This window comes from Arthrobacter sp. LjRoot78, from assembly GCF_964254335.1.
GTDB lineage: Bacteria > Actinomycetota > Actinomycetes > Actinomycetales > Micrococcaceae > Arthrobacter.
Window position 1 is genome coordinate 1,982,787 of sequence record NZ_CAXUTG020000001.1, and the last position, 57,418, is coordinate 2,040,204.

Annotated in this window: 51 protein-coding genes (1 of these 51 running past the window's edge); 37 read left to right on the top strand and 14 right to left on the bottom strand. The window is 63.4% G+C overall.

All coding sequences use genetic code 11. From position 1 onward, the window contains the following. Positions 1-865: 865 nt before the first annotated feature. A complete protein-coding gene (locus tag ACSQ1X_RS09115; protein WP_436057416.1) occupies positions 866-1,375 on the top strand; it encodes a hypothetical protein in 510 nt (169 codons plus the stop codon). Positions 1,376-1,935: 560 nt separating this feature from the next. Here the strand turns inward: ACSQ1X_RS09115 and ACSQ1X_RS09120 are convergent. Next, entirely contained in the window at positions 1,936-2,229 is a 294-nt protein-coding gene (locus ACSQ1X_RS09120; protein ID WP_436057417.1) for a hypothetical protein, read from the bottom strand. Positions 2,230-2,265: 36 nt separating this feature from the next. Here ACSQ1X_RS09120 and ACSQ1X_RS09125 point away from each other — a divergent pair, with 36 nt between their 5' ends. The 11 genes from ACSQ1X_RS09125 (at position 2,266) to ACSQ1X_RS09175 (ending at position 16,911) form a co-directional block, all read left to right on the top strand. Then, positions 2,266-4,839, top strand: a complete 2,574-nt coding sequence (locus ACSQ1X_RS09125) for a DUF4118 domain-containing protein (protein ID WP_436057418.1) — start codon at positions 2,266-2,268, stop codon at positions 4,837-4,839. Then, positions 4,836-5,513, top strand: a complete 678-nt coding sequence (locus tag ACSQ1X_RS09130; RefSeq protein ID WP_436057419.1) for a response regulator — start codon at positions 4,836-4,838, stop codon at positions 5,511-5,513. The genes ACSQ1X_RS09125 and ACSQ1X_RS09130 overlap by 4 nt, the downstream gene beginning before the upstream one ends. A gap of 169 nt (positions 5,514-5,682) precedes the next feature. Next, positions 5,683-7,659 carry an amino acid transporter gene (locus ACSQ1X_RS09135; protein ID WP_436057420.1) on the top strand — a complete coding sequence of 659 codons (1,977 nt, stop codon included), beginning with the start codon at positions 5,683-5,685 and terminating at the stop codon, positions 7,657-7,659. After that, positions 7,625-8,053, top strand: coding sequence for a hypothetical protein (locus tag ACSQ1X_RS09140; RefSeq protein WP_436057421.1), 429 nt, complete (start codon positions 7,625-7,627; stop codon positions 8,051-8,053). Before ACSQ1X_RS09135 ends, ACSQ1X_RS09140 begins: the two co-directional genes overlap by 35 nt. A 471-nt stretch (positions 8,054-8,524) precedes the next feature. Next, positions 8,525-9,568, top strand: a complete 1,044-nt coding sequence (locus ACSQ1X_RS09145) for a LacI family DNA-binding transcriptional regulator (RefSeq protein ID WP_436057422.1) — start codon at positions 8,525-8,527, stop codon at positions 9,566-9,568. A 161-nt stretch (positions 9,569-9,729) separates the two neighbouring features. After that, positions 9,730-10,539: an ABC transporter permease gene (locus tag ACSQ1X_RS09150; protein ID WP_436057423.1), complete on the top strand. Its 810-nt coding sequence runs from the start codon at positions 9,730-9,732 to the stop codon at positions 10,537-10,539. 7 nt (positions 10,540-10,546) lie between these two features. After that, entirely contained in the window at positions 10,547-11,509 is a 963-nt protein-coding gene (locus tag ACSQ1X_RS09155) for a carbohydrate ABC transporter permease (RefSeq protein ID WP_436057424.1), read from the top strand. A 68-nt stretch (positions 11,510-11,577) separates the two neighbouring features. Next, positions 11,578-13,185: an ABC transporter substrate-binding protein gene (locus ACSQ1X_RS09160; protein ID WP_436057425.1), complete on the top strand. Its 1,608-nt coding sequence runs from the start codon at positions 11,578-11,580 to the stop codon at positions 13,183-13,185. Between the two features lie 106 nt (positions 13,186-13,291). Beyond that, complete coding sequence (locus ACSQ1X_RS09165) at positions 13,292-14,800, top strand: glycoside hydrolase family 32 protein (protein WP_436057426.1); 1,509 nt, start codon at positions 13,292-13,294, stop codon at positions 14,798-14,800. 75 nt (positions 14,801-14,875) lie between these two features. Continuing rightward, positions 14,876-15,811, top strand: a complete 936-nt coding sequence (locus ACSQ1X_RS09170; protein WP_436057427.1) for a carbohydrate kinase family protein — start codon at positions 14,876-14,878, stop codon at positions 15,809-15,811. 101 nt (positions 15,812-15,912) lie between these two features. Next, positions 15,913-16,911 (top strand): aldo/keto reductase family protein, encoded by a 999-nt coding sequence (locus tag ACSQ1X_RS09175; protein WP_436057428.1) that lies wholly within the window; start codon positions 15,913-15,915, stop codon positions 16,909-16,911. A 529-nt stretch (positions 16,912-17,440) separates the two neighbouring features. Here the strand turns inward: ACSQ1X_RS09175 and ACSQ1X_RS09180 are convergent. From ACSQ1X_RS09180 to ACSQ1X_RS09190, 3 genes are read right to left on the bottom strand one after another with little or no spacing between them, the layout of a single operon-like run. Then, complete coding sequence (locus tag ACSQ1X_RS09180; protein WP_436057429.1) at positions 17,441-18,208, bottom strand: SCO1664 family protein; 768 nt, start codon at positions 18,206-18,208, stop codon at positions 17,441-17,443. Then, positions 18,208-18,759: a DUF3090 domain-containing protein gene (locus ACSQ1X_RS09185; RefSeq protein WP_436057430.1), complete on the bottom strand. Its 552-nt coding sequence runs from the start codon at positions 18,757-18,759 to the stop codon at positions 18,208-18,210. The genes ACSQ1X_RS09180 and ACSQ1X_RS09185 overlap by 1 nt, the downstream gene beginning before the upstream one ends. Positions 18,760-18,783: 24 nt before the next feature. Next, on the bottom strand, positions 18,784-19,476 hold the full coding sequence (locus ACSQ1X_RS09190; RefSeq protein ID WP_436057431.1) for a histidine phosphatase family protein: 693 nt from the start codon (positions 19,474-19,476) through the stop codon (positions 18,784-18,786). Between the two features lie 315 nt (positions 19,477-19,791). Here ACSQ1X_RS09190 and ACSQ1X_RS09195 point away from each other — a divergent pair, with 315 nt between their 5' ends. Beyond that, positions 19,792-20,976, top strand: coding sequence for a cation:proton antiporter (locus ACSQ1X_RS09195; protein ID WP_055806473.1), 1,185 nt, complete (start codon positions 19,792-19,794; stop codon positions 20,974-20,976). Between the two features lie 323 nt (positions 20,977-21,299). Here ACSQ1X_RS09195 and ACSQ1X_RS09200 read toward each other — a convergent pair whose 3' ends face one another. The 5 genes from ACSQ1X_RS09200 to ACSQ1X_RS09220 all read right to left on the bottom strand — a co-directional run bounded on the left by ACSQ1X_RS09200 (position 21,300) and on the right by ACSQ1X_RS09220 (position 27,907). Then, positions 21,300-23,540 (bottom strand): alpha-galactosidase, encoded by a 2,241-nt coding sequence (locus tag ACSQ1X_RS09200; RefSeq protein ID WP_436057432.1) that lies wholly within the window; start codon positions 23,538-23,540, stop codon positions 21,300-21,302. A 39-nt stretch (positions 23,541-23,579) separates the two neighbouring features. Continuing rightward, the gene (locus ACSQ1X_RS09205) at positions 23,580-24,563 is read right to left on the bottom strand and encodes a glycosyl hydrolase family 32 (RefSeq protein WP_436057433.1); all 984 of its coding nucleotides are present in this window, start codon (positions 24,561-24,563) and stop codon (positions 23,580-23,582) included. 56 nt (positions 24,564-24,619) lie between these two features. Beyond that, the gene (locus tag ACSQ1X_RS09210) at positions 24,620-25,459 is read right to left on the bottom strand and encodes a carbohydrate ABC transporter permease (RefSeq protein ID WP_436057434.1); all 840 of its coding nucleotides are present in this window, start codon (positions 25,457-25,459) and stop codon (positions 24,620-24,622) included. Positions 25,460-25,503: 44 nt separating this feature from the next. Then, positions 25,504-26,469, bottom strand: a complete 966-nt coding sequence (locus ACSQ1X_RS09215; protein WP_436057435.1) for a carbohydrate ABC transporter permease — start codon at positions 26,467-26,469, stop codon at positions 25,504-25,506. A gap of 79 nt (positions 26,470-26,548) precedes the next feature. After that, on the bottom strand, positions 26,549-27,907 hold the full coding sequence (locus ACSQ1X_RS09220; protein WP_436057436.1) for a sugar ABC transporter substrate-binding protein: 1,359 nt from the start codon (positions 27,905-27,907) through the stop codon (positions 26,549-26,551). A gap of 234 nt (positions 27,908-28,141) precedes the next feature. On the opposite strand from ACSQ1X_RS09220, the gene ACSQ1X_RS09225 reads away from it, so the two are divergent. The 4 genes from ACSQ1X_RS09225 (at position 28,142) to ACSQ1X_RS09240 (ending at position 32,811) form a co-directional block, all read left to right on the top strand. Next, positions 28,142-29,158: a LacI family DNA-binding transcriptional regulator gene (locus ACSQ1X_RS09225; RefSeq protein ID WP_436057437.1), complete on the top strand. Its 1,017-nt coding sequence runs from the start codon at positions 28,142-28,144 to the stop codon at positions 29,156-29,158. A 475-nt stretch (positions 29,159-29,633) separates the two neighbouring features. Further along, the gene (locus ACSQ1X_RS09230; protein ID WP_055806455.1) at positions 29,634-30,629 is read left to right on the top strand and encodes an NADP-dependent oxidoreductase; all 996 of its coding nucleotides are present in this window, start codon (positions 29,634-29,636) and stop codon (positions 30,627-30,629) included. 71 nt (positions 30,630-30,700) lie between these two features. Continuing rightward, positions 30,701-31,561, top strand: a complete 861-nt coding sequence (locus tag ACSQ1X_RS09235) for an alpha/beta fold hydrolase (protein ID WP_436057438.1) — start codon at positions 30,701-30,703, stop codon at positions 31,559-31,561. Between the two features lie 419 nt (positions 31,562-31,980). Further along, entirely contained in the window at positions 31,981-32,811 is an 831-nt protein-coding gene (locus ACSQ1X_RS09240; RefSeq protein ID WP_436057439.1) for an enoyl-CoA hydratase/isomerase family protein, read from the top strand. A gap of 75 nt (positions 32,812-32,886) precedes the next feature. Here the strand turns inward: ACSQ1X_RS09240 and ACSQ1X_RS09245 are convergent, their stop codons facing one another. Together ACSQ1X_RS09245 and ACSQ1X_RS09250 are read right to left on the bottom strand one after the other, a co-directional pair. Continuing rightward, the gene (locus tag ACSQ1X_RS09245) at positions 32,887-33,702 is read right to left on the bottom strand and encodes an oxidoreductase (RefSeq protein ID WP_436057440.1); all 816 of its coding nucleotides are present in this window, start codon (positions 33,700-33,702) and stop codon (positions 32,887-32,889) included. Beyond that, positions 33,699-34,424, bottom strand: coding sequence for an SDR family oxidoreductase (locus ACSQ1X_RS09250; protein WP_436057441.1), 726 nt, complete (start codon positions 34,422-34,424; stop codon positions 33,699-33,701). Before ACSQ1X_RS09250 ends, ACSQ1X_RS09245 begins: the two co-directional genes overlap by 4 nt. 312 nt (positions 34,425-34,736) lie before the next feature. Between ACSQ1X_RS09250 and ACSQ1X_RS09255 the strand changes: the two genes are divergently transcribed. The 3 genes from ACSQ1X_RS09255 to ACSQ1X_RS09265 all read left to right on the top strand — a co-directional run bounded on the left by ACSQ1X_RS09255 (position 34,737) and on the right by ACSQ1X_RS09265 (position 38,532). Next, positions 34,737-35,360 (top strand): TetR/AcrR family transcriptional regulator, encoded by a 624-nt coding sequence (locus ACSQ1X_RS09255; protein ID WP_436057442.1) that lies wholly within the window; start codon positions 34,737-34,739, stop codon positions 35,358-35,360. A 369-nt stretch (positions 35,361-35,729) separates the two neighbouring features. After that, positions 35,730-37,022, top strand: a complete 1,293-nt coding sequence (locus ACSQ1X_RS09260) for a C-glycoside deglycosidase beta subunit domain-containing protein (RefSeq protein WP_436057443.1) — start codon at positions 35,730-35,732, stop codon at positions 37,020-37,022. Positions 37,023-37,053: 31 nt separating this feature from the next. Continuing rightward, positions 37,054-38,532, top strand: coding sequence for a C-glycoside deglycosidase beta subunit domain-containing protein (locus ACSQ1X_RS09265; protein ID WP_436057444.1), 1,479 nt, complete (start codon positions 37,054-37,056; stop codon positions 38,530-38,532). A 56-nt stretch (positions 38,533-38,588) separates the two neighbouring features. Here the strand turns inward: ACSQ1X_RS09265 and ACSQ1X_RS09270 are convergent, their stop codons facing one another. Further along, positions 38,589-39,533 carry a LysR family transcriptional regulator gene (locus ACSQ1X_RS09270; RefSeq protein ID WP_055806438.1) on the bottom strand — a complete coding sequence of 315 codons (945 nt, stop codon included), beginning with the start codon at positions 39,531-39,533 and terminating at the stop codon, positions 38,589-38,591. A 233-nt stretch (positions 39,534-39,766) separates the two neighbouring features. Between ACSQ1X_RS09270 and ACSQ1X_RS09275 the strand changes: the two genes are divergently transcribed. From ACSQ1X_RS09275 to ACSQ1X_RS09330, 12 genes are all read left to right on the top strand, one after another. Then, a complete protein-coding gene (locus tag ACSQ1X_RS09275) occupies positions 39,767-41,059 on the top strand; it encodes an ABC transporter substrate-binding protein (protein ID WP_436057445.1) in 1,293 nt (430 codons plus the stop codon). Positions 41,060-41,112: 53 nt separating this feature from the next. Next, the gene (locus ACSQ1X_RS09280) at positions 41,113-42,072 is read left to right on the top strand and encodes a carbohydrate ABC transporter permease (RefSeq protein WP_436057446.1); all 960 of its coding nucleotides are present in this window, start codon (positions 41,113-41,115) and stop codon (positions 42,070-42,072) included. Between the two features lie 2 nt (positions 42,073-42,074). Next, complete coding sequence (locus ACSQ1X_RS09285) at positions 42,075-42,911, top strand: carbohydrate ABC transporter permease (RefSeq protein ID WP_055806432.1); 837 nt, start codon at positions 42,075-42,077, stop codon at positions 42,909-42,911. A 125-nt stretch (positions 42,912-43,036) separates the two neighbouring features. After that, positions 43,037-43,813 carry a TIM barrel protein gene (locus tag ACSQ1X_RS09290; protein WP_436057447.1) on the top strand — a complete coding sequence of 259 codons (777 nt, stop codon included), beginning with the start codon at positions 43,037-43,039 and terminating at the stop codon, positions 43,811-43,813. Continuing rightward, positions 43,810-45,366, top strand: a complete 1,557-nt coding sequence (locus ACSQ1X_RS09295) for a GMC oxidoreductase (protein WP_055806425.1) — start codon at positions 43,810-43,812, stop codon at positions 45,364-45,366. Before ACSQ1X_RS09290 ends, ACSQ1X_RS09295 begins: the two co-directional genes overlap by 4 nt. A 70-nt stretch (positions 45,367-45,436) precedes the next feature. Continuing rightward, positions 45,437-45,832 carry a C-glycoside deglycosidase beta subunit domain-containing protein gene (locus ACSQ1X_RS09300; protein ID WP_436059306.1) on the top strand — a complete coding sequence of 132 codons (396 nt, stop codon included), beginning with the start codon at positions 45,437-45,439 and terminating at the stop codon, positions 45,830-45,832. Beyond that, entirely contained in the window at positions 45,829-46,932 is a 1,104-nt protein-coding gene (locus ACSQ1X_RS09305; protein WP_436057448.1) for a sugar phosphate isomerase/epimerase family protein, read from the top strand. The genes ACSQ1X_RS09300 and ACSQ1X_RS09305 overlap by 4 nt, the downstream gene beginning before the upstream one ends. A gap of 20 nt (positions 46,933-46,952) precedes the next feature. Further along, a complete protein-coding gene (locus ACSQ1X_RS09310; RefSeq protein ID WP_436057449.1) occupies positions 46,953-47,978 on the top strand; it encodes a sugar phosphate isomerase/epimerase family protein in 1,026 nt (341 codons plus the stop codon). A gap of 10 nt (positions 47,979-47,988) precedes the next feature. Then, on the top strand, positions 47,989-48,222 hold the full coding sequence (locus ACSQ1X_RS09315) for a hypothetical protein (protein ID WP_436057450.1): 234 nt from the start codon (positions 47,989-47,991) through the stop codon (positions 48,220-48,222). 9 nt (positions 48,223-48,231) lie between these two features. After that, complete coding sequence (locus tag ACSQ1X_RS09320) at positions 48,232-48,630, top strand: C-glycoside deglycosidase beta subunit domain-containing protein (RefSeq protein ID WP_436057451.1); 399 nt, start codon at positions 48,232-48,234, stop codon at positions 48,628-48,630. Then, positions 48,627-49,814: a Gfo/Idh/MocA family protein gene (locus ACSQ1X_RS09325; RefSeq protein WP_436057452.1), complete on the top strand. Its 1,188-nt coding sequence runs from the start codon at positions 48,627-48,629 to the stop codon at positions 49,812-49,814. The genes ACSQ1X_RS09320 and ACSQ1X_RS09325 overlap by 4 nt, the downstream gene beginning before the upstream one ends. A 13-nt stretch (positions 49,815-49,827) precedes the next feature. Next, entirely contained in the window at positions 49,828-50,832 is a 1,005-nt protein-coding gene (locus ACSQ1X_RS09330) for a sugar phosphate isomerase/epimerase family protein (protein ID WP_055806733.1), read from the top strand. 91 nt (positions 50,833-50,923) lie between these two features. On the opposite strand, the gene ACSQ1X_RS09335 is transcribed toward ACSQ1X_RS09330, so the two are convergent. Continuing rightward, the gene (locus tag ACSQ1X_RS09335) at positions 50,924-51,937 is read right to left on the bottom strand and encodes a restriction endonuclease subunit R (RefSeq protein WP_436057453.1); all 1,014 of its coding nucleotides are present in this window, start codon (positions 51,935-51,937) and stop codon (positions 50,924-50,926) included. 69 nt (positions 51,938-52,006) lie between these two features. On the opposite strand from ACSQ1X_RS09335, the gene ACSQ1X_RS09340 reads away from it, so the two are divergent. Then, positions 52,007-52,423, top strand: coding sequence for a DUF6379 domain-containing protein (locus ACSQ1X_RS09340; RefSeq protein WP_055806730.1), 417 nt, complete (start codon positions 52,007-52,009; stop codon positions 52,421-52,423). 73 nt (positions 52,424-52,496) lie between these two features. Here the strand turns inward: ACSQ1X_RS09340 and ACSQ1X_RS09345 are convergent, their stop codons facing one another. After that, the gene (locus ACSQ1X_RS09345) at positions 52,497-53,759 is read right to left on the bottom strand and encodes an ROK family protein (protein WP_055806410.1); all 1,263 of its coding nucleotides are present in this window, start codon (positions 53,757-53,759) and stop codon (positions 52,497-52,499) included. 108 nt (positions 53,760-53,867) lie between these two features. On the opposite strand from ACSQ1X_RS09345, the gene ACSQ1X_RS09350 reads away from it, so the two are divergent. The 4 genes from ACSQ1X_RS09350 to ACSQ1X_RS09365 all read left to right on the top strand — a co-directional run. Beyond that, positions 53,868-54,908, top strand: a complete 1,041-nt coding sequence (locus ACSQ1X_RS09350; RefSeq protein ID WP_055806727.1) for a Gfo/Idh/MocA family protein — start codon at positions 53,868-53,870, stop codon at positions 54,906-54,908. Next, entirely contained in the window at positions 54,905-55,702 is a 798-nt protein-coding gene (locus ACSQ1X_RS09355; RefSeq protein WP_055806408.1) for a hypothetical protein, read from the top strand. Before ACSQ1X_RS09350 ends, ACSQ1X_RS09355 begins: the two co-directional genes overlap by 4 nt. A gap of 162 nt (positions 55,703-55,864) precedes the next feature. Then, entirely contained in the window at positions 55,865-57,361 is a 1,497-nt protein-coding gene (locus tag ACSQ1X_RS09360; protein ID WP_436057454.1) for an MFS transporter, read from the top strand. 16 nt (positions 57,362-57,377) lie between these two features. Beyond that, a protein-coding gene (locus ACSQ1X_RS09365) for a GMC oxidoreductase (protein ID WP_436057455.1) crosses the window boundary here: on the top strand, positions 57,378-57,418 show its 5' end (the start). It continues 1,549 nt past the right edge of the window; 41 of the gene's 1,590 nt are visible here — the first part of the coding sequence; the start codon lies at positions 57,378-57,380; the stop codon falls past the right edge of the window.

Sequence of the window (57,418 nt, forward strand, 5' to 3'; positions counted from 1 at the left end):
GCAGGCGAACTGGTATTCGGGTTTTCAGCTGGAAGTAGCCGGGTCTGGGCCCACAGCTTAGTCTCTTACATCTTCGGCGAGGATACGTATCGGATGCGTGGGCATGCCTTCACGAGGGCGTGCCGGCTTCCCGAGTCGGGGTGCGGATCTAGGAAATCCCTGTAGTTACGTGCGTCCTACTGGCTGTTTGTTGCCTATGGAGAGTTCCAAGAAAGGGGTTAAGGTCGGCCGCGCTGGGACTGTGCTGACGGGAGAGGACGAAGCGGGCATGTGCTCTGGCTATGACCGGTGAACCCATCCGGCGCCGCCGCACACATAGACCTCACCCTAGCGAAGGATGAGGCGCCCCCGAATGAACGACAACGCAGTGCCGATACTGCTCGGCACTTTCCGGCAGGCCGAGTACTGGGTGGACCGCAATGGTACCAGACACGCCCTGGTCGACATGAGACGTGACTAGCTGGAGAACGTGCTCTGGTTTCCCGCGGGCCCGACCCGAAAAATTCTTCGAAGCCGCGTTCCTGGAAGAAAACAACCGGCTGTTCCGGGCTGGCTTCGACCCTCTCGTGGATTTCCAAGGACCAGTCCTCGTTCTGGATTCAACGACGCCTTGGAATGGTCCCCGAAAGGAACAGACTTGGGCGTCCACACTGCCGAACACCTTGCCTTAGTTGCGGATCAACTCAATCGCCGGCCACATGAAGTCTTGGGCCGGGAGAGTTTCCCTGGCCGGCAACCAGTACCGGGCGGCACTGACCGGCAGCCGGTGGCCGTGCGAGGTCCCCCTGGAAGGCTTGGGAATCGGGCGGCAGCTGGGCTGGCGGACCAGGAAACTCACCAATGACAGGCAGATAGGATCAATGCCGTGACCACGGACGAAGAGCACTTCCGGCTGATAGTGAACCGCCCCTACTACTACGGGTATCCGATGACGGGTAAAACCCTGTACGCATACACCAAGGAGGAATGGGGCATCGGGGCCAGTTCAGGCGGCGGGGATCATAAACTGATCCGGTCCTTCTACTTCAGCCTTCTGGCAGCTGTCTTCATTTTTCTCCCGGCCACCCTGGCGTGCCTGATCTTCGGAGTCCTGGTGTTGTTCAAGATGCCGCTCCTGACGCTGGTCATGCTGTTCTTCGGCGCCCTCTTCGGCATCGGCGTCCTCCAGGGCTACTTCAACGTCAAAGAAGAGTGGCAGGGACGGACGGCCCGGAAGCTCACTGGCCTGCCGAAGCCCTGTTGGCGGGCGGCCGACGACCACGCCTACGAATGGTTTCTGGCCCACCCCGACAACCGCATCCAGATGACGCTGGAATACTTCCCGAATTCGGTTCAACTTCGAAAGGAAGCGGGCCTTCTCGACCGCGGGGAGTGATCCGGCGGAGACTACAGGCCTCATAGAAGACCAGGACGGCGGCCACAGCCGCGCCAGCGCTCACGGCGGCACCTACGACGAGGCCAAAGTTTGTCGCCGTGGTGAGCGCCATTTTCAGGGCTCGAACGGAGCCGTGCCCTTGCCACCTGCCGACGACGAGAAGATAGTGGAGGAATTGACCACTCCGGCAGGAGGACCGCATTGCTGCTGGACAACGGTGCAGAGCCAACCGGCCTGTTACGTGGCCGAACGGCCTTGGTCTACGGCGCCGGCGGCCCGATCGGCGGTGCAGTGACATCGCTGGGCTCCGCCGAGCTCGGACGGAAGCCGAGGGGACGCCGACGGTTAAGGTAGTCGTTTGCCAGACACCTGGCTCTCTTTCCTGCCGATGCTGCTTACCGTCGAGGGGGTGCTCTGGTCAGGCGGTGGACGTGATCGGCGTGTCCGTTATTCAGCCGATCCATTTCCGGCCGCTCTAGGGCCACGGTTCCGGGTGGAAGTCGACTTGCCAGACCCTGCCGGCGGCCTCGGCCGCAGTCAGTTGTGCAGAAACCACGCGGTCAGCCTGCGGCCGCGAACGCGTGCGCGGCGGCCAGGACCTGCGGGCAGGCGTCGTCCAGCTTGCCTCGGCGGAGCCGGTGCATCACGTCGGCGGAGGGTTTCCGTTCCCCGTCCGCCCATTGCCGGACGGCCCGGGTTTCCTTCACGGCCCCGATGTACGCGACGAGTTTTGCTCCCAGCAGGTATTCCAGAGCCCGGACCAGCACGTCGTCGGGCAGCCGGATGGAATGGCGTTCTGGCACCGGTAACTGGCGGCCGCCATGTGCGTAGTCGGACCATGTTGGAAGAATCATGGCGCTGGACCTGATGCGAGCTGACAGACTGTGGACATGGCCAGGGGAACTCTTCGCATATTTCTGGGTGCGGCGCCAGGGGCGGGCGTGACCTTTGCGATGTTGCAGGAGGCCCACCAGATGGTGACCAGCGGCAGGGATGTTGCTGTGGGCATCGCTTTGGACCATGGCCGGGTGCAGACACGGGAGCTGCTGAGGTACCTTGAGGCGGTGGCCCCGATGTCGGAGGAACACAATGGTTTTGACCGGCCGGAGATGGACGTCGACGCCGTGTTGGCCCGGCATCCCGAGGTTGCTGTCGTTGATGAGTTTGCCCACGCTAATGCTTCCGGATGCAGGAATCGTTACCGGTGGCAGGACATCGAGGAGCTGCTCAGCGCGGGCATTGATGTGCTCTCCACCATCAGTATCCAGAACCTGGCATCTCTGGAAGACGTCGTATCCGGCATCACTCAGGTGACGCAAAAGGAAACGGTGCCCGATGAGATCGTTCGCGGGGCAGACCACATCGAGCTCGTGGATATTTCTCCGGAACTACTGCGTCAGCGGATCGCGGATGGGAACATTTATCCCCGAGGCGCGGTTGACGCCGCCCTGGCTAATGAATTTCGGCTTGGCAACCTCATCGCGTTCCGCGAGATGGCACTGATCTGGCTCGCGGACAGTGTGGATGAGGGGCTCGCGAAATACCGGGCCAGCCATGGCATCACAGAGAACTGGCCGGCCAGGGAACGCATCGTCGTCGGTGTCGCGGGAAATCCTGGGGACGATGCGATCATCCGGCGCGCATCGAGGATTCTTTCGAGGGTCAATGGCGGTGACTTTCTGGCCGTTCATGTGCGCCCTTCGGCCGGCCGGCCCAAGGAATCGCTGTCAGCCCTGGCAGAGCAGCGCCAACTCGTGACAGGCCTCGGTGGCAGCTTCCATACCATCTCCGGCGAGGACGAAGCAGCCGCTTTGTTGGAGTTTGCCCACAGTGTCAACGCAACCCAGCTCGTCATTGGGATCTCTCGGAGCCGGTTTCCCAACCGTCTGCTTGGCAGGGACGTTCCCTCCAAAGTAGTTCGGGGTTCCGGAGACATTGACGTCCACATGGTTTCCCACCCTTCAGCCGCTGGCGGACTGCCGAGGGCAAACCCGTGGGGGCTGGGCAGGGCCAGGACAACAGCCGGTCTTATCCTTGCGGTGCTCATCCCGGCCCTCGCCACATCCGTTCTGTCATTGACTCCGGAACTGAACTTGGCCACCCATGTTCTGGTGCACCTCACCGGAGTAATGGCGGTGGCGTTTATCGGAGGTCTCTGGCCGGCCGTGCTGGCAGCGCTCCTCGATTCATTGCTGCTCAATTACTTCGAGACGGACCCGGTCGGAACATTGCGCATCAATGACCCGCAGAATCTCTTCGCGCTCCTGGTGTTCCTGGGCGCGGCCATCACGGTGGCCCTGCTGGTAGGACTTTCGGCGAAGCGAACGCAAGAGGCTGCCCGAGCCCGGGCTGAGGCGGCAACCCTGGCGGATTTGGCCAGGGACGCACTCATCGAAGATGACACCATAGCGGCGTTTCTGGACAAAGTCCGTGAGACCTTCCATGCCGGCTCGGCGGGGCTATTCACCAGGGAGGACACTGGCAGCGAGTGGGAACTGCGGGCACATGCAGGAGAGGTCCCGCCTGCGCTGCCGGGCGCGGAGGAACCCGGCAACGGCGCTTATGCACTGGCGGATCAGCAGACAGCCCTGGCGGTCTCCGGCAAAACCCTCACCGCCGGGGACCGGCGCCTGCTGACAGCGCACGCGGCCCACCTGCTCCTGCTTAGGCAGCGACATGCACTTCAGCTCAGGCTGAAAGACACCACGCGGATGGCTGAGGGCAACAGTATCCGGACATCCATCCTGCGCGCCGTCAGCCATGACCTCCGGACACCGTTGGCAGGTATCAAGCTTGCGGTCACTTCGCTGCAGCGCCAAAAAAGACGGCTTCCGGAAGAGATCCAGGATGAAATGCTGGACACCATTGATTCCTACACCGACCGCCTTGATTCCCTGATCGGCAATCTCTTGGACATGTCCCGAATATCGAGCGGATCCGCTGCTCCGCTCACATCCCCGGTGACCTGGCGCGACGCCATCGAAGACGCCCTGCGAGGACTCCCTCAAGGAAATATACGCGTCGACCTGGCCCCCAACATGCCCCCCATCGACGCAGACCTTGGCATGCTGGAACGCGTCATCGCCAACATCGTTGAGAACGCCCTGAAATATGCAGCCGGTTCCGATATCGTCATCGTCGGCCCATCCACCGGATCGGGGGCCTCCACCATCAACGGTCGCCCTTGCGGCGAACTCCGGATTGTGGACCATGGCCAGGGTGTGCCTGCAGAGGACGTGGTCGCCATGTTTGAGCCGTTCCAACGGCTGGATGACGCGCCGGAAGGACTCGGTATAGGACTGGGACTTGCCGTTGCCAAGGGGTTCACCGAAGCGATGTGCGGACAGCTGACGGCGGAGGCGACGCCGGGAGGGGGGCTGACGGTCGTGATCCGGTTGCCCCTTTCCACCGGCCCTCAGCTCACCCGCACCGAACCGCATGGCAAGGGAAGCGGCACGCCATGAGGACTGTACTTGTCGTGGATGATGAGGCCCAACTCCTGCGCGCGTTGCAGGTGAACCTCCAGCTTGAGGGCTACCAGGTACTCACTGCGCTGGACGGGACAACGGCGCTCCTGCACGCCGAAAAAAACCACCCGGATCTGATCGTCCTGGACCTGGGTTTGCCGGATATCAACGGAGTGGACGTCATAACCAGGATCCGCCGTTCTAGCACCACACCGATCATTGTCCTCTCGGCCCGGCACGGGTCCGTGGACAAAGTCCGGGCCCTCGACGCCGGAGCGGACGACTATGTCACCAAACCCTTTGGGCTGGACGAACTCCTCGCACGGTTGCGGGTCGCAGAACGCCGCCTGGGCACATCTGACGCGGAGGAACGGACCGTTGACGTCGGGGACTTCGCAGTGGACCTCGCAAACCGCAAGGTGATTCGCGGCGGAGTAACAGTACGGCTCACCCCGAGGGAGTGGGCCATCCTGGAGCTGCTGGTTCGTAACCCCGGACGGCTCATCACGCAGCAACAAATGCTGGCCAAGGTCTGGGGCCCTGGTTACGAGGGTGAGACCCACTATCTGCGCGTCTACATGGGACAGCTGCGGCGAAAACTCGAAGCCCAGCCAGCTCGGCCCAGTCACCTGCTCACCGAAGCCGGAATGGGCTACCGCTTCGAACCATAACGCCGCTGCAAGATACCTGGATCGCCGCCCGGCCGCTCCGGGCAAAGGTAACGACGGCGGTGTAAATGATTCGTCAATAAATGCACTTTCTGCGATTCGGTGCTCTTCGCCGGTGTTAGCTTCGGCATTATCGGCGGTGCGGTGCGGTGCGCCGCGCGGAAAGGAATCCATGACCACGTTGAGCAGGCCCCCGGCTGATCCATCGGCCCTCAAACCCGCCGGCAAGCAGGCCCTGAAGAACTGGTTGCTGTTCGGACTCCAGGACAGCAAGGGCACCCACCTTGGCCCTGGCGGCATCACCACTGCCCACGAGAAGAAGCACCCCTGGTGGCAGGTCATGTGCCTGACCGGCGTCGACTACTTCTCCACTCTGGGCTACCAGCCGGCCATCGCTGCCTTTGCCGCAGGCGTGATTTCACCGCTGGCAACAATGGTCCTCGTCGCCGTCACCCTGCTCGGCGCACTGCCGGTCTACCGCCGAGTCGCGGGGGAAAGCCACCGCGGCGAAGGTTCCATCGCCATGCTTGAACGGCTCCTTCCCCGCTGGGGCGGCAAACTCTTCGTCCTGATGCTGCTCGGATTCGCTGCAACCGACTTCATGATCACCATGACTCTTTCTGCCGCGGACGCCAGCGCACACCTAATTCAAAACCCCGTCGCCCCCGGATGGCTGCAGGGCCAGAACATCCTGGTCACCCTCTTCCTGTTGGCACTGCTGGCGGCGGTCTTCCTACGCGGCTTCAAGGAAGCCATCGGGGTTGCCGTCACGCTCGTCGTCCTCTACCTGGGCCTCAACGCCGTAGTTGTCGCCGCTACCCTCATAGAGGTGTTCAACCACCCGTTTGCCATGGGTAATTGGTGGACGATCCTATGGACCTCGCACGGGGACCCGTTCATGGTCGTGGGAATCGCCCTGCTCGTCTTCCCTAAACTTGCCCTCGGCCTGTCCGGCTTCGAAACAGGAGTAGCCGTCATGCCGCAGGTCAGCGGTGACGAAACCGACACCGAGGAAAACCCTGCGGGCCGTATCCGTGGCACCCGCCGCATGCTGACCACCGCTGCCGTGATAATGAGCTGCTTCCTGGTCACCACCAGCTTCATCACAGTCGTCCTGATACCCGAGCAGGCATTCCAGCCCGGCGGACAGGCCAACGGCCGTGCCCTGGCCTTCCTGGCACACGAATACCTCGGCGTCGGATTCGGCAGCATCTACGACATCAGCACCATCGCCATCCTGTGGTTCGCCGGCGCCTCAGCGATGGCTGGACTACTGAACCTGGTCCCGCGCTACCTGCCCCGATACGGCATGGCACCGGAATGGGCCAAAGCCGTCCGCCCCCTGGTACTGGTGTTCACCCTGATCGGTTTCCTCATCACTTACCTCTTCGAGGCCGACGTCGACGCCCAAGGGGGCGCATACGCCACCGGCGTCCTGGTCCTGATGACCTCAGCAGCAATCGCCGTGACCCTATCGGCCCGCCGCCGCAACCAGCGCAAACGCACCATCGGCTTCGGCGCCATCTCGGTGGTTTTCACCTACACCACCATCGCCAACATCTTTGAACGCCCCGAAGGCATCAGGATCGCCGGGATCTTCATCCTGGGCATCATCGTGATCTCCCTGCTCTCCCGCGTCCGCCGTTCCTTCGAACTGCACGCAACCCACGTCCACCTGGACCGGCAGGCCCTGGAATTCATGTCCGACACCCTCGAAGGGCCTATCGCGATCATCGCCCACGAACCACTCCGGCTCAGCGCCGACGCCTACCGGGAGAAGCTCACCTCTGCCATTGAGGTCAGCCACCTGCCCTTGGAAAACGAAGCCCTGTTCCTTGAAGTGATCGTCGATGACTCCTCGGACTTCGAAACGGAACTGCAGGTGCACGGAGTGATCCGGCACGGCTACCGGATTCTGGAAGTGCACGGGCCCGTCGTCCCGAACACCATCGCTTCGGTGCTACTCCACATCCGCGATGCCACCGGGCTCATGCCACACATCTACTTCCGTTGGACGGAAGGGAACCCGGTCACCAACCTCCTGCGGTTCCTGTTCCTTGGCGAAGGCGAAATCGCTCCCGTTACGAGAGAAGTGCTCCGGGAAGCAGTACCCGATGTCACCCAACGCCCCTGGGTCCATGTTGGCTAACGACGAGCGTTGGCGTGAGGGCGGATTGGGGGAGCGCCGACCATCCGGGCTGAGGTTCGCCGCAGCTGCCGAGAGCGTCGAAGGCTACGGTGGCCGCGGCGTGGACGGCATCGCCTACCGGCCACCGGGCGACTACCTCTTCAAGGACAAGTCTGGCGGGACCTGGTGGATCATTTTCCACCCATTTCCGACCGATGACGCCCACACCTCCCGCCACCGCGGAGACGTCTTGGCATGCAGCGAATCCCACGAGGAATTAATTCACGTTCGAGTGCTCGCTGCCAACGTCAGCCGTGCAGAGGCCGATGCGGCCTTCCGGGACAACATGCCAACCAGCTATGAGGAAGTGGAAAAAGTTGCCGCACAGATCGGGGCAGGCCAGTTGCCACGTTGACAAGAATCGGTGGCAAGAAACAGACACACTTGGGGTCTCGTAATACAACAGTTTTCCACGACATCCAGGAGTTCCTTGCTCAGCAGATCCCGTAATCGGGCAGCACGCGGATCCTCAAAACTGACTTCTTGGAGATTCAAAGCCAATTCCTGAGCCGACACGAGACCTTTCTTCAGAGTAGCGTGGAATCATGCCGTCGGACCCTGGAAGAAGGAGTCGACGGCGGCCGAAGCGACAGCCTCCAGTATGACGTCATGGTACTGCTTTGGGCCGCTCAGTTGCGCGCACCAGCCACTTTCCGCAACCGCGGATGTGTATTCTGCCTGCAAATCAGGCAGTGGTGTTTGGTTGCCCGTCGGTCCGCCCAGAGTGGTTTGTTCCCTATGTTGACGATCGATGTGATGAACGATACAGTTCATCTCAAGTTATACGAATAACTACCAGAAAATCGATTGGCCCAAGGAGGTGCCCATGGCTGGATCACGGCCAAAGTCGGGACCGACGATGCATGATGTCGCCGCCGCTGCCGGCGTCTCGCAGGCCACGGTGTCCCTGGTTCTGAATTCGGCGTCCGGGTCGCGCTTTTCCGAGGAGACCCGTAAGCGGGTTCGTGACGCTGTGGATCGGCTCGGCTACCGCACCAACGCCCATGCCAAAGTTCTTCGCGACGGCGTGGCCGGCATGATCGGATTCATTGGCGACTCCGTTGCGACCTCCCCTTTTGCCGGGGCCATCATCGAGGGAGCGCAGGAACGGGCCTGGGAGGACGGGCTCCTCCTGCTGACAATGAACACCGGCGGAGACAAAGACCTTGAAGCCGCGTCCCTGGACACCATGCTCTCCTACAAGGTCGCAGGAATTGTCTACGGCGCTATGTATCACAGGCGGCTTGACGTTCCGGAAGCCCTGGCGGGCGTGCGGTCGGTGGTACTGAACTCCCAGGACCGGGCCCGCCGCCTCCCGAGCGTCGCCCCCGACGAAGTCAAGGGCGGTTATGCCGCCACGCGCCGGCTGCTTGACGCAGGGCACCGCCGGATAGGGCTGATCAACATCGAGACCTTGGAGAGCGGGCTGCCTGCTGCTGTCGGCCGTTACGAGGGCTACGCCGCAGCCCTCGAGGAGGCAGGTCTGGACGTCGATCCCGCTCTGGTCCGTTTCGGCGGAGGAGGAGAGGAAGACGGTTACCGGTACGCCATGGAGCTAATGACTGCCCCGAAGCCACCGACAGCCATATTCTGCGCGAACGACCGGACCGCTTGGGGGGCCTACCAGGCCATCTCGGACCTGCGCCTCTCGATCCCCGGCGACGTCTCGATAGTCGGATTCGATAACCAGGCCATCCTGGCGCCCCACCTGCGACCCGGTCTTACCACCCTTGAATTGCCGTTCGTCGCCATGGGCCGGCGTGCGGTTGAACTGATCCTCCAGGACGCGGAACCCGATGGCCGGGTCGAGCTGATGGACTGCCCTCTGATTGAACGGAATTCAGTGACTCATCCTAAGGAGATGCCATGAGCCGCACCATACCGGCCCGACGCGGGCGTCCGTCGGCGGCGCCGTTGCCGCTACAAAAAATTTCTCTTTCGCTCCGCCTGAAGAGAATTTCCCGGGCCTGGCAGTTATACGTATTACTAACCCCCTCCATCATCTACATACTGGTCTTCAAGTACTGGCCAATGTATGGCGTACAGATCGCGTTCAAGAACTACAACCCCGTAGACGGGTTCACCGACAGCCCCTGGGTGGGCCTGACGCACTTCATCAGGTTCGTAAACTCCTACCAGTTCGGCCAGGTCGTCGGAAACACACTCTGGATAGCGGTCCTCGGCCTTTTGCTGGCTTTTCCGGTCCCCATCATTCTGGCGTTGCTGGTCAACCAGCTCCAGAGTGAGAGGTTCAAGAAGTTCACCCAGACCGTGCTCTATTCGCCCGCTTTCATTTCCACCGTCGTGGTGGTCGGCATCATGTTCGTGGTCCTGTCCCCCCGATCCGGGCTCGTCAACAACGCAATTCAGCTGGCCGGCGGCGAGCCGATCTTCTTCATGGGCTCCGCGGAGTGGTTCCGCCCCATCTACGTGATCTCGGATGTCTGGCAAAACGCCGGATTCTCCATGATCGTGTACCTGGCAGCCCTGGCGGCCATTGACCCGGCGCTCCATGACGCGGCCAAGGTCGACGGCGCCTCCAAGCTCCAGCGCATCCGGCACATCGACCTGCCGGGCATCATGCCCGTCGTGACGATCCTGTTCATCCTGGCTATCGGCAACCTGCTGAACGTCGGTTTCGAGAAGGCGCTGCTGATGCAGACGCCTTTGAACCTCTCGACCTCGGAGATCATCCAGACCTACGTCTACCACGCGGGCCTGCAGCAGGCGCAGTTCAGCTACTCGGCCGCAATCGGCCTGTTCAACTCCCTCCTCAATCTGGCGCTGCTGCTCGTCTTCAACACGATTGCGCGCCGGGCCAACCAAGCGACCCTGTGGTGATGCCGAAATGTCTCTGACAACCAACCCCCGCACTATCGACAACCCGACCGTGAACCGCGGCCGCCACCCGCGCCCCAAGCCGACGCTCCGGGACAAGTACGGTGACCGCGTCTTCAACATCGCCGCCACTACTGTCCTGCTGCTGTCCATCCTGGCTGTGGTTTACCCGCTGTACTTCATCGTCATTGCCTCCATCAGCGACCCCAACGCTGTCTACGAGGGCAAGGTCTGGCTGTTCCCCTCCGGGGTAACCACTGAAGGCTACGAGCGGATCTTCGCCGACAGCCGGATCTGGAACGGCTTGGGCAACACCGTCGTCTACACCGTCCTCGGCACCGCCATCAGCGTCAGCACCATCCTGTGCGGAGCGTACGCGCTGTCCCGTAAGGACATGCCCGGACGCAAGATCCTGATGCTCCTTTTCGTGATCACCATGTTCTTCGACGGCGGCCTCATCACCAAATACCTGGTCGTCCGGGACCTGGGCATGCTGGACACAGTCTGGGCGGTGGTACTGCCGGGCGCCGTGGGCGTGTGGAACCTGATCATCGCCAGGTCCTTCTTTGAACACACCATCCCGAACGAACTGCGCGAAGCTGCGCAGATGGACGGGGCCACTGACTTCAAGTTCTTCTTCCAGATGGTGCTTCCCCTGTCCAAGCCACTGATCATGCTCATGATCATGGTCCACGTCGTGGCGCACTGGAACTCGTTCTTCGACGCACTGATCTTCCTGAACGATGACTCCAAATACCCGCTGCAGCTCGTGCTGCGCAACATCCTCATCCAGTCAGATGTCTCCTCCACCGGAACCACCGGCGGGGACATCGAATCCTATGCTGCCGCGCAACGCATCGCAGAGCTCACCAAGTACGCCATGATCGTCGTCTCGAGCCTGCCACTCATGATTGCCCTGCCATTCATGCAGAAGCACTTCACCAAGGGCGCCATGATCGGCGCCGTCAAATAACTCCTCCCCAATACCTCATGGGCGTCCGCCCTCGGACGCCAGCAAACCCACCTCAGAATAGGAAGACCATGGCAATCAGCCGCAAATACACCGCCCTCGGCGCCATCCTGGCCGGAACATTGACGTTCACCGCCTGCTCCGGCGGCGGCTCGGGCACCACCGAGATCAAGGACGCCTCCGCCGACTTCGGTTTCCAGGAAACCGGATTACCGATCGTCAGCAAGCAACTCACCCTCAAGTTCTCCGGCACGAAAGCGGCGCTGGCGCCGGACTACAACACCATGACCGTGGTCAAGGAATGGGAAAAGGCCACCAACATCCACGTCGACTGGGAAAACCTGCCCGAGACGGTCTTCCAGGAAAAGAAAAACCTCATCCTCGCCAGCGGAGACCTGCCGGACGCTTTCTTCAACACCGGCCTCACCGACGCCGAGATCGCCACATACTCCGCCAGCGGCACCCTCATCCCGCTCGAGGGACTCATCGAGAAGAACGCACCCAACCTCTCCAAGCTGCTCTCGGAACGCCCCGACATCAAGGCAGCCATCACCTCCTCGGACGGGCATATCTACTCCCTGCCTTCGGTGGAAGAGCTTGGCCTGGTCCAGTTTCCCAACGAGCTGGCAATCAACACCTCCTGGCTGAAAAAGCTCAACATCCCGATGCCGAAGACCATCGATGAGTTCCATGACGCCCTGCTCGCGTTCAAAACACAGGACGCGTCCGGCACCGGCAAGACAATCCCGTTGAGCTTCATGCCCGGTTCATGGTGCGGGGACATCGTTGACCTGATCGCCGCCCTCGGCGGAGTGCCGGACAACATGGACCACCGGATCGTCCAGGACGACAAAGTCATCTTTACCCCCACGCAGGACGGCTACAAAAAAGCCATCCAGACCCTGCACGAGTGGTACCAGGAGGGCCTGATCGACCCGGAATCCTTCTCCCAGGATGACAAGGCGTACCTGGCCAAGGGCAAAGCGGCCACGGAAAACCTCGGCTCGTTCGTCTGGTGGGAAGTCCCCGAAATGGTCGGCGCGGACCGTGCCGGAAACTACTCCCTCGTCCCAGTCCTGGAAGGTGTGGACGGCAAGCGGATCGCCAGCCAGTCCAACAACCAGGAAATCGCCCGCGGCGCATTCGCCATCACCCGGGCCAACAAGTACCCGGCAGCAACCGTGCGCTGGGCCGACAACCTCTACGACCCCATCCAGTCAGCCCAGGCCAACTGGGGGCCGATCGGTGAAACCCTCCAGAAAGACGCCAGCGGCCTGCTGACCCAGATCCCGGCGCCGGCCGGGACCAGCGAAGGCGAACGCCGCCAGAAGGTCGCCCCGGGCGGGCCGAAGGCCAACACCGCCGAGAACTTTACAACCGTCGTCGCCCCCGAACCGCGCGCCGCGGAACGCCAGAAAACCGTCGAGGAAAATTACAAGCCCTTCGCCGGCAACGACGGCTACCCCCCGGTGGCACTGTCTACCGAGGAACTCCAGCAGATCACCAGCATCGAGACGGACACCGCATCCCTGGTGAAGCAGAACATCGCCAAATGGATCGTCTCCGGCGGCATCGAGCAGGAATGGGACGGCTACGTCACCCAGCTCAAGAACGTCGGCGTCGAGAAAATGATCGAGGTCTACCAGCAGGCCTACGACCGCTACAAGAAGAACTCCTAACCCCAACAAGACGGGCGGGCCGGCCTACCGGCCCGCCCGCCCCACCTGAGGGAACCCTTGCAAACGGGGGCCCGCCAGACCTGCACAGAAACGAGAACCGTTCTTCATGACTGCCGCTACTGCCACGACAGCCGACACGTACCGGCCGGCCCTGCACTACGCCGCCCGGAACACCTGGCTCAATGACCCCAACGGCCTGATTCATCATGAGGGCGTCTTCCACCTCTACTACCAGAACAACCCCATGGACAACGTCTGGGGAAACATGTCCTGGGGGCACGCCACCTCAACAGATCTGCTGACCTGGACCGAACACCCTGTCGCCATCGCCTGCGACGAGGAAGAAGACATCTTCTCCGGCAGCGTCGTGTTCGACCGGGACAACACCAGCGGATTCGGCACCGACTCGGCTCCGCCGCTCGTCGCCGTCTACACCAGCGCCTACAAACCGGCATCGGAACTTCATGGCGTGCAGGCCCAGTCCCTGGCCTACAGCCTGGACGGGGGCTACACCTGGACCAAGCACTCCGGAAACCCCGTTTTGAACCGGGGATCTGCTGAGTTCCGCGACCCCAAGGTCTTCCGCTACGACGCCGACGCCGGCAGCTACTGGGTCATGGTCGCCGTGGAAGCCACGGAGTTCCAGGTGGTCCTCTACAAATCCCACGACCTCAAGAACTGGGAGCTGCTGAGTGCCTTCGGCCCGGCAAACGCGACCGGCGGCGTCTGGGAATGCCCGGACCTCTTCCCGCTGCCCGTCGACGGCAACCCGGAAAATCTCAAATGGGTACTCACGGTAAACCTCAACCCCGGCGGCCCCAACAGCGGTTCGGCCGGGCAGTACTTCGTCGGGGACTTCGACGGGACAACGTTCACCTCAAGCACCACGGTCACGGAAGGTCTGCAGGATCCGGACAGGCTGGGGGAATACCAGTGGCTCGACTGGGGCCGCGACTACTACGCCGCCGTTTCCTTCAGCGACGCTCCCGACGACCGCCGCCTCATGATCGCGTGGATGAACAACTGGGAATACGCCAACCAAATCCCCACCTCGCCATGGCGCAGTCCCATGTCCCTGGTCCGTGAAGTGTCCCTGGCGAGCATGGACCGGAGCTGGTGTCTGGTACAGCAGGCCGCGGGAGATCTTTCCCCGTCCCCTGACGCTACGCCGTCGTTCGGCCTCGCGGCAGTCGAAATATCCGAAGGTCATCACGTCCTGGACGGCGCAGCCGGCAGTGTCCAACGCATCGACCTCGCTTTCACCCCGGGAACAGCCCACGAATTCGGGCTAGTCGTCCGCGGCGACCGAACACAGGGAACCCGTATCGGCATCCGGCCCACGGAAGGGCTCATCATCGTCGACAGAAGAGAATCCGGGCAAATAGATTTCCATGAATCCTTCGCTTCCCTTGACACCGCCCCGATCCGGACGAGCGGCGGATCCTACGAGCTCACCGTCTATGTGGACCACTGCTCCGTGGAGGTTTTCGCCCAGGGAGGCCAGGTCACCCTTACCGAACTGATCTTTCCCGCAGCCGCCAGCACCGAGGTCTCGCTCTACGCCATCGGGGGCACGGCAACACTCAACAGCCTGAGTATCACTCAATACGCATAGCTGGCACGAGCTTCCGTTCGAAGCGGCCGGCGCGCCCCGTCGACGCTCAACACCCCACCTGAAGAAAGACATGACATGCATTATCTCGAGTCCGCCGGACCGTCCCGGCAACTCCTGGACGTCGTTGTTGTCGGCGAGGCGCTCGTCGACGTCGTCACCTCACCGGAGGGGACGACCGAATACCCGGGCGGGTCACCGGCCAACGTCGCATACGGACTGGGCCGGCTCGGCGTCAACACCGGGTTGCTGACTGCCCTTGGCGAAGACCAGCGCGGTGCCGCCATCGAGCGGCACCTGCGCAGTGCGGGCGTAACGCTCCTTCCCGGCTCAAATTCCCTGGACCGAACGGCGACAGCGACCGCCACACTCGCCAGTGACGGATCCGCCAGTTACGACTTCGACATTTCCTGGGCCCTCGAACCAGTCGCTCCCGCCCACGTCCCAAAGGTGCTTCACACCGGTTCGATCGCCACGTTTCTGGCACCGGGCGCGGCCGCGGTCAAATCACTCCTGCAGCAGTGCCGCCACGTCTGCACGATCACGTATGACCCCAACATCAGGCCCGCCCTGCTCGGCAGCCACTCCGAGGCGAAATCCATCTTCGAAGACCTGGTGCAGCTCACGGACGTCGTCAAACTCAGCGATGAGGACGCCCAATGGCTCTACCCCCGGAAGACCTTGGATGACACCGCCACGCATCTCCTGGGCCTGGGCGCCGGTCTGTCTGTCATCACCAAAGGCTCGCAAGGTTCATTGCTCGCCACGGCTGCGACACGGCTGCACATCCCGTCCGTAGAAGCCGTCGTAGCTGACACTATCGGCGCGGGGGACTCATACATGGCTGCCCTCATCCTGGGGCTCCTCACCCGGGGGACTGACGGCCTCGCACCGGCTGTTCTGGAGCAGCTGGGGCGCACAGCATCCATGGCCGCGGCCATCACAGTGGGGCGCCCGGGCGCAAATCCGCCGACCCTGCAGGAACTCCGGGCCCATTTGCAGCCAGCATCTTAACCGGCGCCGCAAGACCCAACTTTTGACATCTCAAAATCCTCCCTCGCCGCCACCGGGCCGGCAGCCGCAGGCAACACCTGACTCCGAAAGGCACTACGAGCATGGAATACCGCAAACTTGGTTCTTCCGGCATGTACATCAGCGAACTGGCCTACGGAAACTGGGTCACCCACGGTGAACAGATCGACCAGGACACGGCCACGGCCTGCGTCCAGCAGGCCCTGGACCTCGGCATTACCACCTTCGACACCGCGGACACCTACGCCGGCACCCGCGCGGAGCGCACGCTCGGTGAAGCGCTCACCGGTGTGCGGCGTGAAAGCGTCGAGATCTTCACCAAGGTCTATTTCCCCACCGGCGAGGGCCGGAATGACCGCGGGCTGTCCCGCAAGCACATCATGGAATCCGTCAATGCCTCCCTGAAGCGGCTGCAGACCGACTACGTGGACCTCTACCAGGCCCACCGCTACGACTACGAGACACCCCTTGAAGAAACCATGCAAGCCTTCGCCGACGTCATCCGTCACGGCAAAGCCCTCTATATCGGAGTCTCCGAATGGACCGTAGAAGAAATCCGCTCGGGCGCCGCCCTCGCCCGGGAACTAGGATTTCACCTGATCTCCAACCAGCCCCAGTACTCCCTGCTCTGGCGGGTCATCGAACAAGAAATCGTCCCCACCTGCGAAGAGCTGGGACTGGGACAGATTTGCTGGTCACCCATGGCTCAAGGCGTCCTCACCGGAAAGTACGCCCCCGGCCGGCCAGCCCCGGCAGCATCCCGCTTCACAGACGAGGGCGGCAAACTTAAGTCAGACAACCGCTACCTGACCGACAACATCCTCACCCGCGTCCAGCAACTCAAACCGCTCGCTGCCGAGGCCGGGCTGTCCATGCCCGCACTGGCTGTCGCCTGGGTACTTCAAAACCCCAATGTCTCTGCGGCCATCGTCGGAGCCTCCCGCCCGGAGCAGCTCATCGACACCGCCACCGCAGCCGGGGTAAAACTTGACCCGGCCCTTCTGACGCGGGTCGATGACATCCTGGACCCGGTCATCGAACGAGACCCCGCCAAGGTGGAGTCCTTCAAAACCCGCCCGTGAAAGGGAATGCCGGAGCTAAAAGGACATCGCTTCACGGAATCCTCGAAAAGCGACCGTCCACCGAAGCCTCGCCGCCCCGCGCTGCAATGTTGAACCGCGGCACCCGATCGTTGACAGCGAACCAGCGAACCAGCGCGACCGAGGGCTGCGCAGGTCAACAGCCTAATGGGCCGCTGACTGTGGACAAACTCCCTACATGAGGGTCCCTTCGGGGGCCATTTTTCTTGCTACCCGTTCATGGATACCTTCGGCGCGGCGTACATGACACTGCGGATTCTAAGCTTGATGTCCCGAGGCGAGGTACCTGCTGCTGTCTGGCTGGTCTTCCATATCGGTTCATTACCGGCCTGTTGGATGACTACATGACGGAAATGGTGTGACGCCGAAGCACTTATGGCGTTTGGGCAGCGAATTCCGCTCCCAGGAAAATCGCCAGCGGAGCTCGTGCTCAGGAATGATGAGCTCCGCCGCTACCTTCAGATCCATGCCATCAACGTGTACAGCCTGCGAAGCCTTAGCCGTAATTACCTTAGAACAGCGGCCAGGGCACCGCAGACATTTCCCCGCTCGGAGCCGGAAACCGCCCTGCCAGGCGCAATCGGGCGCAGCGCGCGGCTAGCGATGCGATTTCTTCGGCGCTGAGCAAGTCCGCCAGGTCCCGGCCCAGCCCACCGTGCAGTCCTTCGCTGACACGGTCTATGCCGTCGCGTTCCTCGGCGGTCAGAGCGTCTCCCAGCCATCCCCACAGCACCGTGCGCAGCTTGTGGTCACGGTGAAAGGTGAGCCCGTGGTCCACGCCGTGCCGGTGTCCGTCCGTCATGGCAAGGATGTGATCGCCTTTACGGTCGGCGTTGTTCACGACGACGTCGAACACCGCCATGCGTCTAAGCACCGGAGAGTCCTCGTGTATGAGGGCGACCATCCGTCCGTTCTCATCCTGACCCTCGAGGACGTGTTTCCAACCGGTCTCCGGTACGTCGTCCGACGCAACGAGGTCCACCGCGTTTTGGTCTGGGTCTGTCTCCTGCCACAGCTGCACCATCCCTGCGCCGAACGGACCATCGCGCAGCCAGGTGCGTGGCACCACGTTCCAGCCGAGGACCTCCGAAACCAGATAGGCGGCAACCTCCCGGTGGGCAAGGAAGCCGTCGGGAAAATCCCACAGCGGTTTCTCCCCGGCTATCGGCTTATAGACGACTGTCGTGTCGCCGATGCTGCCCAGAAATGTAGCGTTCGACGCCGTGGTGATGCGCCCAGTGAGCGTCAGCTCGGCCGTGAACAGGTCGGGCGCCGGCATCAGACCTCGGGCAGAGTGCAGACGTGCCCGTCGGCGTCTACGGGGTAACCGCAGAGCGGGCACGCGGGACGCCCGGCGCCCACAACCTCACGCGTGCGCTTAGCAAATGCGCGGGCGGTGCCAACCGGCATCCGCACCAGCAGCATTTCGGGCACGTCAGCTTCGTCCTCAAGCGATTCGTCGTTGTTATCTGTGTCGACATCGGTGATCGGGTAGGCCTCTATCACGACCTGCGCCGTCGTCGGGTCCCAACCTAAACTCATGGCGCCGGTCCGAAACTGCTCCTGAACGGCCTCGAGCTGGTCATTGTCAACCAACTCAATGGGAGTACTGGTGGGAACGCTGTGGGGGTTGCCCTCGACGGCGAGAAGCTGGTCGAGAATTTCGTCGATCTTCTCCGCGAGCAGAGCCGACTGCTGCTTCTCCAGGGCAATACTCACGATCTGCGTCCCTGCCCGCACCTGCAGGTAGAACGTGCGCGCACCCGGAAGGCCAATGGTGCCAACGACGACCCGATCAGGCCAGGCAAACTCGTGAACAAGTGTAGGCATGTCAGTATTCTAGGCACATGAAGTTCATGGCGCCTTTTGCCCTGCACCGCCGCCCAAAGGCGCATCGCCAGACTGGATGCCGTTCGACAGCCACGACAGATCACCCGCGTCGGTGTTGGTCGCGTAAACGCTCGGCCGACTAGCGCCGTAGCGCACGATTGATACGGAGGCGGGGCCCACGTTAATACGCTGGAACAGGTCAAGATGCATGCCGAGCGCGTCGGCGAGGATTGACTTGATGATGTCACCGTGACTCACCGCCACCCACACTGCCCCTGGCCCGTACTCGGCTTCAAAGGCTGCATCGTGGCGTCGAATCGCTGCCACCGACCGAGCCTGCATCGCTGCCATGGATTCACCGCCGGGAAAGATGACGGCGGACGGTTGCGACTGAACAACCGGCCACAAATCCTCGGTCGCGAGATCACTGAGCGTGCGGCCCTGCCACTGGCCGTAATCGCACTCGGTGAGATCGAGATCGACCGGCGCGTACGGCGAGCCAGCCTGGCGATCGAGGATGAGCTGGGCGGTCTGCTGACAACGCTCAAGAGGGCTCGACACCACCCCGACCACTGGCACGGCCGCGAGCCGGTCTCCGGTCAGAGCCGCCTGGTCGCGCCCGGTCTGGTCCAGGCTGACGCCGACGGCCCGGCCGGCCAGCAGTCCAGTGGCATTGGCTGTGGTGCGGCCGTGCCGCACGAGAATAACTGTCGCCATTCACCCAGCCTAACCACCCGTTCGATGGCGGTGTGAACCGTACCGGGTCGCGCGTCGAAGTCGACCCCGTCCTGGAGGACGTCCTGTACCCGCTCCGCGTCGGATCCGCCGACGTTGTTGCCACCATTGTCGCGTCGCTCAAGGTCGCCCCCTCGAGCATCGCTGGCCCGAGGGATTCCCGCAATGGTGGCCGATGGCTACCATCGGGTAAGCGCAAGCTACTACACGGACGAAAACGCAGACATTCCAATAAAACTGGCTGACGCGCCGCGGTAACTGCCGCAAGCCAACCGCAATCCCGGTGGAAGGAGGAAGGTGTCGTTCTTTCAGCTTTCGCTGATCGCCGCGGTCGCGCTACTCGGACCGCTGCTGGCACTTCCCCGGAAATGGCATCTGCCCGTGGTGCTAGGGCAGTTACTGGCAGGTATCGCCATCGGGCGCACGGGGTTGGGTCTGGTCGACTCCTCGGACCCCACGTTCACCTTTGTGGCCGACGTAGGGTTCGCCCTCGTTATGTTCGTGGCCGGGACACATGTCCCAGTGCGGGACGAAGCCATCCGCCCGGCACTGGGCGCGGGCGCGCTGCGTGCCGGCATCGCCGCAGTGTTGGCGGCCGTCGTCGGTATCGTCACTGCCTTTGCGTTCGGCACCGGACATGCTCCCCTTTACATTGTTCTGCTCGCTTCCTCGTCGGCAGCCCTGGTCCTGCCGATCGTCGATTCGTTGCGGCTGAGGGGACCAAAGGTCCTGACGACGACGGCGCAAGTGGCGGTAGCGGACATCGCCTGCATTGTGGCGCTTCCGCTTGCTGTCGACCCACCCAACGCGCCGAGGGCCGCCGTTGGGGCAGCCGTCGTCGCGGCGTGCGCGGCGGTTTTGTTCTTTGTACTTCGCTGGCTGGAGCGCAGCGGCACGCGCGGACGGGTGCATGACCTGTCCGAGGATCGGAAGTTCGCCCTGGAGCTGAGGATCCAACTTGCTGTGCTCTTCGCGCTCTCCGGGCTTGCGGTGGCCGGCCACGTGTCCATCATGCTGGCCGGGTTCTCCTTCGGCCTGGTGGTTGCAGCGGTGGGCGAACCCAGGCGACTGGCTCATCAACTGTTCGCCGTCAGCGACGGCTTTCTAGGGCCGGTGTTCTTCGTCTGGCTGGGCGCATCGCTCGATCTGCGCACCCTTGCGATAAGCCCGAAAATGTTTCTCCTCGGTATTTGCCTGGGACTGGGAACCTTGCTGGTCCATGGAAGCCTTCGGCTACTCGGCCAGCCTCTGCCGCTGGCTATGCTTGCAGCGTCCCAGTTAGGAGTGCCGGTTGCCGCTGCCACAATCGGCTCCCAATTGCATTTGTTGGAACCGGGGGAGGCCGCGGCCATGATTCTCGGAGCCCTCATCACCATCGCGGCGAGCACCGCCGCCGGCTCACGGGCCGCCCGCACGTTTACGCAGGCCGCCTCCGCGCCGGAGGGTAACCCGTCCGGGGGCGGCCCGACCTTGGCTGCGTAGTTGGACAGGCTGCAGGCAACTTCCGACAGTCTCCGAGTTCCATGCTGTGGCCGGACCGTTCGGTAGCCCCCACCCAGGAGGGGCACGTTCCCGTTGTAAGCGGAGACGGCTCAGGTGAATGTGGGGCGATCAGGGCCTGAAAGGCTGACAGGACCTTGGAACGCCATGAAAAAGAAGAACCGCAGAGTTCCATCATTACTTGTTCACACCCGAACCCTTCGTCCTCAATGTGGGTGGTGCTGTTTCCGGTGACCTGCAAAGCCTGACCCGGTTTGATGTGTGTGATCATATGGTTCCCTTTGCTGCTCTGGTCGGCGATGGGTTCACGCGGTCTTGGTGATGCGGTAGAGGACCACCTGGTCGGGGTGGATCCGTGGGGAGGCCACGCCGACCTTCGCCAGGACGCTGCCTGGGAGGCTGGCTCCGGGAAATGTCACGTCATCCCGGGTGGCTCCGCGCAGGGAAGTGCGTTCGATCGCCTGGCCGGCGGCTGTTGGCGTACCCCACCATTCGGGCGGCAGGAGCCCGGCGGGCGTGGTCCCTGGGAAGACGGGTTCCACCAGGTACGTTGCGTCCGGGGCGAGTCCGCGGAGTTTCAGGCGTCCGGCAGGATCCGGGTACAGGCTGTCGAGCGCGGCTACCGCGAAGATCGCCCGGGAACGGTCCCTGCTGACGACACCGTGAACCAAAACGTTCGAGTCGGGGCCGTCCATTCGGACGACGTCGCCGGTGAGCAGCTGGCCGCGTTCCTGTTTGTAGAAGTCGATCCATCGGCGCAGGCCTGATAGCTCCTCGGGTGAGGCCTGGGCAAGGTCCCACTCGACGCCGAGATGTCCGAAGATCGCGGTGCCTGCCCGGAATGCCAGGTCGTGCTGGCGGCCGGTGGTGTGGGAGCGCCCTGATGCGATGTGGGAGCCCATGTACTCCGGCGGCAGCAGCTGCGCGGTCCAGCGCAGCATGGTCTGCCGGTCGTGGGGATCGATGTTGTCCGACACCCAGACCCGGTCCGTGTGTTCCAGGACGCCCAGGTCGACGCGGGCGCCGCCCGATGAGCAGGATTCGATTTCCAGCCCCGGATGCAGGGACCGGATTTCCTGCAGCAGGGCGTAGAACGCCAGGGTCTGGTCGTGAACGCCCGGGCGGCCTTCGTGGAGCTGGTTGCCTGCTTCGATGAGGTCGCGGTTGTGGTCCCATTTGATGTAGTCGACCGGGTACTCCGCGAGGATGGCGAGGATCTGCTTCTTGACGTGTTCGTAGGCTTCGGGGATGCCGAGGTTGAGGACCTGCTGGTGGCGCGACTCCACGGGCCATTCGGTGCGGGCGGCCATGATCCATTCCGGGTGTGCTCGGGCGACGTCGCTGTCGGGGTTGACCATTTCCGGTTCGAACCACAGGCCGAACTGCATCCCGAGATCGTGGACGGATTTCACCAGAGGATGGAGCCCGGTGGGCCACACGTCGGGGGAGACCACCCAGTCGCCCAGCCCCGACGTGTCGTCGCGGCGTGAACCGAACCACCCGTCGTCGAGCACGTACCGTTCGACGCCGACGGCGGCGGCACGCTCGGCCAGGTCGATGAGTTTGTCCGCGTCGTGCCCGAAGTACACGGCCTCCCAAACGTTGAGGCTAACCGGTCGATCAGCTGAGACCCGCGGCGTATGGCTGCGCACGTGGGTATGGAAGCGGTGTGCGACCTCGTCGAGTCCCGCCCCGTAGGAGGCGTAGATCCAGGGGCTCATGTAGCTGTGGTCGCGGCCCAGCCGGATTTCGCCTGGCAGGAGCAGCTCCCCGCCGCCGAGCAATTGCTCGCCGGTGAAGACGCGTTCTGCATAGTGCTGGTGATTTCCGCTCCAGGCTGTGTGGACGGCCCAGACGTCGCCATGGCCGAATCCGAATCCGGGCGTTCCTGCGTGCAGGATGAACGCACTGTCGGCCCCCGTGCGGCCTTTGCGGTTCTCGCGCACGTGGGTGCCGGTACGCAGCGTGCCGCGCTGGGGGATCCGTTCATAGTTGTGGTTGCCGGCGAAGTCCAGCAGTTCCGTGGCCTCTGCGGGAATCGGGTAGGACAGGGCGAGGTCTTCGAGCGTGTACTTTTCATCGCACAGGTTGGTCAGTTCTGCCCGGCTGCGCAGCAGCCCGCCCGGGAGCAGCTCCAGCGTCAGGTCGAGGCGCAGCCGTCCGGCGTCATCGAGGGCACTGACTTCGAGAAGACCGGCCCCGGAGGAAGTGAATCCTGTGACCGGGGTGCCGTTCAGTGCCACGGTTTGGGTGCGGAACTTGGGTGACCAGCCAGCGCCGTCGAAGGAGCCCCTTAACCCGGGGCGGCCTGTCCAGCCGCTGTGGTGCCCGGGCAGCAGGCCGGGCCGGGGCGGCAGGTCGACGGTGTTGGAACCGGCCACCGGGACGCTTGCTCCAAGCAGGGCACGGGCCTGATCGGCAGTCAAAGCCGGTAGCGCAGGGCCCCAGTGGACGATGGCGGGAAGCTGGCCGGCCGTGGCGTCTATCAGCACGGTCACTCCGGCGGCGGTCAGCTGCAGGAGCGCGCCCTGGTTATCGGTTGGCATGGAACTCCTCATGCATTGGGTGGTCGGGGCCGTCACGGGTTAAACGGGTTTGGCGGTGTTGGTTTGTTGTGTCGGCGTCGTGGTCAGGCCGCCGCGCTCCTGATCCCAGTGGAGCGGAAGTGGGTCCGAGATGACGCCGTCGAAGGAACCGTCGCTGTTGGCGTTGTGGCAGGCCATCATCATCAGTTGGCCGGCACGGTTCCGTATGACGCGCCCGCTGTAGAGCGGCGCAGTGGTGACGATCGCCGCTGATGCGACGTCGTAGGGTCCGCTGGTTTGGTCCGTTTCCAGGCTCCAGATCCCCCCGCCGCCGAATCCTTCTGCCTTCTTGGCCGCGAGCGTGTCCACTCCGCAGGAGAACAACAGGACGGCCCGGTCGTCCATGACGGTGGTCTGGGGCACTTCGAGGTGTCCGAAGCCGGCACCGGGCCGGCTCAGGGGCGGCCTCACCTCCCAGGTCTCCAGATCCGGCGAGACGGCGTGGCCGATGACGCCGCGGTTGTCGACGTCGCCGTGGTTTGCCCTGGCTGTGATCAGCATGTGCCAGCCGTCGCCAGCCGGATCGGCGAACACCCAGGGGTCCCGCCAGGCTTCTTCCGGCCAGGTCGAATCACCGTATTTTTCGTACCAGCGTGCGTCGGCTTCGATCACGGCGGCGGGGTGCTTGGTCCAGGTGCGGAGGTCCGGGGAGGTTGCGACGCCGATGGCTTCGATGTTGTGTGTTTCGTAGAACCGGGCTCCGGTGTAGAACATCCGCCAGATGCCGTCCGGGCCTTGGACGACGCTACCGGTCCAGGTTGAGGTTGCGTCAAAGGCATCCGGGTCATCGGGCTGCAGGACGACGCCGTGCGAGACCCAGTGGGTCAGGTCCTGTGAGGTGGCGTGCCCGATCCGGGCGTTGCGGTGCCGGAGAGCCGGATCGCCCAGGCTCTTGGGAGCGTGGAGATAGTACATGTGGAAGTTGCCGCCGTCGTCGGCAAGCCAGAAGTCCCACACCCATGAATCCTTAAGACTGAAAACCAAGTGAATTCACCTTTTCTGTTGGTGGCCGCCCGGGCGGGGCCGCTTGGGAGGAAGTGTTAGCCCTTGACTGCGGAGCTGCTGATGCTGGCGACGAACCAGCGCTGGAAGACCAGGAAGACGGCCAGGACCGGGACGATGAACATCGTTCCGAAGGCAAGCACCTGGCCCCACTCCGGTGGCTGCTGGTTTTGGAAGATGCTGATCGCCAGTGGCAGCGGCCGGACGGTGGGATCCGAGACCATCAGGACCGGCCAGAGGTAGGATCCCCACTGCGCCAGGAAGGTCAGGATGGCGACGGTGGCAAACGCCGGTTTCGTAATGGGCACCACGACCTGGAAGAACGTCCGGAATGGCCCGGCACCGTCAAGACGTGCTGCCTCCTCGATTTCGCCCGGAACGTCGAGGAAGAAGGTGTAGAACAGGAAGATCGAGAACGCGTTGGCAATGAACGGAATCGCCTGGATGAAGATGGTGTCCCGCTGCCCGGAGAACATGAAGTACAAAGGCAGGGCGACCGCTTCGAACGGGATGATCGTCAGGACAATCACCAGCAGGAAGATGATCTTCTTCCCGCGCCATTGCATCCTGGCGAAGGAGTAGGCGGCCATGGAATTCACGACAAGGCTGCCTGCAACGACCGCGGTGGTGACAAGGATGGAGACGGCCGCGAACTGTCCGAAGTACCCGGTGGCCCCTGAACCGAGGTGTTCGAAGACGCCGGTGTAGTTGTCGAGGGACAAGTTCGTTGGGACAAAGCCGCTGATCCCGCTGAGTACCTCGGCAGAGGGGCGGAAGCTTCCCACGATGAGGTAGTAGACGGGCAGGAAGAAGAACAGCGAAACAGCTGTCAATATCAGGTAGTGGAGTGCGGTCTGCCAACGGCGTGTGCGTTTCATGCTCCCGCCCCGCCGCCCTGGCTTCACGGTCTTGGACATCGCCATCAGACGCCTCCTCGCTGGCGCGCAACTGCGCGTTGAATGATTGCGATCACGGTGATGATCAGCATGAAGATGACGGTCATGGCGGCAGCCTGCCCCACGTTGTTGTTGTCGAATCCGGTGTTGATGATTTGGGTCATCACGGTCTCGGTCGAACCGCGGTCGACGCTGCCGGACCGGCTCAGGAGATAGACCTGGTCGAAGAGTCGGAAGGAGAAGATCGTGGTGATGAGGGCGACGAAGATCAGGGTATTTCTGATGCCGGGAACCGTCACGTTAAGGAATTGCGCCCATTTGTTGGCGCGGTCCAGCGATGCCGCCTCGTAGAGTTCGGTCGGTACGCTTTGCAGCGCGGCGAGGACGATGATCATCTGGAAGCTGACGCTTTGCCAGATCGACATGACAATGATTGATCCGAGCGCGGTGGAGGGATCGCCGAGCCAGTCGTGGCTGGTTAGGCCACCGCCGCTGAAGAAGCCCAGGATCGCGTTGAGGAGTCCCTGATCGCCCCGGGAGTAGATGAGGCGCCAGATCACGGCCGTCAGGGCCAGCGGGAATACCAGGGGCATGAAGATGAAGGTTCGGAAGACCACCATGCCGCGCAGTTTGCGGTTGACGAGGACCGCCAGGGCCAGGGCGAGTACGGTCTGCACGGGCACGACAATGACGGCGAAGGTGAAGTTGTTCAGCAGTGCGTGGCCAAAGGCTGCTGCCAGGTCCGGATCGGTGAACAAGCGGGTGTACTGTTCGAATCCGACGAAGCGTGCCGGACGCGGGCTGTTGAGCTGGACGCGGTAGAAGGACAGCACGAGGGCGAGCACGAACGGTGCGACCAGGAAGATTGCGAGTCCGAGCAGGGCGGGGCTGGCGAAGAGCGGGCCCGCGAACCGGTGTCCGGAAAGGCCGGCGGACGGCCGTCGCTTTACCGGCGCCGCGGGGGCCTGGATCTGTTGCGTTTGAGTGGTCATAATGGAGGCTTTCGCTGGGAGCGATTCCGGGGGTCCGGCCAGCCGCGGTGGTTGCGGCGGCCGGACGACTGCCGGAGGTCTATTTCTTATATCCGTCGTTGTCGGCGAAGTTCTGGTCGATGGCGCGGGCGGCCGCGCTCAGGGCTTCCTTGGCGTCCTTGCCTGCGTAGATGGCGGCCTCGGCTTTGCCCACCTGGTCCGTGACGACGGGGTAGCCCGCGGTCACCGGCCGGGTGACGCTAACGCAGGTGTCGCTGATCTGGTCCTCCGGGCCGCAGGCCTTGCTCAGCTGATCGCCCAGGAGCTGCAGCTGCTTGCCGGGTCCGTAGAGGGCGGATGCCGCTAGTGCCGTCTTCGTAGCGGGAGGGGCACCGTTGGCGTCGGTGTAAGTGCGGACGCTTTCGTCCGTCATCAGGAAGTCCAGGAACTTCCCGGCCGCGGCGCCGTTCTTCGACCCGGCGCCCATGCCCCAGGCAAAGGTTCCGGATGCGGTTTTGGTGCCCTTGCCGAAGTTCGGCAGTGGGATTGAGACCAGGTCGTTACCCAGGGCCTTGTACGTCGGGTAGGTCCAGTGTCCGACCCAGCTCAGGGCGACGCGTCCGCTCGTGAATGCCAGCCCGTCTGCGTTCGGATCGGTGTATTTCTTCCAGCTGGCGAACTTTGTCAGCGACTTCACGTTGGCGTCTGAGTCCAGCGCTCCGGATGCCTTATTGTCTTTGAGCATGGTGCCGCCCCCGGACCAGATGACGGGCCCGGCCGAGCAGCAGGTTCCCCATTCGCCGGCAAAGCCGTACTGTTCCGAAAGATCCAGCGGTTTGCCTCCCGGGACCACTGCGGTGAGTTTGTCCAGGGCGCCCGTGAATTCGTCAGCTGTCCAGGCCTTCTCCGGGGTGGTCGGGTAGGCAACACCTGCGGTGTCCAGGAGTTTCTTATTGCCCCACAATGCTAGGCCGGCGTTCATCATGCCTACTCCATATACGGCATCATCGACGGTGTTCTGTGCCGTGATGGAGTCCGTCTGGTTCGACAGGGTCGCGTCGGATACGGAGCCTTTAAGTGGGGCCATCTTGCCGTTGTAGACGAAGCTGGCCAGAGTGGGCCCGTCGAAGTCCAGAACATCGGGCAGGTCACCCGGCGCCGCAGAGTTCACGGCCTTGGTGTACTGGTCGGAGGGGAAGAGTTTGAGATTCACTTTGATCTTGCTCTGCGCGCTTTCGAAGTTCGAGATGATCTTCTTCAACGCGTCGTTCTCGGCTGCCTGCCCGTCGACTGCCCAGACATTAATGGTGCCTTCGCCGGAGCCCGCCTCAACGGTGGAACCGCTACCGACTGATCCTGGTCCGCCGCAGCCGGTCAGTGCCATGGCTGCGATGGTTGCAGTGGCCGCGGCGGTGAGGATCCGCGCTGCCCCGCTTCGAGGCTTTGGAATGGTCATCATCATTGATCCCTTCGGAGAATGTGGAGTTTTTTGTAAGAGTTCAAAAGGGCCTGGATATCGTCAGGCGGGGAACGTGAGGAGGATCACTGCTCATTGGCTCGAACACGAGTCTACGCGGGTAGACTCGTTCGCGCAACAACCCGACTCGACGTTGTATTTGCTGGCAGATATCTAAAGACAATGCGTTCCACCCGGGTAGAATGATGTGAACGATGATGTGGAAGGGTGGTCTTCATGGCGAGTCTGCAGGCACAAGCCGGATCAGGAAAAATAACGAGAACCGACGTTGCCCGCTATGCCGGGGTGAGTACGGCGGTTGTTAGCTACGTCATCAACGGTGGCCCCAAGCCGGTCGCGGCAGCGACTGCCGCACGGGTGCATGAGGCCATCAAAGTGCTCCAGTACCAGCCCAATGCAACCGCCCGGGCTCTGACTATGGGATCCGCCCGGCTGCTGGGCATGATTGTCCCGGACAGCACGAACCCGTACTTCGCTGAACTCACGGACACCATCGCGCAGGCTGCTGCCGCACGGGGCTACGCTCTGCTCGCAGCCAACTCCCGTACGGACGCCGACACCGAGCGGCAAAACACCCTCAATCTCGTGTCACGTCAGGTCGACGCGATCATCCTCGCCACGGTGCTCAGCCCCAGCGAAGTCGCCGCTATGCCGGTTCAGGGAATTCCCAGGGTGCTCATTGACCAGTCCAGCACAGTGCACGGCATACCCACGGTCAGCACCGACTTTGAACAGGGAGCCGCACTGGGGGTGCAGCACCTTATCGGGCACGGTCACCAGGATATTGCCATTCTGGTGGGCAAGGATATTGACCCAACCCGCGCGGACCCACGACACAACGGCTGGAAGAAGGCGCTCCTGGAGGCAGGCCTGCCCGAGGGGGCTGCTGAATTCACTGACTTCACCAGGCAAGGCGGCTATGAAGCCACCCGGCGGCTGCTCGAACTACCAAAGAGGCCCACGGCCATCTTCGCGAGCTCCGACCTGCTGGCGGTTGGCGCCCTGCGAGCCATCCACGAGGCCGACCTCTCCATACCCGATGACATTGCCGTGGTCTCGTTCGACGGAACCTCCGAATCGGAATTCAGCTGGCCTCAGCTCACGACTGTCCGGCAGCCCATCAATCAGATCGCCGAAGCGGTCCTCGAAGCGGCCCTCTCCCACAAGGACTCAGCCGGGAAGATCCAGCTCCTCCCCACAGAGCTCATCATCCGCCGGTCCTGCGGCTGCTGACTCATTGCGGGGAGCGCGACGAATACCGCGTCAAAATTGGCGAGTGTGTCCATCGCCGCCCCGACCTTCCGGCGATGAACTCTCAGGAAGCTGGAAATTTCTGAATATGGCTGCTGGTCTGGTGCGAGTTCAGCCAGTGCCGGACCACCTCCCTGGCTTTGGCCAACGTGACCCCTCATGCGACCCCCCTTGACAGAATAATTGAGCGTGCTCATAATTGAGCATACTCGGTTATATTCGTAGGAGCGGGCCCGGTGCGCAGCGTTTACTGAGACAGCGACCCTATGGTGCCGTCCGCAAACGCGAACGTGCTCACCCGGCAGCTACCGAACGCTTCCGGTCCTGGTGTTCCGGTAGTCCGGTCATGGCGTCGCCTTCCAACACTTCCGGGCGTTCGTCGCTGTGGCCCGGGATTTCCTCCGCAGCTAAGGCAACCCAAACCAGCTTCGCCACACGCCCAGAAGGAGCAAGAAACATGAGAGCGTTCGTCATCAACGAATACAAGGGTCCGCTGCAGGAATCGGATGTCCCCGAGCCCACAGTGGGGGAGCATGATGTGCTCGTACAGGTCCAGGCCGCAGGGCTGAACGTACTCGACGAGAAGATCCGAGCGGGCGAGTTCAAGCAGATCCTGCCCTATGCGCTTCCCTTGATTCCAGGCAACGATGTCGCCGGAACAGTCATCCGTGTCGGTTCGAAGGTGCGCGCGTTCAGGTCCGGCGACGAGGTTTATGCCCGCCCCGACAAGGACCGGATCGGCACCTTCGCCGAGCGAATCGCCGTCGCCGAAGCCGATCTGGCCCTCAAACCGGCATCGGTCAGCATGGAGGAGGCCGGCTCCCTGCCGCTGGTTGCGTTGACGGCGTGGCAGGCCCTGGTTGAGCGCGGCAATGTGCAGCCGGGTCAGAAGGTCCTCATCCACGCCGGCGCCGGGGGAGTCGGTTCAATCGCGATCCAGCTCGCCAAGCACCTCGGAGCTACCGTCGCGACCACCGCAAGCGCCGCCAACCTGGAGTTCGTGCGCGGGCTCGGCGCCGACACGGTCATCGACTACCGCAGCCAGGACTTCGGACAGCTCCTGAGCGGCTACGACCTCGTGCTGGACAGCGTCGGCGGCGAGAACCTCAAGAAGTCCCTGCGGGTGCTCAAATCCGGCGGCAAGGCGATTGGGATCGTCGGGCCTCCAGACCCGGCATTTGCACGCGAAGCCGGCCTGAATCCAGTTTTGCGCGTTGCCATCGCTGCCCTGAGCGCAGGCATACGCCGCCAAGCCAAGAAGCTGGGCGTCAGCTACGAGTTCCTGTTTATGCGTGCCAGCGGCGACCAGTTGCGCCAGATCACAGCCCTCATCGACAGCGGCGCTTTGCGCCCGATCGTTGGACGGGTCTTTCCCTTCAATCAGACCATCGAAGCCCTTCAGGGCCTGGAAAAGGGCGGCATCCGCGGCAAAGCCGTCATCAGTAACCCCTGAACACCGCGCAGAGACGCAGCACGCCCCATCATCACCAAACGACCAACAACCCACCTTGCAGGAGCACCGTCATGAATGCCCGCGACAACGAACCCGTCATCACCTCCTACGCCAAAGCGCCTGCCCGTGCCATTAGCGCCGGAGGCGTGCACTACGCCTACCGGGAACTCGGACCCAAGGGAGGCATCCCCGTCATCTTCTTCGTCCACCTCGCCGCGACCCTGGATAACTGGGACCCGCGCATCATCGACCCCATCGCAAAAAACCACCACGTCATCACGTTCGACAACCAAGGTGTCGGAGCCTCCACCGGCCAGGTGCCCGACAGTATCGAGGCGATGGCAGACGACGCGTACACGTTCATCAAAGCCCTCGGATACCAGAAAATCGACATCTTCTCCTTCTCCCTCGGCGGCATGGTGGCACAGGCACTGGTCCTCAAGCACCCCGAGCTAGTCCGGAAGCTCGTTCTCACAGGCACTGGTCCCAGGGGCGGCAAGGACATCGACAAGGTCGCCGGGACCACCTACTACGACATCCTTCGTGCCGCGCTGACCCGGTCCGACGCGAAGGAATTCCTCTTCTTCAACCGCAACGCCACCGGCAAGCCCGCCGCGAAGGCATTCATCACGCGCCTTCAGGAGCGCACCGTCGACCGCGACGCCCCGATCAGCGTGAAGGCGTTCCAGACTCAGCTGAAGGCGATCAGGAAGTGGGGACGGTCTGCGCCCGCCGACCTGTCGAAACTCACCCAGCCCACCCTGATCGCCAACGGAGACAACGACCGTATGGTGCCCTCGGTACTCTCCGAAGATATGCATAGCCGCATCAAAGGCTCCGAGCTGATCATCTACCCCGACTCCGGACACGGCGGCATCTTCCAGTTCCACGACAAGTTCGCGCCTGTCGCCGTCGAGTTCCTGGCCCGCTGACCGGCAGCCGAAAACTCACTGACAGGACGAGCAAAATGTTCTCCCCGACCCCGGGGTTCAATGAGTATCGCCGGACCCGGCGAGACGACCCTGATCTACCTTAGGAAACGGGAGGCCGTCGGCACCAGCCCGTTCCGGACGTTTGTCACCGACGAACGTCGCCCACGACAACCCCACCGACCAGCAGTTCCACGCCTCACTGATCCTCGGCTTCAACGACGCAGCCGCGCGGGCGGCGTTCTTCGCCGGCGGGGTGGCCGCCACGCTCTCGGACAGGCTGTCGGGGTTCGCGTCCGCGGTCCACGCCTACGACGTGTCCGCGGCCCTGACCTACGTCACCGGTGCGACATCCTTCCGCACTACCAGGAATAGACGAACTCCTACCCATCCCGACATCCATCGAACCTCTGGAGCAGAACATGAGCGAGCAGAGCACCATCCACTACGAACGCACGTCACCACAGGTCGCGAAGATCACCTTCGCGAACCCGCCGGTGAACCTCATCGTCGGCGAGACCGTCCTTCGACTCATCGAGATCGTCGAAGAGTTGGCGACCGATCCCGACATCCAAGTCGTCGTGTTCGGCAGCAGTGTGCCCGACTTCTTCTACAACCACTTCGACCTCGCCGCAGCCGCGGACTTTCCCGCCCCCGACGGCGAGGGAGCAGTGCCGGTGTGGACCGACCTGGTCCTGAAGCTTTCCAGAGCCCCCTACATCACCATCGCAACCATCCGAGGCCGCACCCGGGGTGGGGGCAACGAGCTCGCTCTCGCGTTCGACCTGCGCTACGCCAGCCGCGAGAAGGCGATCTTCGGGCAGCCCGAGGTCGGCGGTGGTCTGCTGCCCGGTGGTGGCGGCACCGAGCGGCTTCCACGAACCATCGGTCGTGACCGGGCACTGGAGGTCATCCTCACCAGCGCCGACTACGACGCATCCACCGCCGAGCAATGGGGCTGGGTAACCCGCGCCCTGCCCGACGCCGAGCTGGATGCCTTCGTCGAAGCCATCGTCTCTCGGCTGGCGTCCTTCGACCGCACATCCCTGGCATCGGCCAAGGCGATGATCAACCGGGCCTCGCTACCGCCGGATGCGGACCTCGTCGCCGCCTACAGCGAGTTCGCGCACTCGCTCACCCTGCCTGGGTTCCTCACTCGCGCCGCAGGCACCCAGGCGCTTGCAGAGCAGGCCGGCACGGACCTGGAATACCGACTCGGCGAGTACATCGGCATCGCAAACCAGCGACGCTGACACCAGCCACCGAGAGTGAGGGCCGCAGCATTTGCTGCGGCCCTCAGGCATTCAACGTCAGTTCGAAGGTGAGCGTCAGCTCGGCATCCGGTTGAATCTGCGGACAATGCGGTCGAAGATTCGGGCCGGCAGGACGCGGTGCAGCGCGCTGATGCTTGCCGCCGTCGAGCCGGCGGTGCGCCGAAGTCTCGGGTTCCGGTCTGAGGCCGCCGCGACGATCACTCTGGCTACGACGGCGGGATCGTCGCCACCGCTGGTATTCTTGGCCAGCACCTCGTCGAAGGTGCGCCGTCCCGACGCGTAGAGCGGCATGGGGGTGTCGGCCTGTACGCTGTGGCCTGCGAACGGGGTGTTGATCGGGCCGGGCTCGACGAGCAGTACCCGGATGCCGTGCTCGCGGACCTCGTGGTCCAGCGACCCGGACCAGCCCTCCACGGCGTGCTTGGTCGAGACGTAGACGGCCATGAACGGGCCGGGGACGAACCCGCTGAGGGAGGAGACGTTGATGATGCGTCCTCGACGTCGGGCGCGCATGTACGGCAGGACCGCCTTGGTCATCCGCATCACGCCGTAGACGTTGGTGTCGAAAACGTCCTGCGTCTGCGCGAGAGAGAACTCCTCGGCGGCGCCGGTGGCGCCCACGCCGGCGTTGTTAACGAGTAAATCGATGTTCCCGAATTGGTCGATCACCTGCTTGACCACCGAGGCGACCGATTCGTCGCTGGTCACGTCGAGGTCGAGGTAGGTCACCCCGGCGGGCGCGGTGGATCGCACGGTGTTGCGGCCGGTTCCGATCACTTGGAAACCCGCGGCCGCGAGTGCGATCGCTGCCGCTTTGCCGATGCCAGAGGAAGCGCCTGTTACCAGCGCAACCTGCCGAGGTTCTGTCATGACTGGCTCTTGGAATTTGTGCCCTGCAACGCCGGGTAGAGTGCCTCGACCGGGCCACTCAGGGCGGCCTTGAGCTGCACGGATGTCTCGTCGGCCAGAACTTCGTATTCGCCGGCTTCCACGGCATCCAATACGGTGCGGACCAGATCGGCCGGGTCCGTCTTGGGATCGGTGGTGCGCGCAGCCATCGCAGTGTCGACCCACCCGACGTGAACGCCCACCACGTGGACCCCTTCGGAGGCCAGTTCCAGGCGCAGAGAATTGGTGGCCGACCAGAGGGCTGCCTTGGTGGCACTGTAGATGCCGGCGACGGCGTACCAGCTCATGGCGGAGTGGATGTCGATGATCACCGACTCATCCTTCGCTGAAAGGACCGGTGCAAATGCGCGGGCGAGGAACAGCGGGCCAAGGAAATTCGTCTCGACATTGGTCCGGATTTCCTCGTTAGTGTGGGTGAGGATGCCCGGGCTGGCGACCGAGGCTCCAGCGTTGTTGATCAACACCGTGACATCGCCGGCTGCCGAGACGGCTGCCTCGATCGAGGCGACGTCGGTGACGTCGAGGGTGAGGGGGACGATGCGCTCGTCCTCCCAGGTTCGGGGGGTGCGGGCAGTGGCGTAGACCTTGCTGGCACCGCGGGCGAGGGCGTCATGCACGAAGTGCGTTCCGATGCCGCCGTTCGCTCCGGTGACGAGGACGACTGCTCCATTGAGTGAGGGCATTTGCTTGGACTTTCTTGTTTGAGATAAATGCGCACGGGTCGGCGCGGATGGGGTTGATGGTGAGGGGGCCGCCGGCCCTGGCTTGAAGGGGAGCCGCCAGGGCCTGCGGCTTAATGGCACCTGATCAGGCGTGGGAGGGTGCCAGAGAGAGGACATGTTCATGAGCGTGGTCCTTTCCATTCGATAGATCGTTAGCACCACCCGATAGGCCCCTTTCGGCCGCTGTGGGACAATAAAAACTACTGAGCCCACACGGTACCGACTATGCTCATAACTGAGCATGGTCAGATTCTATTCCCCGGAGAACACGTAATGGCAGTCGCCCAACCCGTAGGCCGACGTGAGCGGAACAAGCAGCACAAGCTCGACCGCATCACGGCCGCCGCAGCAGAGCTTTTCGCCGAACATGGTGTCGATGAAGTCACAACCCAGCAGATCGCCGACAGGGCTGACATTGGCACGGGGACTTTATTCCTGTACGCCAAGACCAAGGGGGAGCTGCTCCTGCTCGTTCAGAACTCCACCTACGCCGATGCGCTCGTCACGGGTAGGACGGCCGCCGAGGCGATCCCGGATGTGTTAGAGGCCGTGATGGCGATCGTTCGCCCCGTGGTGGAGTGCAACCGAAAGCAGATCGAAAACGGCCGAACCTACCTGCGCGAGATCGTGTTCGGGGATCCCGACGAACCCCACCACCGCGAAGCCCTCGCCCTCACCGTTCAGACCGAGGAGGCGATTGCCGACGTGCTGACGCGGGACCCCCGGATCGAGCCTCGGAACGCTGCCAGGCTGGCACACATAGTCTCCGCGATAATGTTCCTCAGTATGGCGGCCACGATCAACATCTCCAGGTCCGTTGACGAAATCCTCTCGGAGATCTCAGGGCAGATCTGCGTTCTCTTGCCCACAGGTGGAACGGGCCGACCGACTGATTGAGCTGATCCACGACCGTTCGCGCCGCGGAGACCTGCCGCCGCAATCGCGCCATGAACTGGGGATCTGCCGATTGCGGGCGTCCACAATGGCGGCGCAGGGGCGTGGGTCTTCGAAGCGGGCGTTGGGCCCGTTCGGGGGTCCGCCCAACGAGCTCGATTCCTTCCGCCCGTGGCCCGGGTGGCGCGCTGCGTGAATGGCTGCAACTTGGATTGTGAACCCGCCAGATCCCACCGTCGAGCCCTGTAGTCCCAGGAGGCGAATGTTCGTTCGTCAAGCTCGCCGCGAGTTAGGACGCATTCTCACAGACTTAAGTCGTAAACCTACCTAATGCTGTTAGGCTGGTTCGGAACCTAGAGAGAGTGAGCAACGATGCTTCTCGAAAGAGACCTCATCCAGTCCGTTGGCTTCCGGAATGTTACTGACGGCAGGCGCGTAACCGGCTTTCAGTTCCGCCTCCGGATGCCTTCCTACCGCGGCATGGCCGCGTCCCTCATCGACGGCGTCGCCGTACGCGTAGGCAACGTCGTTGACGTCGGCCCTGACGTTCCGCTGTGGACGTTCGGCGGGCAGACCTACACGCTGCAGCAGCTTTGGGAAAGTGACGGCGTGCGCTGGCCCCTTGAGGAAGCCGCGGTGGTCACCGTTCCTTTCGACGGCGGGCTGCCACAGGGCGTCCACGAGCTCTCTATTGAGCTGCGGCTACGCATGTCCTATATCCCGGTGGAGCACCAGCCCAGCACCTACCGGGTCAGCCGCAAGGTGACGCTCGCGCCGGAAGGCGGCGAAGGCACCTTCCGGTACGGCGTTTCCCTCTACAGCTTCATGGGTGACTACGGCACCGTCCTGGACCTGGAGTCAGCGCTGGCCGCCGTCGCGGACGTAGGTGCCACCGGCGTCGAGATCCTCGGCGAGGGACACATTCCCAACTATCCGGAACCCTCTGGCGCCTGGATCGATATGTGGTTCGGCCTGCTGGAGAAGTACTCACTGGAGCCCACGAACTACGGCTCCTGGATCGACACGCGGCTTCACCCGGGCCGTACTATGACCGTTGCCGAGGGTGCGGCGGCCCTGCAGCGCGACCTGAGGCTTGCCAGCCAACTGGGTTTCGGGTTCGTGCGCCCCAAGATCGGCGTGGTGTCCAGTGATCTGGTCCCGGATCCCATCTGGGCCGAGTCCGTGGAACGATCCCTTGATCTGGCCCACGAGCTGGGGATCATCATCTGCCCGGAAATTCACTCGCCCACGCCCATCAAACACCCCGTCGTCGAGGACTACATCAGCCTCATTGAACGGACCGGAACCAAGAACTTCGGTCTGCTCATTGACACCGGGATCTTCCAGGACCGGCCGATCCCGCTGCGCGAAGGGGAGACCCGCGAGACGAGGCCCGCCTTCCTTGACGGCATCGGCGTCGATCCTGCCGACTTCGCGGACATCGCGCAGTACGTGGTGTTTATCCAAGCGAAGTTCCACGACATTGACGAGCAGCTGGAAGACCAGCAGATTCCCTGGCTGCCCGTACTCAAGGCGCTCAAGGACTCCGGCTACTCCGGCTACCTCTCCAGTGAATACGAAGGCGAACGCACCCCGTGGCGGGCCGTCGAACAAGTGCGCCGCCAGCACGCCCTGATCCGCCGCATCACCTCCGAACTTACCTGACCCATTCCACCTCCCAGCGAAGAGAACAACCATGCCAAACGGACTTCTTGACGATTCAAGCCTCCGCGTCCACCCCGAGGGTTTCGCCCTGGCCCTGACACTTCCGTGGTACCGGAGCCTGTGGCTCTCCTCGGTCTCCAGCCTCAGGCTTACCGTTGACGGCCAGGACATCCCCGCCGAGGACCTGTCCCTGGAACTGGGAGGTGTGCGCTATGCGCTCCCGGACCTGCCGGGTCAAAGTCAGACCCTCTGGTACCTCCAGGACCATCCCCTGCTCATTGTGAAAAGGCAGGACCCGGTCGCGCTCGGTGAGCAGCACTCCGTTCAGCTCATCGGGGAACTGCGACTGCCCTACATGCAGATTGCCCCCGGAACCGACGGGGGTCCCGGCATGTACGTTCCCAATTTCGTGAACCAGACGCTGGACCTCGCCGCCACGGACAGGGCTTCGGCGGCACCGGAGCTGGCGACGGCGGTCACTCCGGCTCCGCCGAAGGCCGAGGAGGATCCGTTCTCCCTCGGGCTTACCCTGTACTCGGCGAGTGCCGAGTTCCGGGCAGGCTGGTACGACTTCAATGGCCTGCTGAACCGAGTTGCCGAGCTGGGCATTGGCCCCGGCATTGAAATCGTGGCATCCCAGGTCCTGCCCACCTATCCCAATGTGACCCATGACTTCGCACGCTCGTGGCACGGGGCCTTCGACAAACACGGTTTCACCGCAAGCTCCTTTGGCGCGAACCTCGATATGGGCCGCCGCCGCGACCGCGACATGACCCCGGATGAGGAATACGAGTTCACCGAGACGCTGTTCCGCGGCGCCAAGCAGCTCGGTTTTCCGCTCATCCGCATCCAGAGCGCCAAACCCGAACTGCTTCGCCGGCTCCTTCCACTCGCCGAGAACCTTGAGCTCAAGCTTGCGTATGAGATTCATGCGCCCCTTGGGCCGAACTCCCCGGAGATCATGAAGGTCCGGGACGTTTTTGCGGAGCTTGATTCACCCTTGCTGGGGTTCGTGGCTGACTTCTCCTCAACCATGCACAGTATGTCTCCGACGCTCCTCCGCGCTGTCCGCCGTGCCGGGCTCGACGACGAAGCCGTCCAGAAGCTGCAGGCCATCTGGTCCACCGATGCCCCGATGAGGGCGCGGCAGGAGGAGTTTATTGGCTACCTGCGGGCACGGGACTTTGATCCTGCACGCCTTGGCTCCTTCGCGCACCTGGCATTCAACATGCACGGCCATGTCAGCCCGAAGGAGTGGGCTGACATCATGCCCCAGATCATGCACGTCCATGCGAAGTTCTACGACATCGATGAGCAGGGGAGCGAGCCCGCCATTGACTATCCGGAACTCGTCCGGGTATTCGTCGAGGGCGGCTACCGCGGCTACTGGTCCAGCGAGTGGGAAGGCCACGCCTTCGCTGAGCTCGGCGAGGTGGACCCGCTGCTACTGGTCCGGAGGCAGCACGACCTTATCCGCAGGAGTATGCGCGCGGCGTTGACCTCAGCCTGACCTGCAAGCCGTAGATCCCTCGATGTCCGCCTGTTATGCGGCGGGCATCGAGGCGTTTAATTGACTTGCTTCGTCGCGGCTGCCGCCACGATGTCCCCGGCCTCTTTGAAGAGGCTCCGCATCCACTCGTGCTCGGAGTCCCGGTTGTGTACGGGGTGCCACCACAGGGCATTAACAAGCGGTGTGGCATCAAAGGGCAGTGGCAGGATTCGCACGCCCCCTACACGCACCGCGAACGGCACCAGCGCCGCCTGGATCATTGCGATCCGGTTGGTCCCCACCACAAAGTGCGGCAAGGACTGGAAACTTTCAACCACAACATCCACACGCGGCTCGACGCCCAGCTGCGTGATCTGCCGTTCCGCCGACGTTGACGCTGAGCGTGTCTGATAGGTCATCACCCAGGGAAGTTCGGCGATGTTTTCCATGGTGATGTGCTCGCCGACGGCAGCATTGGACGAGGAGACGACAGCCACCCACCCGTCCCTCCACAGATCCAGGTAGGGGAGCCCGCTGAGGAAGCCATGCGGAATGACCATGCCGTCCACGGAACGAAGACGGTTAGCGGCATCTTCCACCACCATCGGGTTGTGGAGCATAAAGCGAAACCGGACTCCCGGTGCGCGCTCGGCTGCAAGCTCGGAGGCGACCCGGCCAATGGTGGTGAAGCCGTAATCGGAGCCATAAATGGAAAATTCCCGCTCGGACTCGCTGGGCTCCCATGTTGCCTGGCTCTCAAAGACGCGCCGCGCAGCCTCGAGCGCAGTGGTGGTGTGCTCCGCCAGCCGCAGCGCGAATGGCGTGAGCTCGTACGCATTGCCGCGGCGGGCCAGGATGGGGTCTCCGAAGTGGGACCGAAGCCGCGCAAGCGATGCGCTGAGTGCGGGCTGGCTCAGGTGAAGCCGCTCTGCCGCCCTCGTCACGCTCCGCTCCGTAATGAGCGCATCCAGCGAGATCAGCAGGTTCAGGTCAAGCCGGGAAAGCAGGACATGGTTCGTCACGGTGGGACATTCTTTCAACGGTGAGCTAAGTCAGCCAGTGTATCAGCGGCATCGATACTTTGGATGATGGAGATCACCCGTTTCTATGCAATGTCCGCCTAGTGACCCCAGCGAAACTTATGTCTGTCATCGGCAAGACTTATGTGCTTTTCCAGCACATCTCCTGCATACTGATGAGTGACCGGGGTCACGGCCCCCGGAATTCTTAGACAATGAAGTCAGAAAGGCTGGACATGACACAGCACCGTAGCTATTCGGCTCTGAAGGTCGGCGCCCTCGCAGTACCAACGATCGCAGCCCTCGTCCTCACCGGCTGTTCGGCCCCCGCCAGCGGCAGCTCCCCCACAGGAGGCGCTCAGGAATTTACCCTGTCGTTTGCCACCTCCAACACCATTGAGAGTCCCTTCCAGGTACTGGCTGAGAAGTACATGGCGTCGAATCCGGGCGTGAAGATCACCTTCAACCCGCAGCCCAATGACTCTTACGACCAGACACTCCGCACCCAGCTCCAAGCCGGAAACGCGTCAGATGTCGTAGTGACCTCACCGGGTTCCGGCACCGGCCGCAGCATTTTGCCGCTCGTTCAGGCAGGCTTCCTGGAGCCGCTGGATGCCGCCGCCAAGGAACTGGTTCCCGAGGGAAGCGAGGCTCTCTTTGGGACTGACGGAAAGGTCTACGGCCAGGCGCCGGAGATCACGGTGGTTGGTCTGGTGGCCAACGAAACATCTGCCAAAGCAGCCGGCATTTCGGATTTCCCATCAGACTTCGCGTCCCTCGAGGATCAGTGCAAGTCGCTCGCATCGTCCGGCAAGTCGTTCATTGCGCTGGCTGGCTCCGCTGCTCCGAACACCGGTCTGATGGCGATGTCCCTCGCTGCGTCCCGCGTCTATGCCGAGGACCCGAAGTGGAATGAAAAGCGGGCCGCCAAGGAGACCACATTCGCCGGCTCGGACGGCTGGAAAGCATCGTTGGAGGCGGTCAGCAAGCTTAACGACGCGGGCTGCTTCCAGAAGGGCGCCGCTGGTGCCGGGTTCGACGCCATCACCAAGGGCCTCGCCAGCGGTACCTCGGTTGCCGGCTTTATTCCGGGCCCCAGCTGGAAGCAGCTGAAGACTGCAGCCGCCGACTCCGAATTCAATGTGCGGGCGCTCCCGGCAGAGGCGAGCTCCGAAGGCTTCGTGTACGCCAGTGCGAACTACGCGTTTTCCATCAACGCAGCGTCCAAGAACAAGGATGCCGCCAAGGCCTTCCTCGACTGGGCGGCAGAGCCTGAGCAGACCAAGGCCTTCGCAGAAATCGATGGCGCCCTGCCGGTCACCGGCCTGGACAGCTATGACTTCAACGGTGGCGCCTACAAGAACGTCGGCGATCTCATCAAGAACGGTAAGTACGGCCCGCTGCCGAACAGCCAGTGGCCCAACTCCGCCGTGTACGACGCCCTCGCCACCGGCGTCCAGGGCCTTATCACCGGACAGAAAACTGCCGATCAGGTACTCCAGGCCATGGATACCGCCTGGGGACAGTGACAGTTTCAGAACACCACAGTTCCGACGACTCAAAGGGACAAGCAAGGATTACCATGACTGCGACGATGCAACCGAAGAGCGAAGCAGCTAAAGCACCCCTGCGAGACAGGCGCACTCCGGGGGCGGGCGAAAAACCCCGCCCCCGGAGCACGGGCCTGCAGTTGGGACATTGGTGGTGGGCGCTGCCCGGGATTGTCCTGGTCATCGCCATCCACTACGTGGCAACCGGTATCGGCGGCTTCTTCGCTTTCACCAACTGGACAGGAATCGGCTCGTTCAAAGTTGTGGGCTGGCAGAACTTCGAAGCCATCTTCAAGGACCCCACCAAGCTCGGCGCCCTGACGAACACAATGTTCCTGGCCTTTGGTTCAGTCTTACTCGGCAACGTGGGCGGGCTCATCATCGCCCTCGGCCTCAACCGGATGCTGAAGACGCGGTACATTCTCCGCACCCTCTTCTTTATGCCCGTGGTGCTCAGTCCGCTGGCCACGGCTTACGTCTGGAAGTACATCTTCGACTTCGACGGCCCCATCAACGTCTTCCTCACCTCCATCGGCGCCGGCGACCTCGCCAAACCATGGCTCGCCGACCCGCAGTGGGCCATCTGGACAGTGCTGGTAGTCCTTGTCTGGGGGTCAACCGGCTTCGCCATGGTGATCTTCATGGCCGGACTTGCCAGCGTCCCGGTGGAAGTCGAGGAGGCGGCCGCCATCGACGGAGCAAACCTGTGGCAGCGCTTCCGGAACGTCACGCTGCCGGCTATCCGCCCTGCCATCGCTATTGCCACCACGCTGGGAATCGTCCAAGGGCTTCGGGTCTTCGATCCGATCATGGCCCTGACGAACGGCGGACCCGCCGGTGCCACCGAAACCCTGGCCACGCAGGTCTACAAGCAGGCGTTTGCGCTCGGCAACTTCGGCGGCGGTGCCGCCCTTGCCCTGGTGCTTGCCGCCATCATTCTGTTCTTCGCCGTTATCCAGCAGCGGCTGACGCGTTCGAACCCCGAGGACTAACCATGTTCCGCTACACAAAACTCACCCTTCTCCGCGAAATTGGGCTCTGGGCCCTGGCGCTGATCTTCCTGGCGCCGTTCTACTTCCTGGTGACCACGGCCCTGAAGCCGGACAGCGAGATGTACACCACGTCGCCCCTGGCACTGCCGAAAAGCCCAGACTTCAGCAACTTTGTCGCGGTCCTGACCGCCACCGGCAACTCAAACGTTGTTCTAGGCCTGGTGAACAGCATCATCATTACCACGGGGAGCATCGTGGGGCTGATCGCGCTCGGTTCAATCACCGGATACGTCATCTCCCGCAGCACCCGCCGCTGGAGCAAGGGTGCGTACTACCTCTTCCTGATTGCCATCATCCTCCCCGGCCAGCTCGGCGCAGTGCCCCTCTACATGGGTGCGCGGGCCATGGGCCTCACGGGATCGGCGTGGGGCCTGATCATCCTGTACACCGGCATGCTCCTGCCGTTGTCGATCTTCCTCTATTCCAACTTCTTCCGGGGACTCGGCACGGACTACGAGGAAGCGGCAACCATTGACGGTGCCAGCAGGTCCCAGATCTTTGCGAAGGTGGTGCTGCCCATGATGGCTCCCGCAACCGGAACGGTCACCATCTTCGCCGGGCTCATCGTCTGGAACGACTTCTTTACTTCGCTGATCTTCCTGGGCGGCTCGGCCAACCAGACGCTGCCGGTGGCCATGTACTACTACATCGGTTCCCTGGTGTCGGAGTGGAATTCGATCTTTGCGATCGTGATCGTGTCCATGATTCCCATGCTGGCGCTGTTCCTGTTCGCGCAGAAGCGCTTCATCCAGGGATTCTCCGGCGGCCTGAAAGGCTGACCCGCCCAAGCGACAACCGCGCAGCGTCCCCCGCTTCGTGGCGATCCTCTACGCCCAAAAACGGTGCACCCGGTCCGCGACAACCCCAATTCTCAATCAACCCTTTCAACTTCCAGGAGGCCCGCATGTTTCAACTTGCGCCCAATGTCGATCTTTTGTTTTCAGAAGCAGGCGAAAGCGCTGCTGACCGGGTACGCGCTGCAGCAGCTGCCGGCTTTGACGCCGTGGAGATGTGGGGCCCCACCGGCAAGGACATCCCCGCCCTCAAGGATGCGCTCCAGGAAACCGGAGTCCAGCTCACCGCCCAGCTGGCGGAACCGCGGATGCAGTTCATGATCCCGCCCCGTAACCACGAACCCTTCTATGAGGGGCTTGACGCCGGAGTAGCAGTAGCGCAGCAGCTCGGCTACCCCCGGATCGTGGTGGGCAGCGGCACCGGGTTCGGCGGGCGCAAGCGGCAGGACCAGCTTGACGAGCTCATCGAGATATTCACCCGCGGAGTCGCGCACATTGAGGGCTCCGGCATCACCCTGGTCCTCGAACCGGTGAACGTCCGGGTTGACCACCCCGGCGCGCTGCTGGACCGGACCTCGGAGGCCGTTTACATTGCCCGGGGAGTGGACTCGCCATTCTTCGGGGTCCTCTACGACCTGTACCACTCAACTGTGGAGGGCGAGGATGTGGCCGCCGAGCTCTCCAACGCCGGCGACCTAATTAAGTACGTGCAGATCGCTGATGCGCCGGGACGCGGCGAGCCCGGATCGGGATCCATCGACTGGCCTGCCCGGCTCGCAGACCTGCGGAACAGCGGCTACGCCGGCCCCGTCGGGCTCGAGTATTACCCGACCATAGACTCGGCAAAGTCCGTCCGGTGGATCCAGGAACTGGTGGCGGGCCGGTGAGCAGCAGGTACCCCGCCGCCGTCGACGTCGCCATTGTTGGCAGCGGACCCACGGCGTCGGCGTACGCACGGATCCTCAGCGAGGAAGCGCCCGGCGCCACCATCGCGATGTTCGAAGTGGGCCCCACGGTCAGCGACCCTCCTGGGTCGCACGTCAAGAACATCGATGATCCTGAGCGCCGCAGCCTTGCCCAGCGGGCCTCGGAAGGTCCGGGAGCGGGCGCCGAAACGGTGAACTCACCCGGTGCCGTCAAGAGCGGGGAGCGCCGGGCCCGGCCCGGAACTTACCTGTTGCAGGACGGCTACGCCTTTCCCGGCGAGGACGGGATGCCCGTCGCGGCCATGTCCAGCAACGTAGGCGGCATGGCTGCCCATTGGACGGCCGCCTGCCCGCGCCCGGGCGGGCAGGAACGCATCGTGTTCCTGCCCGACTTGGAGCAGTTGCTCGACGACGCAGATCGGCTGCTGGGCGTCACCACCCACGCTTTTGACGGTGCCCCGTTCGCGGAACTCGTCCGCGAACGCCTCACGGTTGCGGTTGATGAGGGACGGGACCCGGCCTACCGCGTCCAGCCCATGCCGCTCGCCGTGCACCGGCGGGAGGACGGCGGCCTCGTATGGTCAGGTTCCGACGTCGTGATGGGGGACGTGACCCGCGAAAACCCGCAGTTTGAGCTTTTTGATGAGTCGCTGGTCACCCGCGTGCTGGTGGAGGATGGCATTGCCGCCGGCGTAGAAATCCAGGACCGGCGCAGTGGCGGGACCCATCACGTGTCCGCCCGTTACGTTGTGGTGGGGGCGGATGCCCTGCGCACGCCCCAACTGCTGTGGGCCTCCGGAATCAGGCCCGCCGCGCTGGGCCGCTACCTCAACGACCAGGCGCAGGTGGTCTTCGCGAGCAGGCTGCGCGACGTCGAAGCCGATCACGCCCCGGCAGCCGCGGGTGGTGCGCTTAGCGAACAGAGTGGTGTGTCGTGGGTTCCGTACACTGACGGAGCGCCGTTCCACGGCCAGGTCATGCAGCTGGATGCGTCCCCCGTCCCGCTGGCCGAGGATGACCCCATCATCCCGGGATCGATCGTCGGGCTGGGCCTGTTCTGCGCTAAGGACCTGCAGCGGGCGGACCGGGTGGCGTTCGACGACGGCGCCCGCGATTCCTACGGGATGCCTGCTATGCGCATCCATTACCGCCTCACCGAGCGGGACCACGACGTGCTGGAGCGTGCCAAGCAGGAGATTGTCCGGCTGGGCAAGGCGGTGGGGGAACCGCTCGACGATCGCCCCTTCGTCCTCCCGCCGGGAGCATCACTGCACTACCAGGGCACCACGCGCATGGGCGCGGAGGACGACGGCGAGAGTGTGTGTTCCCCGGACAGTCAGGTTTGGCAAGTTCCCGGCCTTTTCGTGGCCGGCAACGGCGTTATCCCCACCGCCACCGCCTGCAATCCAACGCTGACGGCCGTGGCGCTCGCAGTGCGCGGGGCACGCCGCATCGCAGCAGGTCTGAGCAGGTCTTTACTTATGTTTGAATCAGACAATAGAATGTCTAAATAATGAAGAAGTGGCTTTTGCCCGCCCCTTCACCCAAGCGCAGGCAATGCATGCCGCAGACAAGGAGGTCTCGATGATCGCCGACCGCATTATCGAGCAGGGAACACTTACTACGCAGGACGGCCGCACCGCCGTGGAGGTCCGCATCCCCTGGTACCGGGCCCTGCCGGGCTCGTGCATCGCGGGAGCCGCACTGACAGTGGACGGCGTTGCCGCCCCTGAGGACTCGCTTCGCTGGACTATGAACAACCGCACGTTCAGCTTCGAGGAGCTCGTGGACGAGACCGGCGAGTGGTGGTTTCCGCTGGACTCGGCCGTCCTTTCCGGCGACCTTCCCGTGGCGGAAAACCATTCCGAGCACGAGGTCCGCGTGGACCTGAAGCTCTACATCCCGTACATCATCACCGACCACGGCGTGCTGCACATCGAAGAGCACGACACCAAGACCATGAAGGTGGCACAGCGATGACCAGCCTCGGCACTCCCATCCAGGGCGTTACCCTTTACAGCTTCACCCGGGCCTTCCATGCCCGGCAGTACGAGCTCGACGGCCTGATCCGCAAAGTCGCGGCCGAAGGCTTCGGTCCCGGGCTCGAAGTCATTGGATTCTCCAGCCTGCGGGGCTTCCCGGACCGGATCGATGACAACTTCGTCGGGCAGTTCCGCGATCTTGTCGCCGAGGTGGACCTGGTTCCCACCTCGCTTGCAGTAAACGTTGACACGGGCATCCGCCGGAACCGCCTCATGAACCACGACGAGCTGGTCGAATACATGAGGAAGCAGATCGAAGTAGCCGCCAGGCTCGGCTTCCCGATCGCCCGGGTGCAGATTTCGCTGACGCCGGACGCGATGGAAAGCCTGCTGCCCGTGGCGGAGAAGTACGGTGTGACCCTGGCCCTGGAAGTCCATGCGGACCAGCATGGCGCTCATGAACGCGTCCTGGCCCTGCGTGACCGCTACGAGAAGCTGGATTCCCCCCTGCTTGGTTTCACCGCCGACTGGGGTGCCACCGTTACGGGCTTCGCTCCGTCGCTGCTGGAGGCCTACCGCCGGCGCGGTGCGTCCGAGGAGCTGCTGCGGCAGTTGGTTGACCTGTGGAACGGCTTTTACGCCGAAGGGCCGCCCAACACCCAGAAGGTCCACGGCGAGCGGTTCGGTGCCTTCATCGGCCTGGCGGCCCGCAACGGCCGGCCCGATCTGGGCATCGACTTTGGCATCAACGGAACCGGGCTTTTCGGTCCTGCACCGATTGACACCTGGCTTGAAATCATGCCGTGGGTGCGCCACGTGCACGGCAAGTTCTTCGGGATCGACGCGAACGGCGAAGAGCCCTCTGTACCGGTGCGTGCCCTGGTCCGTCAGTTGGTCGAGAACGGCTACTCCGGCGCAATCTCCAGCGAATACGAAGGCTGGCACTGGAACAACTGGCAGGACCCGTTCAGTATCATCCGCGGCGAGCAGGCCGTCCAGCGTTCAGCCGCCGTCAACGCCGGCTCGGCCATGATCACGGACGCCTCGGAAGCCCGCCGCATCCTCAACAGCCACCTCGCCCAGCCCGTCCGCGGCTGACAACGAAGGAATCAGAAAATATGTCAGAAGGCATCGCAGGCTCGGGTATCGAGCTTGGCATCACACTCTATTCGCTCACCTCGGAGTTCGCCGCCGGACTCTACACCCCGGAGACCCTGATCAAGGCTGTGGCCGATGAAGGTCTCGGTCCTGGCGTCGAGTTCAACATCGCCCAGATGTTGCGCACTTACCCGGACGTCGATGATCACTTCGTTCGTTTGTGGCGTGACAGCATGGACCGTTACGGCCTCACCCCCAGCGCAGTGGGCACCAACCTGGACATGGGCCGCCGCAAGGACCGGGACATGACGCCGGACGAGGAGTATGATTTTTTCGCCGCGCAGCTGCGCACAGCCAACAGGCTCGGTTTCCATCGCGTGGTGATCCGCTCCGCCGGCAAGGAACTGCTCCGCCGGCTGCTTCCGCTGGCAGAGAAGTACGACCAGAAGCTCGGCTACGAAATCCATGCACCGCAGGGCCCGAACGATCCCAAGATCCTGCAGATCCGGGAAATGTACGCGGAGCTGGGCAGCGATCGGCTCGGTTTCACGGCAGACTTCAGCTCCACCATGCACAGCCTTTCCCCGACGCTGTTCCGCACGCTGACGCAGATGGGGCTGCCCGAGGAGCACTTTGCTGTCATGCAGGACATCTGGCGCAAGCCGCTGCCGATGCAGGAACGCAACCAGGAATTCGAGGACTACCTCAACGCGAACAACTTCGACCCCGCGCGCCTGGGCCCGTTCACCAGGCTGGCCTTCAATATGCACGGGCTGGTTCCGCCGGAGGAATGGCTGGACATCATGCCGCAGATCTTCCACGTCCACGCGAAGTTCTACGACATCGACAAAAACGGCAATGAGCCAGCGATGGACATTCCCAGGATTGTGCGGCAGTTCGTCGAGGGCGGCTACCAGGGCTACCTCTCCAGTGAGTGGGAGGGGCATGCCTTCGCTGACCTTGGCGAATCCGATCCGATCGATCTCGTCAAGAAACAGCACACGCTCATGCGGCGTGCCATCGAAGACGCCGTCGTTCCGGCCTGAGGAGGGGTTCATGTCTTCCACCGACCGCGGCGACATCGAGAACCCGTTCAGCCGTTACATGTACCTGCACAACGCCGTCGAGGACGAGCGGATCATCCCGCTATGGGTCAAGCCCGGCACTCCGGGCGTGCGGGCACGGTACACCAACGCTGGCCGGTACATCGACTACAGTCCCTCTACACGGCAGACGCCGGACCCCGTGCTACCCGCAGCCCACGACACCTTCGTCGACACGTTCAAGTAAGGAAAAGCAATGGCAACTCACAATTCCCTGTTCCAGGACACCGACGTCCGCAGGCACCCGGAGGGCATTGCCGTGTCGGTGCAACTGCCCTGGTACCGCAGCCTCTGGCTGTCCGCCGTCGACGACGTCGCGGCAACAGTCAACGGCGTGCAGATCCCCAAGGACTCCCTCCGCTTCGAACTGCAGGGAAGGTCCTACTCCATCGCGGAGCTTCCCGAGCAATGGGAAACGCTTTGGTTTGTCGCGGACAGGCCGGAAGTGATCATCCTGCTGGACCGGATCCCCGATGATGGCGAGGAGATCGACGTCGAAGTCATCCTCACGCTTCGCCTGCTCTACATGCAGATCGCACCCATGCGCTACGTGGGCAACCGGGTGGCGGTTGAGCGGAAGGTGGTGCTCGCATGAAGATGCTCCGCGTAGCCATGATCGGCTACGGCTTTATGGGTGCCGCCCATTCGCAGGGGTGGCGTACGGCACCGCGGGTGTTCGACCTGCCGGCTAAGCCGGAAATGGCGGTTATTGTGGGCAGGAACGCCGACGCCGTTGCTGCCGCCGCCAGCAAATGGGGCTGGGCGGAGTCGGCCACAGACTGGCGTGAAGTGATTGCCCGGGCCGATATCGACGTCGTCGACATTGTCACTCCCGGCGACTCCCATGCTGAGATTGCGATCGATGCCCTTGAGGCGGGGAAGCACGTTTTGTGCGAGAAGCCGCTTGCCAACACGGTGGCGGAGGCCGAAGCGATGGCCGAGGCCGCCGAACGGGCGGCCGCCCAGGGCATCCGCGCGATGGTGGGGTTCACCTACCGCCGCGTTCCGGCCGTCACGTTCCTCCGCAACCTCATCGCCGAAGGTGCCGTGGGGAGGATCAACCACGTGCACGCCTCCTACCGCCAGGACTGGCTCGTGGACCCGGCGATGCCGCTGGCGTGGCGGCTGCAGAAGGAACACGCTGGTTCCGGTGCGCTCGGGGATATCGGAGCCCATGCGATCGACCTGGCCCAGTTCGTGACCGGCCTGAAGCTGGAGAAGGTGTCCGGGGTTATCGACACCATCGTGAAGGAGCGGCCACTCCTGGACTCCGGTTCGGGTCTGTCCGGTACTGCCGGTGTCGGCAAGGGCCGCGTGACCGTGGATGATATCGCCATCTTCACCGGCCGCTTCGAATCAGGAGCACTCGCATCGTTCGAGGCCTCACGCTTTGCCACGGGCCGTAAGAACGCGCTGGAGATCGAGGTCTCGGGGGACAAAGGCGCGCTGGCCTTCGACCTTGAAGACCTTAACAGCGTCCAGTTCTACGACCGCACGGCACCCGCCGACCGCCAGGGTTTCCGGAAGATCCTGGTCACGGAAGCTGATCATCCCTACGTTTCGGCGTGGTGGCCCGCTGGCCACATGCTCGGCTACGAGCACGGGTTCTCCCACCAGGTCAAGGACCTCGTCGAGGGTATTGTGTCCGGCACCGATCCTCATGCCACGTTTGCTGACGGGCTGAAGGTGCAGCGCGTGCTCGACGCCGTCGAGCGCAGTTCCAACAATGATTCCGCCTGGACACGCGTCGCTGCTGGCGTCCCCGTCCAGGCCGCATAGGGAGGGAATGCACGTGGCACGACCAATTACCTTGTTCACCGGCCAGTGGGCCGACCTGCCGTTCGAGGAGGTGGCCCGGTTCGCTGGCGAGTGGGGCTACGACGGGCTGGAGATCGCCTGCTGGGGTGATCACCTGGACCCCTGGCGGTGGGATGACGACGCCTATGTGCAGGGCAGGCTGGACATACTTGAACGCCACGGCCTCAAGGTATGGACCATCTCCAACCACCTCAAGGGCCAGGCCGTATGTGACGACCCCATCGACGAACGGCACCGCGGCATCCTGCCGGACGTTGTGTGGGGCGACGGCGATCCGGAAGGGGTGCGCCGCCGGGCCGCCGAGGAACTGAAGAACACGGCCCGGCTCGCCGCCAGGCTCGGCGTGAAGACGGTAACCGGGTTCACAGGATCGTCCATCTGGAAGTACGTGGCGATGTTCCCGCCTGCCACCGAAAAGATGGTCGACGCCGGTTACCAGGATTTTGCGGACCGGTGGAATCCTATCCTCGACGTTTTTGACGAGGTCGGCGTGCGGTTCGCCCATGAGGTGCACCCCTCCGAGATCGCCTACGACTACTGGACCACGCAACGCACGCTGGAGGCGATCGGGCACCGCGAGGCCTTCGGGCTGAACTGGGACCCGAGCCACATGGTGTGGCAGGACATCGACCCGGTGGGGTTCCTGTGGGACTTCAAGGACCGCATCTACCACGTCCACTGCAAGGATACGAAGAAGCGCCTCATCAACGGCCGGAACGGCCGGCTGTCATCCCATCTGCCATGGGCTGATCCGCGCCGCGGCTGGGACTTCATCTCCACAGGCCACGGCGATGTGCCCTGGGAGGATGCCCTCCGCATGCTCAATGCCATCGATTACCGCGGTCCGTTGTCCGTGGAGTGGGAGGACGCGGGCATGGACCGCTTAGAAGGCGCCCCGGAAGCGCTGGCGTTCGTGCGCCGGCTCTCCAGCTATGAGCCCTCCGCAGCGGCTTTCGACGCCGCCTTCAGCACGAAGTAGCGCACAGCGCCATATGGTGCACAGCAGAACGGCCGGTCCGGGAACTCCCGGGCCGGCCGTTCCGCTGTGTCAGCCGTCGTTTGTATGCAGGTCAGACCACAGCGCGGCCGGCCTGTGCTGTCCCGGCCAGGGCGGACCCCGCCAACGCCAGGTGCCGCCGCGTCATCTCCGTGGGGTCATCCAGCAGCCACTCGTGACCACCCCACTCGCTGGTCAGCGTACCTGTGAAACCGTCCCTGCTGAGCAGACTGCCAAGGTCGCTCAGCGGCTGCGAAACCCGGTGGCCGTCGTCGTCCAGGTCCCAGAACTTCAGGTGGAAGGCGCCCACGAGGGGAAGAATGCCTTGCAGGTCTGCGGGGTCGCTGCGGCCGAAGCGGATGAGCAGGTTCATAAAAAGTGTGTGGATGTCTGGCGGAACCTTCCCTGCGCGGAGCAGGGCAACCGCGGCGTCGAGGGTGGCGGGGTCCCGCCAGTCATTCTCAAGGCGCCCCAATAGTTCCGGGGAAATTCCTCCCCGCCGCAGTTCTTCAAGGTACGTCACCGGAAGCGCGGGCATCAGCATGCTGATGTCGACGAGCACCCGCACGTGATCGTCCCCCAACCCGGCGATCGCATCGAGGGCTGGCGCTACGGCGGGATTCCAGGGCGTCTGCTGCCCTTGGATCTCCTCGTACAGCACTAGGTCGAGTTCGTGCAGCAACGGTTGCAGCAATGTGAGCAGTTCCTTGCCGGCCTGGCCGATCGGCAGGCGGATCCCGTCGGCTCCCACCCGCTGGGCAGCGTGGAGCTGGGGGACCAGGAAGTCCAGGCGCTCCTGCAGGGAGCGGCGGGCCGTGGGTGAGGTGAAATCGTCGAGGCTGGCGCCAGCGATGCTGACACGCCCCCCTTTTGCGGCCAGGGAATCCCGCAGTTCGTCCACCTCGACATCCTGGGGAGCGGGAAAGGACCTCCACAGCAGGCCAGGTTCGAGCTCGATTGTTTTCGTGACGGAATCCGCTATGCCAGTCACAATGTCCTGGGCTGTTCGGCGGGCGGCGGTGATCTCCGGAGTCCAGTTGAACGAGCTGGCGCAGAGGGTCCAGTAGGGAGGAATTTCGGGGGCCATTTGGGCGCTTTCCCCTTTATGCTTGTTATTGACAAACTTATGTCACTTTTAGGATAAAGGATGGAAGCCATGTTGCAAACCGCTTTGCGCGAAGATGCGCTGACGGCCACGCCGGGAGGCTTTGAGCTCCGGCTGGGACTTCCGTGGATCCGCTCGATGCCTCTGTCCAGCGTGGCTGGCCTGGCAGTGGAGGTCGACTGCGTCGCGGTGCCATCGGGGGAGTTGACGGTGCTACTGGGGAGGCGACGTGTGCCGGCAGGTGCACTCCCGGAAGAGTCCGGCTGGTGGTTCGTGCAGGACAGGCTGGTCCTGTCCGGCAGGCGCGAACTTCACCGTGGTGCGCACGCCGTTACCGTCGACTTCCGGCTGCTGGTGCCCTACCTGCACGCCGGCCCGGGCTCGCCGTTGGTCCTGCCGTTCCGCCTGGAGGCCTGGCTGGATCCCGACCAGGCACCGGTGCCCAGCGCGTCCCTCGACGTGACCTGAGCTGCCAGGCCGCGTCGGGACAGTTCCTTTTTCCGGGAGGCCGGCTCTCCGGCTGGCACACAATCGTGGAACACTATGCCGGAACAGTTGCCCGTTCAGGTGACGGCCGGCCCTCTGCAAACCAGCGGGGGAAGGTGACGTCGAATAGCTGCTCGCGGGCCAGCTCGGCGCCGCCGCGCAAGGGTTCGCGCTCATCGTTGACGGAAAGGGTGATGGTGAGGTCCCGAGTGGCGAGCGGCAGTGACAATTCGTAGACGCGTTGGCGCACCTCGGCCAGGAACACCTCGCCGGCGGAGCCCATGGCGCCGCCGATGACAATGACGCCGGGGTTGAACATGTTCACGAGGGCCGAAATGGTTTCGCCTGCTACGTGGGCCGACTTTTGGACGAGAGTGATGGCAAGGGAGTCTCCCGCTTGGGCTGCGAGGGTGATCGCCTCAAGTGTCAGCGCCCCCTTCTTCGCCAGCGCGGCAAGGGAGGTATTGGCCCCTTCCTTGATGGCCTCTTCTGCGTCCCGGACCAGTGCCCAGCCGCCGGCAACCGCTTCCAGGCAGCCGATCTTGCCGCACCGGCACTGTGCATCCGAATCGGAAACGCGGACATGGCCAATGTCGCCGGCGGCCCCGTTTGCGCCCCGGTGGATCCTGCCTTTGGACAGCAGGCCGGCTCCGATGCCCGAGCCGATTTTGCAGTAAATGAGGTCCGCCAGGGTGTCGCGCCGCCGGGCGCGTTCCCCGAGGGCAAGGAGGTTGGAATCGTTGTCCACCCATACAGGTGCATTGAAGCGGTCTTCAAAGGGGGTGCGGACGTCGTAGCCGTTCCACCCCGGCATGATCGGTGGCGCCACGGGCCGCCCCGTAGCGAAGTCCACGGGGCCGGGCAGCCCCACCACCACACCCCACACGGGCACCTTGGGGTCCTTCTTGAGCAAATCGTCGACCAGGGACAAGGCTGCGTCGATGGTCTTCTCCGGACCCTCCGCGATATCCCAGGGGCGGTGCGTGTGTTCCAGGATGTCGCCGTCGAGCGCAGTTATGCCCACCCGCATGTGGGCCGCACCGAGGGCGCATATCACGATTCGTCCCTGCTCTGCCCGGAATCGCAGGGTCCGTGGAGCGCGGCCGCCGGACGAGGCGCCGAACTCGCCGTCCGCGAGGAAGCCAATCTGAATGGCCTGATCCACACGTTGACTGACGACGCCCCTGCCCAGGCCGGTGACCTTGCCGATTTCCGGGCGGGTGGTTGCTTCGCCTGTGCGTACCAGGTTTACGATCCGCAAAAGGCTCGTCACTTCATCCGTTTGTGCCCCAAAGCGGAGTGTGGAGTCTGTCGTCATGCTCACAATTCTCACACATTGTGGCCGACTAAGGTGCGGCGCGGCGCGACTATAGCCAGAACCTCTCTTACTTATGAATAATAAGCACATAAGAGAAGGAGGGCGATGATGCCGTGGAACGTAGGGATCCTTGGGGCCGGACCGGGGGTTGCGGCTCTTCATCTCCCGGTGCTGGGGCGGCTGGTGGAGCTGTTCAAAGTGGTGCACATTGCCGATGCCGGGAGCGGCCGCGCCCGGGTTCTGGCCGAGCGCCTTGGTGCCAACTGGTCGGAAGGAGAGGTTGACCTGCTCGCGGACCCGGAGGTTGATGTGGTGGCCGTCTGCAGTCCGCCTGCTGACCATGCCCGCCAAATCCTGGCTGCCGTGGCCGCCGGCAAGCGCGGCATCTTCTGCGAGAAGCCACTGGCCACCAGTGGGGAGGAGGCCGAAGAGGTCATTGCTGCGTGCCGGGCCACAGGCGCCATCCTCCTCGTGGGGACGAACCATCTGTTTGATGGGGCATGGGGGCGCGCAAAGCACCACCTTGTGGCCCTCGAAGGCAGAGTGCAGGCAATCTCCGTGACGCTGGCGCTCCCGCCGAATGACCGGTACCACCGGCTGGTCACGGAGGGCGGCCCTTTCATGGCCGCCCGACGGGGACGTCCCGACCTGGACGATCCTGCGGTGGCTGCCGGCGTCCTGCGGCAGTTGCTGACAGGGCTCGCGATCCACGATCTTCCCGCCGTCAGGGACGTTGCGCCAGGCATCGACGAAGTGGTCTACGCGCGGGTCGCTCCGCCCATCGGCTACGTGGTGGGTTATCGGTCAGGGGGCGTGCTGGTCCAGCTGGCGCTTACCATGCTTGCGGAAGGACCCGATGCCCTCTGGCGGATGGGCATCGCAACCTCCCACGATCGCATCGAGGTTAGTTTCCCGCCGGCCTTCGTCCATGCCGGAAGTGCCGTCACCCGCGTACGAAGCGTGGACGGGCTCTGGACAGAGTACCCGCGGGATCTGGAAGACGGCTACGTGACGGAGTGGCGCCTGTTTGGGTCGCTCCTTGAGGGCGTGGCCCCGGTGGAGTACGACGAACTGTTGGCGGACTCGCATTATGCAATCGACCTCGGCGACGCTGCGGCCGCGAAAGTTCTTGAAGGAGTGCCCCTATGAGTCCAGGTGATCGAGGGTATGGCGTCGTCACTGCGTTGCCTTCCTATGTGGCTGCTGTCGCCGAACTACCTCTCAGCGCTGCCCTGACCGATGGCGTCAGTGGCGCGGTGGTGGTGGTGCCCGGATCCGGCGATTGGTGGCAGGGCATGCTGGCGGCCCGGGCCGGGGGGGCGTCAGCAGTAGTGGTTGCGGACCCGGGCGTGCTCCCGCGCGAGATAGTGGAAGCCGAGCCGTGGCCGGGTGGCATTCCTGTGATAGTTGAGCGCCCCCGCCTGCGCCCCGATGTTGTTGCTGAGGCGGTCCGGGCAAGGCGAGGCAGTCCGGCCCGGATTATCACGGTGGAGTGCGCTGCACCCGCTCCGGCCCTGGATGCCGCGATTCGTGACGGCTTTGGCTGGCAGCGGTCCCTGGCCCAGAGGAAGTTGGCGCTTCGGTCCAATATTGCCACGGCGCAGGGCAGGATGGCGCTCCTGGACTGGGAGGGCGCCTCCGGCGGGACAGTTCCCGCCACTCTTGCGGCGACGGTGGTGGGGGGTCTTCGAGCCGGAGGCCTGCTCCAGGTGATGGCCCTTGGTGAGGTGAGGACGGAAGTAACTGTGGACCAGCCTGCCGGACTGATACGACTGGAGACGTCAACCGAGGATGGAACGTTGAGGGCTCCTGATCACCATGAGTCATCAGCCCGCCTGGCGCTTCGCCGGGCATTTAACGCCTATGCCTCAGGCGTGGCGGCTACCGATCTGGAGGGGCTGCTGGAGGACATGGCCCTCACGTGGGCCCTGGGTGCTCCGTAAGTTCTTTGAGTCTAATTCCGGCGTTCTTTTGTTGTTTTCTGACGAAAGTGAAGTAACATGGGTGGTGGCGCCGGGGTTCCTTCCGGACCCGTTCTCCGCCGTGATGGTGCGGCGGAGGCACAACACGTCGCGTCGACGGCCCGATCGTTCGGGTAGATCACTATGCCACTTTCACCTTTGAGACTACGTCTCCTTGTTACCTCCCTGCTCTCGGTCTCCTTCCTCGGAGCCCTGGACCACACGGTGGTGTCCACTTCCCTGGCCACCATTGCCGGCGAGCTGGGCGCGCTGCAGCTGATGAGCTGGGTCGTTGTGGGCTACACCCTCGCAAGCACAGTGCTGCTGCCGGTGCTCGGCAAACTGGGCGATGTGCTGGGGGCTCGCAGGATCTTCCTCGGTTCACTGGTCATGTTTCTGGCCGCTTCCCTTGCCTGCGGATTCGCCCACGACATGACCTGGCTCATCGCCGCCCGCGTCCTGCAGGGGATGAGCTCCGCAGGCCTGCAGCTGATGTCCCAGACCATCATTGCCCAGGTCACCACGCAGCGGGAACGGCCGCGCTACATGGCGATCATTGGCGCTGCTTTCCCCATCGCGATCCTTATTGGCCCCGTGCTCGGCGGCGCCATCACCGACTACTGGGGCTGGCAGTGGGTCTTCTGGATCAACATCCCCGTGGGCGCGGCAGCCCTGGTCCTTGCGGTGATCGCGGTTCCACACCTGGAACCGGGTCCCACTCCACGCCACTTCGATGTCGCCGGCGCAGCTGTTTTCACCACCGCACTCGTTGCGCTCGTGCTCGCCGTTTCCTGGGCAACCGAACGGACCGCGGGTCCCGCTGCCGCTGTCGCGCTCGCACTCAGCATCGTGGGCTTTACCGTTTTCTTCCTAGTAGAGCGGCGTGCTCCCGAGCCCATCGTGCCGTTCCACTTCTTTGCCAACCGCACCATAGCCGCAGGCACCGCGCTGTCGGCGATTATCGGCGTCGGGCTCTTCTCCATCACTGCGTACCTGCCCACGTACTTCCAAATGGCATACCAAGCCACCGCCACCGTCTCCGGGCTTGTCCCCATCGCCACAGTGTTCGGCATGCTGATCAGTAACCTGCTCACCGGATGGCTGGCCAGCCGGACAGGGCGCTACCGGATCTTCCCGATCCTGGGTACTTCGCTGGGAGCGGCAGGGCTCTTTGCGATGGCCGTGCTGCCCGTCGGGCTGCCGTTGTGGGTGCCCATGATTGCAATGAGTGTGGTTGGCATGGGCACCGGGGCGTTTATGAGCCTGATCGTCGCAGTGGTCCAGGGCGCTGTCCCCGCCAGCCAGACCGGCACCATTACGGCAACCATCAACCTGGTGCGGCAAGTGGGATCAACAGTGGCGACGGCGGTCATTGGCGGGGTGATCGGCTTCGGTGTCGCAGCCCTGTTGCCGTCGGGCCTTGACGCCTCCACGCTTACCCCCCAACTGGTCCACGCGGCGGACCCGGCCGTCCAAGCCCGCGTCGCGCAGATCTATGGCACGGTCTTCATTCCCATCTTCATCGCCCTGGCAATCACTTATGCCGTAGGAATCATCGCGGCGGTCCTGCTTCCCCATGGCTGGCTCTCCGATGAGCCCGTTCCCGCTTCCCACACAACTTCCGAATCCCTTTCGGCCTGATTTCAAAGGAGACATCATGTCCAATTCCACTATCGTTATCGTCGGCAGCGGGCCCAT

Bases quoted from the DNA above. Each gene is read 5' to 3' on its own strand.
- ACSQ1X_RS09120 (WP_436057417.1), bottom strand. From the start codon at position 2,229: ATGATTCTTCCAACATGGTCCGACTACGCACATGGCGGCCGCCAGTTA.
- ACSQ1X_RS09125 (WP_436057418.1), top strand. From the start codon at position 2,266: ATGGCCAGGGGAACTCTTCGCATATTTCTGGGTGCGGCGCCAGGGGCG.
- ACSQ1X_RS09130 (WP_436057419.1), top strand. From the start codon at position 4,836: ATGAGGACTGTACTTGTCGTGGATGATGAGGCCCAACTCCTGCGCGCG.
- ACSQ1X_RS09135 (WP_436057420.1), top strand. From the start codon at position 5,683: ATGACCACGTTGAGCAGGCCCCCGGCTGATCCATCGGCCCTCAAACCC.
- ACSQ1X_RS09140 (WP_436057421.1), top strand. From the start codon at position 7,625: ATGTCACCCAACGCCCCTGGGTCCATGTTGGCTAACGACGAGCGTTGG.
- ACSQ1X_RS09145 (WP_436057422.1), top strand. From the start codon at position 8,525: ATGGCTGGATCACGGCCAAAGTCGGGACCGACGATGCATGATGTCGCC.
- ACSQ1X_RS09150 (WP_436057423.1), top strand. From the start codon at position 9,730: ATGTATGGCGTACAGATCGCGTTCAAGAACTACAACCCCGTAGACGGG.
- ACSQ1X_RS09155 (WP_436057424.1), top strand. From the start codon at position 10,547: ATGTCTCTGACAACCAACCCCCGCACTATCGACAACCCGACCGTGAAC.
- ACSQ1X_RS09160 (WP_436057425.1), top strand. From the start codon at position 11,578: ATGGCAATCAGCCGCAAATACACCGCCCTCGGCGCCATCCTGGCCGGA.
- ACSQ1X_RS09165 (WP_436057426.1), top strand. From the start codon at position 13,292: ATGACTGCCGCTACTGCCACGACAGCCGACACGTACCGGCCGGCCCTG.
- ACSQ1X_RS09170 (WP_436057427.1), top strand. From the start codon at position 14,876: ATGCATTATCTCGAGTCCGCCGGACCGTCCCGGCAACTCCTGGACGTC.
- ACSQ1X_RS09175 (WP_436057428.1), top strand. From the start codon at position 15,913: ATGGAATACCGCAAACTTGGTTCTTCCGGCATGTACATCAGCGAACTG.
- ACSQ1X_RS09180 (WP_436057429.1), bottom strand. From the start codon at position 18,208: ATGCCGGCGCCCGACCTGTTCACGGCCGAGCTGACGCTCACTGGGCGC.
- ACSQ1X_RS09185 (WP_436057430.1), bottom strand. From the start codon at position 18,759: ATGCCTACACTTGTTCACGAGTTTGCCTGGCCTGATCGGGTCGTCGTT.
- ACSQ1X_RS09190 (WP_436057431.1), bottom strand. From the start codon at position 19,476: ATGGCGACAGTTATTCTCGTGCGGCACGGCCGCACCACAGCCAATGCC.
- ACSQ1X_RS09200 (WP_436057432.1), bottom strand. From the start codon at position 23,540: ATGCCAACCGATAACCAGGGCGCGCTCCTGCAGCTGACCGCCGCCGGA.
- ACSQ1X_RS09210 (WP_436057434.1), bottom strand. From the start codon at position 25,459: ATGAAACGCACACGCCGTTGGCAGACCGCACTCCACTACCTGATATTG.
- ACSQ1X_RS09215 (WP_436057435.1), bottom strand. From the start codon at position 26,469: ATGACCACTCAAACGCAACAGATCCAGGCCCCCGCGGCGCCGGTAAAG.
- ACSQ1X_RS09220 (WP_436057436.1), bottom strand. From the start codon at position 27,907: ATGATGACCATTCCAAAGCCTCGAAGCGGGGCAGCGCGGATCCTCACC.
- ACSQ1X_RS09225 (WP_436057437.1), top strand. From the start codon at position 28,142: ATGGCGAGTCTGCAGGCACAAGCCGGATCAGGAAAAATAACGAGAACC.
- ACSQ1X_RS09230 (WP_055806455.1), top strand. From the start codon at position 29,634: ATGAGAGCGTTCGTCATCAACGAATACAAGGGTCCGCTGCAGGAATCG.
- ACSQ1X_RS09235 (WP_436057438.1), top strand. From the start codon at position 30,701: ATGAATGCCCGCGACAACGAACCCGTCATCACCTCCTACGCCAAAGCG.
- ACSQ1X_RS09240 (WP_436057439.1), top strand. From the start codon at position 31,981: ATGAGCGAGCAGAGCACCATCCACTACGAACGCACGTCACCACAGGTC.
- ACSQ1X_RS09245 (WP_436057440.1), bottom strand. From the start codon at position 33,702: ATGACAGAACCTCGGCAGGTTGCGCTGGTAACAGGCGCTTCCTCTGGC.
- ACSQ1X_RS09250 (WP_436057441.1), bottom strand. From the start codon at position 34,424: ATGCCCTCACTCAATGGAGCAGTCGTCCTCGTCACCGGAGCGAACGGC.
- ACSQ1X_RS09255 (WP_436057442.1), top strand. From the start codon at position 34,737: ATGGCAGTCGCCCAACCCGTAGGCCGACGTGAGCGGAACAAGCAGCAC.
- ACSQ1X_RS09260 (WP_436057443.1), top strand. From the start codon at position 35,730: ATGCTTCTCGAAAGAGACCTCATCCAGTCCGTTGGCTTCCGGAATGTT.
- ACSQ1X_RS09265 (WP_436057444.1), top strand. From the start codon at position 37,054: ATGCCAAACGGACTTCTTGACGATTCAAGCCTCCGCGTCCACCCCGAG.
- ACSQ1X_RS09275 (WP_436057445.1), top strand. From the start codon at position 39,767: ATGACACAGCACCGTAGCTATTCGGCTCTGAAGGTCGGCGCCCTCGCA.
- ACSQ1X_RS09280 (WP_436057446.1), top strand. From the start codon at position 41,113: ATGACTGCGACGATGCAACCGAAGAGCGAAGCAGCTAAAGCACCCCTG.
- ACSQ1X_RS09285 (WP_055806432.1), top strand. From the start codon at position 42,075: ATGTTCCGCTACACAAAACTCACCCTTCTCCGCGAAATTGGGCTCTGG.
- ACSQ1X_RS09290 (WP_436057447.1), top strand. From the start codon at position 43,037: ATGTTTCAACTTGCGCCCAATGTCGATCTTTTGTTTTCAGAAGCAGGC.
- ACSQ1X_RS09300 (WP_436059306.1), top strand. From the start codon at position 45,437: ATGATCGCCGACCGCATTATCGAGCAGGGAACACTTACTACGCAGGAC.
- ACSQ1X_RS09305 (WP_436057448.1), top strand. From the start codon at position 45,829: ATGACCAGCCTCGGCACTCCCATCCAGGGCGTTACCCTTTACAGCTTC.
- ACSQ1X_RS09310 (WP_436057449.1), top strand. From the start codon at position 46,953: ATGTCAGAAGGCATCGCAGGCTCGGGTATCGAGCTTGGCATCACACTC.
- ACSQ1X_RS09315 (WP_436057450.1), top strand. From the start codon at position 47,989: ATGTCTTCCACCGACCGCGGCGACATCGAGAACCCGTTCAGCCGTTAC.
- ACSQ1X_RS09320 (WP_436057451.1), top strand. From the start codon at position 48,232: ATGGCAACTCACAATTCCCTGTTCCAGGACACCGACGTCCGCAGGCAC.
- ACSQ1X_RS09325 (WP_436057452.1), top strand. From the start codon at position 48,627: ATGAAGATGCTCCGCGTAGCCATGATCGGCTACGGCTTTATGGGTGCC.
- ACSQ1X_RS09335 (WP_436057453.1), bottom strand. From the start codon at position 51,937: ATGGCCCCCGAAATTCCTCCCTACTGGACCCTCTGCGCCAGCTCGTTC.
- ACSQ1X_RS09340 (WP_055806730.1), top strand. From the start codon at position 52,007: ATGTTGCAAACCGCTTTGCGCGAAGATGCGCTGACGGCCACGCCGGGA.
- ACSQ1X_RS09345 (WP_055806410.1), bottom strand. From the start codon at position 53,759: ATGACGACAGACTCCACACTCCGCTTTGGGGCACAAACGGATGAAGTG.
- ACSQ1X_RS09350 (WP_055806727.1), top strand. From the start codon at position 53,868: ATGCCGTGGAACGTAGGGATCCTTGGGGCCGGACCGGGGGTTGCGGCT.
- ACSQ1X_RS09355 (WP_055806408.1), top strand. From the start codon at position 54,905: ATGAGTCCAGGTGATCGAGGGTATGGCGTCGTCACTGCGTTGCCTTCC.
- ACSQ1X_RS09360 (WP_436057454.1), top strand. From the start codon at position 55,865: ATGCCACTTTCACCTTTGAGACTACGTCTCCTTGTTACCTCCCTGCTC.